Below are 55,941 nucleotides of genomic sequence, written 5' to 3'. Positions count from 1 at the left end.
ACAACAACCGAATAAACGTAGCCTGAAGCAAGCACCTATTACCTTGTTGCGGGCACACCTGATATTAATTGGTAGCGGCTGTATGATGGTTGCAGTCACTCACCTGCCTCTTGCGACTGCTAACGCCGTCTTTTACGCAGCGCCGATTTTAATGTTGCCGCTGTCGATATTGTTCCTCAAAGAGCATCCTCCACTGAGCAAGGTCTTGTTCACTTGCTTCGGGTTCCTTGGAGTCTTAGTGGTACTCAGGCCAGATCATTTTCATTGGGCAGCGTTGTTTGCACTCGGCACCGCAACCACGCTGGCAATGTTCAATATATTGGTAAGAAAACTACCCAGTGAACAGTCTGTCGTCACCACACTTTGGTGGACCACTCTATTCTCGTTACCTATCTCTGCAGTACTGGCTGGATTTTACTGGCAACCGATGACGGGGCAGGAATTGGTATTAGTTATCGCTAGTGCAGTATGCATCTTAAGCTATAACGGCTTGGCAGTACTGGCATATCAAAAAGCTCCAGCCGGAGAAATTGCTTTAGCTGAATACTCTGGCTTAGTGTTCGTAACACTCTTTGGGATATGGTGGTTTGACGAGATTCCAGATTGGCTGACTGCGGTAGGGATCCTGATGATCGTATTACCGCTCTTGCCATGGAATAAGAGAAGACGGCTCACCAATCGAGAGGCATCAGATTGAGATGCTATCACTAGCAAACAGAAGGATATAAAAAAGGCGCGAATCATCGCGCCTTCAGAATGCTTGTTAATGAACGTTATTTATTGCGCCCGAATGTTCCATCAGATAAGCGGAAGAACATCACCGACTCGCCACTTTTCTCAAGCTGCAGCATATCTAACTTACCATCGTCAGCGAGCTTAAAGCGAACCAATTGACCTTGTTTAATCCGGCTCAGTGGCTTATCGCTGCCTTCAATTTTGACCAAGGCGTTTAAGTCAGCCATCGAAAGTTGATTGCTACGGAATACTTGGGCCAGCGTATCACCGTTTTTAACCGTGTACTCTTTCCACTGTTCCGATTTTGGTTCTGAGTTCTGTGCTGAGCGCTGTTCACTTAAGCTTTGCGCGTTCAGTTGAATGGCAACACGTTGACTCTCAACTTGAGCATCATCGATAAGTGCTTCAGTATCTTTGGGTACAGGGATGATCAGAAGCACCAACACCACTGGCACTAATACCATCAGTGCACGTTGATGGAGTTTTGGAAAGCGTTGCCAAAACTGAGCCACAGGTTGTACTCTTTCCTGCCACTTCTCTTTGTTAAACGGCTGCTTCCAATCGATAGCAGCGAACTTTTGTTTCATCAATTCGACGTGGTCGACTTGCTGCTTTTTCTTTCTGCGACGATTCATTCTGATGAGTCCTTTAATACTTCTAATCTCAGTATAAAAATACCAGCGCGGAGAGTATATGTTTTTCGCCAAAGTAAAATGTAATTTGGCGTAAATTAGCAGAAATTTCACTTGGAGTAAGAGATAAGTCACACCCTCCGATCCAGAATGCGACATTCGAGCACAATCATTTAAACCGAGGCTCGAACCTGATATCCTGTGCCTTTATCACTCCTAATAAGAGCGACATTCATGTCTGAAATTAAATTTGAAACTGCAGAACAGAAAGCGAGCTACGGTATTGGTCTGCAAATGGGTCAGCAACTGGCTGGTTCTGGTCTAGAAGGCCTTAGCGTTGACGCTATCGCTGCTGGTATTGCAACTGCACTAACTGGTGACATGCCTTCTATCGAGATCGACGAGATCAACAACGCACTGCAAGAGCTACACACTCGTGCAGAAGCAGTTCGTCAAGAAGCAGCTAAAGCAGCAGCAGCTGACGGCGAAGCGTTCCTAAAAGACAACGCTCTACGTCCAGAAGTAAACGTTCTTGAGTCTGGTCTTCAGTACGAAATCATCACTGAAGGTACTGGCGAAATCCCAACAGCAGCGTCTCAAGTACGTGTTCACTACCACGGTGAGCTAACTGACGGCACTGTATTCGACAGCTCTGTATCTCGCGGTCAACCTGCTGAGTTCCCAGTAACTGGCGTAATCAAAGGTTGGGTTGAAGCTCTTCAACTAATGCCTGTTGGCTCTAAGTGGAAACTATACATCCCACAAGACCTAGCATACGGTGAGCGTGGCGCAGGTGCTGCTATCCCTCCATTTGCTGCTCTAGTATTCGAAGTAGAACTACTAGACATCCTTTAATTTGGATTTTTAGCAAAGCTAATAACGGCGACACATTGTGTCGCCGTTTTTTTTGGATAATACTGAGACAAATTCTCAGAAAGAATAGTTAGCAGTAAGTAATAAGGAGATGATATGTATAAGAAAGTGGCTATCGCAGCACTTGCCAGTGTCGCATTGATGGGCTGTCAAAGCACATCGAAAGAGAATCAAGTAGGCGTTGACAGCGGCTATAGTGAAATTGCGAACGCGGCACTGATGGGAGCAGTTAAAGCTTGGTCAAAACAGGGGGCAGCAGATACAGACCTAGTTTCTGCCATTCAAAAAAGTACAAACGTGTCATCCGAACAAGCTATTGGTGGCGTAGGTTCACTATTGGCCTTAGCTCAGAGCTCTCTAGGTAATAATGAGACTTCAGAACTAGCGGGACTAGTTCCAGGCTTTGACTCTCTACAGACAAGTGGCCTGTCTGCTTTAATCGCAAACAACGAGACAGTAAAAGGTGCGTTCTCTGCTCTAGGTATGGACCCATCCCTGATTTCCACTTTTACTCCCCTAATCTTAAGTGCACTGCAAAGCCAAGGTGCAAGTTCTGGCCTACTCGATAGCCTAGGTGCTATCTGGAAATAAGCGAGAAGCGAGAAGCGAGAAGCGAGAAGCGAGAAGCGAGAAGCGAGAAGCGAGAAGCGAGAAGCGAGAAGCGAGAAAATTATGTAGGGTTGGCACACAGTGTCGACCCTTTTTCTTTGAATTCAGATAATCAAATCCAAATATGGGCCAGTAGTGCCAGTAACTTCCGACTTGCTCTTCGCGAGCAAATCTCGCAGGGCATAAGCCGTTATTTCCCTAGCTTCCAAAAACAAAAAAGCCGAGCTAACGCTCGGCTTTTTTTGTTCTTACGAACTGAGATTACTCAGCAGCTTCTTCAGCAGCTGGGCGATCTACAAGCTCAATGTAAGCCATTGGAGCTTTATCACCAGCACGGAAGCCAGCTTTTAGGATACGAGTGTAACCGCCCTGACGAGCAGCAAAACGTGGACCTAGTTCGTTAAACAGTTTTGCAACTACTTCGTTATCACGAGTACGTGCAAATGCTAGACGACGGTTAGCAACACTGTCAGTCTTAGCTAGTGTAATCAAAGGCTCAACTACGCGACGTAGCTCTTTTGCTTTTGGCAAAGTAGTCTTGATAACTTCATGACGTACTAGAGAGCTAGCCATGTTGCTGAACATCGCTTTGCGATGTGAGCTGTTGCGGTTGAGTTGACGACCACTCTTACGATGGCGCATGACCTAATCCTTCTAACTAGTATCGATTAATCTTCAGCGATTGATGCAGGTGGCCAGTTTTCTAGGCGCATGCCCAGAGACAGACCACGTGACGCAAGTACGTCTTTAATCTCAGTAAGAGATTTTTTACCAAGGTTAGGCGTTTTAAGTAGCTCAACCTCAGTACGTTGTACTAGATCACCGATGTAGTGAATCGCTTCTGCTTTCAAACAGTTAGCAGAGCGAACTGTTAGTTCAAGATCGTCTACAGGACGCAGTAGGATCGGATCGAATTCTGGCTTCTCTTCCTTCTCCTCAGGTACACGTACATCACGAAGATCTACGAACGCATCCAATTGTTCAGCTAGGATAGTAGCTGCACGACGGATTGCTTCCTCAGGTTCTAGAGTACCGTTTGTTTCCATATCGATAACAAGCTTGTCTAGATCAGTACGCTGTTCTACACGAGCTGCTTCTACAGCGTAGGCAATTTTGTCTACAGGGCTGTAAGTAGCATCTACTAGTAGGCGACCGATTGGACGCTCATCTTCTTCAGTATGGATACGCGCTGAAGCTGGAACATAACCACGACCACGTTCTACTTTAATACGCATTGCGATTTCAGCGTTGTCATCCGTTAGGTGACAAATAACGTGTTCAGGGTTAGCGATCTCTACATCACCGTCATGGGTGATGTCACCTGCAACCACAGGGCCCGAGCCTGATTTGTTCAAAGTAATGAACACTTCATCTTTGCCTTCGGCAACGCGTACAGCCAAACCTTTAAGGTTTAGAAGAATTTCAAGAATATCTTCTTGAACGCCTTCTTTAGTGCTGTACTCATGAAGTACGCCTTCGATTTCTACTTCTGTTACAGCACAACCTGGCATAGAAGATAGAAGAATACGGCGAAGTGCATTACCCAGAGTATGACCAAAGCCACGCTCTAATGGCTCAAGAGTTACTTTTGCGTGAGTCGAGCTGATTTGTTCAATGTCAACTAGACGTGGCTTAAGAAATTCTGTTACAGAACCCTGCATTGTGTCCTCTCTTTAGTTTAAACCTTACTTAGAGTAAAGCTCGACGATCAATTGTTCGTTGATGTCAGCTGATAGATCAGAACGCTCAGGCATACGCTTGAATGTACCTTCCATCTTGCCACCATCTACTTCAATCCAAGTTGGTTTTTCACGTTGTTCAGCAACTTCTAGAGCTGCTTTGATACGAGCTTGCTGTTTAGCTTTCTCGCGAATAGAAACAACGTCATTAGCCGCTACTTTGAAAGAAGGAACGTTTACAACTTTACCGTTAACTAGGATAGCTTTGTGGCTAACTAGCTGACGTGCTTCTGCGCGAGTTGCGCCAAAGCCCATGCGGTAAACTACGTTATCAAGACGACCTTCAAGAAGCTGAAGCAGGTTCTCACCTGTGTTGCCTTTAAGACGTGCAGCTTCTTTGTAGTAGTTACGGAATTGTTTTTCTAGAACGCCGTACATACGACGAACTTTTTGCTTCTCACGAAGCTGAACGCCATACTCAGATAGACGACCGCGACGAGCGCCGTGTACACCTGGTGCGTTATCAATTTTACACTTGGTATCGATCGCGCGAACACCAGACTTAAGGAATAAGTCAGTGCCTTCACGACGGCTAAGCTTCAGCTTAGGACCCAAATATCTTGCCATGATCTTTCTCCAGTAATCTAAAAAACGTTATACGCGACGTTTCTTAGGTGGACGACAACCGTTATGAGGGATTGGTGTAGCATCAACGATGTTTGTGATGCGGAAACCAGCTGCGTTCAGAGCGCGAACAGTAGATTCACGACCTGGACCAGGACCCTTAACCATAACTTCCAAGTTCTTTAGACCGTATTCTTTAGCCATTTCAGCACAACGCTCAGCAGCAACCTGTGCAGCGAACGGAGTAGACTTACGAGAACCACGGAAACCAGAACCACCTGCAGTAGCCCAAGCTAGAGCGTTACCTTGACGGTCAGTAATGGTTACGATTGTGTTATTGAAAGAAGCATGGATGTGCGCAACGCCATCTGCAACTTGCTTGCGTACGCGCTTACGAGCGCGAGTTGGTTGTTTAGCCATTGTACTCTACCTTCCCGATTATTTCTTGATCGGCTTACGCGGACCCTTACGGGTGCGAGCGTTGGTTTTAGTACGCTGTCCACGTAGTGGTAGACTGCGACGATGACGAAGACCACGGTAACAGCCAAGGTCCATAAGACGCTTGATGTTCATAGATACTTCACGACGTAGATCACCTTCTACAGTGTACTTAGCTACACCATCACGCAGTTGATCGATCTGCTCTTCAGTTAGTTCACTGATCTTAACATCTTCAGCAATACCCACTTCAGCTAGGATAGCTTGAGAGCGAGTTTTACCGATGCCGTAGATCGCCGTTAGAGCGATTACAGCGTGTTTCTGATCAGGAATGTTAATGCCTGCTATACGGGCCATTATTCACTCCTAAGTGTTTCTATAAAAGAATTAGCCGCAGCAAAGCCCGTGATGGATACGCTGCGGAGTACTACTTCTTTTGCACGCAAAAGGTAGGCCGAGGAATATACTCGACCTAACCTTCGTTTTCAAGTAAAAATTTCTGCTAATTAGCCTTGGCGCTGTTTGTGCTTTGGCTCACTGCAAATCACGCGAACAACACCGTTGCGCTTGATTACTTTACAGTTACGGCAGATTTTTTTAACGGAAGCACGAACTTTCATTGCTAAACTCCGTAATTGAAACTGAGTCTACCGTCGAATTAACGACCGTAGCCTTTCAGATTCGCTTTCTTCAACACAGAATCATACTGTTGAGACATCAGATGAGTCTGTACCTGTGCCATAAAGTCCATGATAACAACAACTACGATAAGTAGTGATGTACCGCCGAAGTAGAAACGTACGTTCCACGCGACCATCATGAACTCGGGAATCAGACAGATAAAGGTAATGTACAGTGCACCCGCTAGGGTTAAACGTGTCATCACTTTATCAATGTACTTAGCTGTCTGCTCACCTGGGCGGATACCGGGTACGAATGCACCGGACTTCTTCAAGTTATCTGCTGTTTCACGCGGGTTGAAAACCAACGCCGTGTAGAAGAAACAGAAGAAAATAATCGCTGCTGCATAAAGCATTACATACAGCGGTTGACCTGGGCTAAGAGCCAAAGACACGTCAGTTAACCAACCGAACGCGCTGCTCTCACCGTTCTGACCAAACCACTGAGCCAGTGTTCCTGGGAACAGGATAATACTTGATGCGAAAATCGCTGGAATAACACCCGCCATATTAATTTTAAGTGGCAAGTGCGAGCTTTGCGCAGCAAATACTTTACGACCTTGTTGACGCTTAGCGTAGTTAACGACGATACGGCGTTGACCACGTTCCATGAAAACAACGAAGTAAATTACTGCAAAAGCTAATACCGCAATTAGCAACAGAAGAAGTACATGCAATTCACCTTGACGCGCTTGCTCGATTGTTTGACCGATTGCAGAAGGCAATCCAGCAACAATACCTGCAAAAATCAGAATGGAAATACCATTACCGATTCCTCGCTCTGTAATTTGTTCACCTAACCACATTAGGAACATGGTACCGGTTACTAAACTTACGGTAGCAATTAGCGTAAACATGGTTTGGTTCATAACAACCAGATTGTCGACCATGTTTGGTAAGCCAGTTGCAATACCAATAGCTTGGAATGTTGCAAGTACAAGCGTGCCGTAGCGTGTATATTGGCTGATCTTACGACGGCCTGCTTCACCCTCTTTCTTGAGTTCCGCTAACGCTGGATGAACTACAGTTAGCAATTGGACAACAATAGATGCCGAAATATACGGCATGATGCCCAATGCTAATATAGATGCACGCTCAAGAGCACCACCGGAGAACATGTTAAACATTTCAACGATGGTACCTTTTTGCTGTTCGAACAAATCGGCAAGTACAGCAGCGTCAATACCAGGAATCGGCACAAAAGAGCCGGCTCGGAATACTAAAAGTGCACCAATTACGAATAACAAGCGCGACTTTAGTTCACTTAAGCCGCTCTGAGCACTACGAAAATCTTGTCCTGGTTTCTTAGCCATCTGTACCTCGTTCCTCGAGATTATTCCTCGATTTTACCGCCTGCAGCTTCGATTGCAGCTTTAGCGCCTTTAGTCACACGTAGACCTTTAACAGTCACTGCTTTGTTAATTTCACCAGAAAGAACAACTTTTACGAATTCGATGTTCTTAGTGATGATGTTAGCAGCTTTAAGGCTGTTTAGATCAACCACGTCACCAGAAACTTTCGCTAGCTCAGCTAGACGAACTTCAGCAGACACTAGGCTCTTACGAGAAGTGAAACCGAATTTTGGTAGACGTTGTTTCAGAGGCATCTGACCGCCTTCGAAACCTGGACGAACTTTACCGCCAGAACGTGATTTTTGACCTTTGTGACCACGGCCACCAGTTTTACCTAGGCCAGAACCGATACCACGACCTACACGCTTAGGAGCATGCTTAGAGCCCGCAGCCGGTGCAAGAGTATTCAAACGCATTCTGATTACTCCTCAACTTTAACCATGTAGTAAACCTTGTTGATCATACCGCGTACGCACGGAGTATCTTCAAGTTCTACTGTGTGGTTGATTTTACGAAGACCTAGACCACGCAAAGTAGCTTTGTGCTTTGGTAGGCGGCCAATTGAGCTTTTAGTTTGAGTTACTTTAATAGTTGCCATGGTGTTCTTACTCCGAAATAGATTCAACAGTTAGACCACGTTTAGCAGCAACCATTTCTGGTGACTTCATGCTACCTAGTGCATCGATCGTTGCACGAACGATGTTGATAGGGTTCGTAGAACCGTATGCTTTAGATAGTACGTTGTGTACACCAGCAACTTCTAGTACTGCACGCATCGCACCACCTGCGATAACACCAGTACCTTCTGCAGCAGGCTGCATGTAAACTTTAGAGCCCGAATGGCGACCTTTCACTGGGTGGTGAAGAGTGCCTTCGTTTAGCGCGATCGTAGTCATGTTACGACGTGCTTTTTCCATTGCTTTTTGAATCGCTGCAGGTACTTCACGAGCTTTGCCGTAACCGAAACCTACGCGACCGTTACCGTCACCAACTACTGTTAGTGCAGTGAAGCTCATGATTCGACCGCCTTTAACCGTTTTAGAAACACGGTTAACTGCGATTAGCTTTTCTTGCAAATCATTCGCTTGAACTTGTTGTTCTTTAGCCATCTTCCAACCCTACCTTAGAATTTCAGACCAGCTTCGCGAGCAGATTCTGCTAGCGCCGCTACTCGACCGTGGTATTGGAAACCAGAACGATCAAATGCAACTGCAGTTACGCCTTTTTCAAGAGCGCGTTCTGCAACAGCTTTACCTACTGCTTTAGCTGCATCAACGTTACCAGTGTATTTCACTTGCTCACGGATCGCTTTTTCTACAGTAGAAGCTGCTGCGATAACCTCAGAGCCGTTAGCCGCGATAACCTGTGCGTACACGTGACGAGGAGTACGGTGTACAACTAGGCGAGTCGCACCCAGTTCTGCAATCTTACGACGTGCACGTGTAGCACGACGGATGCGAGATGCTTTCTTATCCATAGTGTTACCTTACTTCTTCTTAGCTTCTTTAGTACGCACATTTTCATCTGCGTAACGAACACCTTTGCCTTTGTAAGGCTCAGGTTGACGGTAAGAACGAATGTCAGCCGCAACTTGACCAACTAGTTGCTTATCACAACCAGTGATGATGATTTCAGTTTGGCTTGGACATTCAGCTTTAATACCCGCTGGCAACTCGTGCTCAACTGGGTGAGAGAAGCCTAGTGTTAGACCTACAGCGTTGCCTTTAATAGCAGCACGGTAACCAACACCTTTAAGAGTTAGCTTCTTAGTAAAGCCTTCAGTAACACCAACAACCATGTTATTAACTAGAGCGCGAGCTGTACCAGCTTGTGCCCATGCGTTAGTAACACCTTCTTTAGGACCGAAAGTCAGGTTGTTTTCTTCCTGAGCGATAACAACAGCGTCGTTAAGAACGCGAGTTAGTTCGCCTTTAGCACCTTTTACAGTGATTTCTTGGCCGTTTAGTTTCACCTCTACGCCAGCTGGAATAGCGACAGGTGCTTTTGCAACACGAGACATAGTCTACTCCTATTAAGCTACGTAACAGATGATTTCACCGCCAAGACCTGCTTTACGTGCAGCGCGGTCTGACATCAGACCCTTGGAAGTAGAAACGATAGCAATACCAAGACCACCCATTACAGAAGGAAGTTGATCTTTCTTCTTGTAAACACGTAGACCTGGACGAGAAACACGTTTAAGTTGCTCGATTACTGGTTTTGCTTGGAAGTACTTAAGTGTAACTTCTAGCTCAGGTTTTGCTTCGCCTTCAACAGCGAAGTCAACGATGTAACCTTCAGCTTTTAGTAGTGCAGCGATTGCAACTTTAAGCTTTGAAGAAGGCATTTTAACAGCAACTTTGTTTGCTGCCTGACCGTTACGAACGCGGGTCAGCATATCCGAAATCGGATCTTGCATGCTCATATGATTTACTCCAAATGATTAAGTGGCAATTACCAGCTAGCCTTACGAAGACCCGGAATCTCGCCTTTCATGCAAGCTTCACGAACCTTAATACGGCTTAGACCGAACTTACGTAGGTAACCGTGTGGACGACCAGTTTGGTTACAACGGTTGCGCTGACGTGATGCACTTGAATCACGTGGAAGAGATTGCAGTGTAAGAACCGCATTCCAACGATCTTCTTCAGATGCGTTTACATCGCTGATGATAGCTTTTAGCGCCGCACGCTTTTCAGCGAACTTAGCTACTAGCTTCGCACGTTTTGCTTCACGTGCTTTCATTGAATTTTTAGCCATAACAGTAACCCTTCACCTTACTTACGGAATGGGAAGTTAAAGGCAGCCAGCAGAGCACGGCCTTCCTCATCAGTACCAGCAGACGTCGTAATAGTGATGTCTAGACCGCGTACTCGATCAACTTTATCAAAGTCGATTTCCGGGAAGATGATTTGCTCGCGAACGCCCATGCTGTAGTTACCGCGACCGTCAAAAGACTTAGCGCTAACACCACGGAAGTCACGTACACGTGGAAGTGCGATAGAGATTAAACGCTCTAAAAATTCCCACATACGTTCGCCACGCAAGGTTACTTTACAACCGATAGGGTAGCCTTCACGGATTTTGAAACCAGCAACAGATTTACGCGCTTTAGTGATAAGTGGCTTTTGACCAGAGATCGTTGCCATATCAGATGCTGCGTTTTCTAGCAGTTTCTTATCGTTGATTGCTTCACCAACACCCATGTTTAGGGTGATTTTCTCGATTCTAGGGACTTGCATGACGCTTGTGTAGCTAAACTGTTTGGTCAGTTCAGCGACTACAGACGACTTGTAGTAATCATGCAGTTTCGCCATAGTAGAACTCCAAATTACTTCTATTAGTTAGAAACGATTTCGTTGTTAGATTTAAAGAAACGTACTTTCTTACCATCTTCAAAACGGAAACCGATACGGTCAGCTTTACCAGTAGCTGCGTTAAAGATCGCCACGTTAGAAACATCGATTGCTGCTTCTTGTTCAACGATACCACCTTGTTGACCTAGAGCCGGAACCGGCTTTTGGTGTTTCTTAACAAGGTTGATGCCTTCAACGATAACTTTACCAGTTGCTAGGACCTTAGTTACTTTACCTTTCTTGCCTTTGTCTTTACCAGCAAGAACGATTACTTCGTCATTACGACGGATTTTAGCTGCCATTTCTACGTGCTCCTTACAGAACTTCTGGAGCCAGTGAAACGATCTTCATGAACTTATCGCCACGAAGTTCGCGTGTCACAGGACCAAAGATACGTGTACCGATTGGTTGCTCTGTATTGTCGTTCAACAATACGCAAGCATTTCGGTCGAAGCGAATGACAGAACCGTCAGGACGACGTACGCCTTTACGGGTGCGCACTACCACCGCCTTCAGAACGTCACCTTTTTTAACTTTACCGCGAGGAATTGCTTCCTTAACAGTAACTTTGATAACGTCACCGATATGTGCATAACGGCGGTGAGAGCCACCCAGAACCTTAATACACATTACGCTGCGTGCGCCTGAGTTATCAGCTGCGTCCAGCATACTTTGCATTTGGATCATGTTAGTGCTCCGCTAAATTATAAAAAAACTAGACCCTCTCGGGTCGGGCTGCCTCTTTAAAAGGGACGCGAATTGTACCACCCTTTTTTTCAATTGGGTAGTCAAAAAATAAACGGCCCCAAAAATAATTTTGGAGCCGTTTAGTTTCATAGAATTAGCTAGGATTAACCTTTAGCTTTTTCTAGAACTTTTACCAAAGTCCAAGACTTAGTCTTAGACAGTGGACGACACTCAGCGATTTCAACTGTGTCGCCTAGGCCACACTCGTTGTTCGCGTCATGTGCGTGTACTTTAGTCGTACGCTTTACGAATTTACCGTAAATTGGGTGTTTCACCATGCGTTCGATAGCAACTACGATAGACTTGTCCATCTTGTCGCTAACTACACGACCTTGTTGAGTACGTTTTACTTCGCTCATTATGCGCCTGCCTTCTCAGTCAAAACAGTTTTCACACGTGCGATATCACGGCGTACAGCTTTCAGAGTATGAGTTTGCTGTAGCTGACCAGTTGCAGCTTGCATGCGCAAGTTGAACTGTTCGCGTAGCAAATTCAATAGCTCAGCGTTAAGCTCTTCAACGCTTTTCTCGCGTAGATCTTGTGCTTTCATCACATCACCTGCTTAGTTACAAATGTAGTCTTGAATGGCAGTTTACGAGCCGCTAGGCGGAACGCTTCACGTGCCAATTCTTCAGGTACACCACCCATTTCGTACATAACCTTACCAGGTTGGATTTGGGCTACCCAGTACTCAACGTTACCTTTACCCTTACCTTGACGAACTTCAAGTGGTTTTTCTGTGATTGGTTTGTCTGGGAACACACGGATCCAGATTTTACCTTGACGCTTAACGTGACGTGTCATTGCACGACGTGCCGCTTCAATTTGACGAGCAGTTAGACGACCACGGCCAACAGCTTTAAGACCGAATTCGCCGAAGCTTACATCAGTACCTTTAGCTAGACCACGGTTACGACCTGTCTGAACCTTACGGAACTTAGTACGTTTAGGTTGTAGCATCTGTCGACTCCTTACTTACGGCCTTTACGCTGCTTCTTAGGCTTGTCGCCTTTAGGCTCTACAGCGTTAGCTGCTGGCATACCACCTAGGATCTCACCTTTGAAGATCCAAGTTTTAATGCCGATCACACCGTATTGAGTGTGAGCCGAAGAAGTTGCGTAATCAATGTCTGCACGTAGAGTGTGTAGAGGCACACGGCCTTCACGGTACCACTCAGAACGTGCGATTTCAGCGCCGCCTAGACGACCGCTTACTTCCACTTTGATGCCTTTAGCACCTAGACGCATTGCGTTTTGTACCGCGCGCTTCATAGCACGACGGAACATAACACGACGCTCTAGTTGAGACGCGATGCTGTCACCAACAAGTTGTGCATCAAGTTCAGGCTTACGTACTTCAGCGATGTTAATTTGCGCTGGTACACCTGCAATTTTTGCTACAGCTGCGCGTAGTTTCTCAACGTCTTCACCTTTCTTACCGATTACAACGCCTGGACGAGCAGTGTGAATAGTCACACGGATGCTCTTAGCAGGACGCTCGATAACGATACGTGAAAGAGACGCTTTTTGTAGTTCCTTAGTTAGGAACTGACGTACCTTGAAGTCGCCGTCTAGGTTGTCAGCGAAATCTTTGGTGTTAGCAAACCATGTAGCATTCCAAGGCTTAACGATGCCAAGACGAATACCATTAGGATGTACTTTTTGACCCATTGCTTACTCTCCTAGTCTCTAGCGATCTGCTACAACAACAGTGATGTGGCTTGAACGCTTCAAGATACGATCCGCACGACCTTTAGCACGAGGCATAATACGCTTCATGATAGGGCCTTCATCTACAAAGATTTTTGCGACATTCAGATCGTCAATATCTGCACCTTCGTTGTGCTCCGCGTTAGCGATAGCAGACTCTAGAACTTTCTTAACTAGAACAGCAGCTTTTTTGTTGCTGAAAGTTAGGATTTCTAGAGCTTGGTCAACAGATTTACCACGAATTAGATCCGCAACTAAGCGAGCTTTCTGAGGCGAAATGCGAGCAAAGTTATGTTTAGCAATAGCTTCCATCATTTACTCCTTAACGCTTCTTAGCTTTCTTATCCGCAGCGTGACCGCGGTAAGTACGTGTTGGTGCGAATTCACCTAGTTTGTGACCGATCATTTCTTCGGTAACGAAAACAGGTACGTGCTGACGACCATTATGGACAGCGATGGTCAAACCGATCATCGATGGGATGATCATTGAACGACGGGACCAAGTCTTAAGTGGCTTTTTGTCTCCGCTTTCCACCGCTTTCTCTACCTTCTTCAGCAAGTGTAGGTCAATAAATGGACCTTTCTTGAGAGAACGTGGCATGGCGATTCCTCTTTATATAGATTACTTGTTACGACGACGTACGATGTACTTGTCAGTGCGTTTGTTCTTACGAGTCTTGAAGCCTTTAGTTGGCATACCCCAAGGAGATACTGGGTGACGACCGCCAGATGTACGACCTTCACCACCACCGTGTGGGTGATCAACCGGGTTCATTACTACACCACGTACGGTTGGACGTACGCCGCGCCAGCGTGAAGCACCAGCTTTACCAAGTTCACGTAGCATGTGCTCAGAGTTACCAACTTCACCGATTGTTGCACGGCCTTCAGAAAGAACTTTGCGCATTTCGCCAGAACGTAGACGGATAGTTACGTACGCACCGTCGCGAGCAACGATTTGAGCGTAAGCACCAGCCGAACGAGCTAGCTGACCACCTTTACCAGGTTTTAGTTCAACGTTGTGTACAGTTGAACCTACTGGGATGTTACGCATTGGAAGAGTGTTACCAGCTTTAATCGGTGCATCAACACCAGATTGGATAACATCACCCGCGTTAACACCTTTAGGTGCTAGGATGTAGCGACGCTCACCGTCTTTGTAAAGAACTAGAGCAATGTTTGCGCTACGGTTTGGATCGTATTCTAGACGCTCAACTGTCGCTGGGATACCGTCTTTAGTACGTTTGAAGTCAACTACACGGTAGTGGTGCTTGTGACCACCGCCGATGTGACGTACTGTGATACGACCGTTGTTGTTACGACCACCGTTCTTAGAGTTTTTCTCTAGAAGAGGTGCGTATGGCTTGCCCTTGTGTAGGTCAGCGTTAACAACTTTAACAACGTGACGACGACCAGGGGAAGTCGGCTTACATTTAACAATAGCCATTTTTAACTACTCCTGTTATTCCGCGCCGCCAACAAAGTCAAGATCTTGACCTTCTTTCAAAGTAACGTACGCTTTCTTAACGTCGCTGCGGCGACCTTGGCGTAGACCTTGACGTTTGGTCTTACCCTTAGTGATAAGAGTATTTACAGACTTAACTTCAACTTCAAAAAGCTTTTCTACAGCTGCTTTGATCTCTTTCTTAGTTGCATCTTTAGCTACTTTGAAAACGATAGTGTTCGCTTTCTCAGCTGCCATAGTTGCTTTTTCAGAGATGTGCGGAGCACGTAGAACTTTTAGGATACGCTCTTCAGTGATCATGCTAGCATCTCCTCAACTTGCTTAACTGCTTCAGCAGTCATTACAACTTTGTCGAACGCGATTAGTGAAACTGGGTCGATACCAGCAACGTCACGTGCGTCAACTTTGTATAGGTTACGAGCAGCTAGGAATAGATTCTCATCTACTTCGCTAGTCACGATTAGAGCGTCAGTTAGCTCAAGCTCTTTAAGCTTAGCAACTAGCTCTTTAGTCTTTGGCGCTTCAACTGAGAAGTTATCAACAACGATTAGACGCTCTTGACGAACTAGCTCAGAAAGAATGCTCTTCATAGCACCGCGGTACATTTTCTTGTTAACTTTTTGGCTGTGATCTTGTGGTTTCGCAGCAAAAGTAACACCACCTGTACGCCAGATTGGGCTACGGATTGTACCAGCACGCGCACGGCCAGTACCTTTTTGACGCCATGGCTTAGCGCCACCGCCAGAAACTTCTGAACGTGTTTTTTGAGCACGAGTACCTTGACGAGCACCTGCTGCAAATGCAACAACTACTTGGTGTACAAGAGCTTCGTTAAACTCACGTCCGAAAGTAGTTTCGGAAACAGTTAGTGCATCAGCACCTTTAACCATTAGTTCCATTACTTACTCCTGAGACGTTATGCTTTAACAGCTGGTTTAACGATCACGTTGCCACCTGTTGAGCCTGGTACTGCACCTTTAATAAGAAGCAGATTGCGCTCAGCGTCAACACGTACGATCTCTAGGTTTTGAGTCGTTACACGCTCAGCACCCATGTGACCTGCCATTTTCTTGCCTTTAAATACGCGACCTGGAGTTTGACATTGGCCAATTGAACCCGGTGCACGGTGAGACAATGAGTTACCGTGAGTCATATCTTGAGTACGGAAGTTCCAACGCTTAACAGCGCCTTGGAAGCCCTTACCCTTAGATGTACCAGTAACGTCTACTTTCTTAGTTTCGTTGAATAGTTCAACTGTTAGCTCAGCGCCAACTGCGAACTCTTCACCGTTTTCCAAACGGAATTCCCAAAGACCACGACCAGCTTCAACGCCAGCTTTAGCAAAGTGACCTGCTTCAGCTTTGTTTACACGGTTAGCTTTCTTTGAACCAGCAGTTACCTGGATTGCAGCGTAGCCATCTGTCTCAAGAGTTTTAACTTGAGAAACACGGTTTGCTTCAACTTCAACAACTGTTACTGGGATAGAAACGCCGTCTTCAGTAAATACGCGGGTCATGCCCACTTTACGACCGATTAGACCAATCATTCTTCTAATCTCCCTTAACCTAGGCTAATTTGAACGTCAACGCCCGCAGCAAGGTCTAGACGCATTAGAGCATCAACAGTTTTGTCTGTTGGCTCAACGATGTCGATTAGACGCTTGTGAGTACGAATTTCGTACTGGTCACGTGCTTTCTTGTTAACGTGTGGAGAGATAAGAACTGTGAAACGCTCTTTACGAGTTGGCAGTGGGATTGGACCACGAACCTGTGCGCCAGTGCGCTTAGCTGTTTCAACGATTTCCGCTGTAGAAGCGTCGATTAGTTTGTAATCGAATGCTTTTAGGCGGATACGGATACGTTGGTTCTGCATGAGACAGAGCTCCAATATTAAAAATTACACAAACAATATCGCCACTCAGACTCGTCAAGACGAGAGAATGCCGATTGATTTATGTGAAACCGTAGCGTCCAAGATTAGGACACATTGTCAGTTAATTTTCGATTAACTATCCCTATATACCAGAGTCACGTCTGGGGATAGTTTTTCCGAAGAAAAGATAGCTAATTGTATTAACCGCGAACATAAGCTGAGTCTACATTACCGCGTAAATCACTAGGATTTACTCGCTCCTCATTGCTCATTGGTTCACAACTGGCTTAACCAGTGCGACGCATTATACAGATCACACTTTAGGATGCAAGAGCTGAGTGAAAAATAATCGAATAAAATCCAACCACTCGAAATATCCAAAAGTTCTGCCGCCGCATAAACAAAAAGGACGCCGTAGCGTCCTTTTTTAAACAGGAATGATAATAGCGCTGGCTATTACTTCTTGCTTGATAGTGCACCGAAACGCTTGTTGAAGCGATCAACACGGCCGCCTGTATCAACGATACGTTGCTTACCAGTGTAGAATGGGTGACACTTGTCACATACGTCTAGGTGGATAGATTCCTTCGCTAGAGTAGATTTGAACTCAAAAGAGTTGCCGCAAGAACAAGTAGCAGTTACTGCTTTGTATTCTGGGTGGATACCAGCTTTCATGGGATAACCTCAATAGTAGGCCGTGTCGCTATACGAATCTAAGCCGCACACCACACGTAATTAATATCAAAAATGCGATACCGCATCGACCAATTGCCGAAGCCATATCTCAAGGCGCAGTATAGTAATGAATCACCTTGCTAGGATCAACACATTTGGCAACTTTTTCGCCACTTTTTTCACCAGCACTTATATATAGAGGACTTTCTCTTACCTTATTTGAGGATTACTCGAATTCCACCGAAGGTTTTAATAGACTATACCCTCTTCTTCCCTCTTTTATATAGTTAAGATTCTATGCGCCCATCCATCGCTAGAGTGGCACTACCGGTACCACTCGACAAACAGTTTGATTACATCATTCCCGGGCATCTCTTTCCGCTCATTGGAGGAAGGGTGTCTGTTCCTTTCGGCCGTCAGACCCTTGTCGGCATAGTCACTGCGATGGTGAACCATTCTGATTTTCCTAAAGAGCAACTGAAACCAATCAAAGCAGTTTTAGACGCCCAACCTCTATGGCCAGAGAAACTATACTCCTTACTTACTTGGTGTAGTCAGTTTTACCAATACCCTCTCGGAGATACATTACACAACGCGATGCCCACTGCACTGCGTAAAGGTAAACCTGCAGACTTTGCTACGCTGCAAGAGTGGAAGATCACTACATCGGGTAAAGATAAGCTGATGCAAGGTTTAGGGCGCGCAGTCAAACAACAGCGTGCTTTGCAGATGTTAGTTAATGGCTCAGTTCCGCATCAAGAGTTTATTGATCATGAAATTGGGTCTAGCGTACTTAAATCTTTAGAAGAGAAAGGCTGGGTCGAACGCATAGAGAAGAGGCCAACAATCACTAAGTGGGGCCAACAAGTCGAGTGCGACGTAGAGAAGCCAAAACTCAACCATGAACAGGCGCTGGCTATTGCAAGCGTAAACAGTCAAACCGGTTTTGCCTGCTATTTATTAGAGGGCGTAACCGGCTCAGGTAAAACCGAAGTCTACTTGAACCTCATTAAGCCAGTGCTTGAGCAAGGTAAACAAGCATTAGTTTTGGTGCCAGAGATAGGTTTAACACCACAAACTATCAACCGCTTTAAACATCGCTTTAATGTTCCCGTTGATCTGATCCATTCTGGGCTAAATGATACCGAGCGGCTGAATGCTTGGCTTTCTGCACGGGACAAAGCCGCCGGCATCATTATTGGTACCCGCTCTGCCCTGCTAACGCCTTTCGCCAATCTCGGCATTATTATCGTCGATGAAGAGCACGACTCGTCTTATAAACAGCAAGACAGTTTGCGCTATCACGCTCGTGATGTCGCAGTCATGCGTGCCCACAAAGAGCAAGTACCTATTGTGCTTGGATCAGCGACCCCTGCTTTAGAAACGCTGCATAATGCGCTATCGGGCAAATACCACCACTTAACGTTGACTCAACGTGCTGGCTCTGCGGTACCTACCACCAACAAAGTACTCGATGTTAAAGGGCTTTATTTAGACAGTGGGTTATCCGCGCCTTTGATTGCAGAAATGCGCAAACACCTAAAAGCAGGCAATCAAGTCATGTTGTTCTTAAACCGCCGAGGCTTTTCACCAGCATTGATGTGCCATGAATGTGGCTGGATTGCGGAATGTAAACGTTGTGATGCTTACTACACCTTCCATCAATACAGCAATGAGATTCGCTGTCATCACTGCGGCTCACAGCAACCTGTGATTCATCAATGCCAAGGGTGTGGCTCGACACAGTTAGTGACTGTGGGCGTAGGCACGGAACAACTCGAGTTACAATTGGCAGATCTATTTCCCGAATACAAAGCCATTCGTATTGATAGAGATAGCACTCGCCGCAAAGGCAGCCTAGAGGATGCGCTCGAGTCGATTCGTAAAGGCGAATACCAAATTTTAATCGGCACTCAAATGTTAGCAAAAGGCCACCACTTCCCTAACGTGACACTTGTTGCGCTGCTAGATGTGGATGGCTCTTTATATAGTAGTGACTTCCGAGCATCAGAGCGTTTAGCACAGTTATTCATTCAGGTCGCCGGGCGCGCTGGCCGAGCAAGTAAGCCGGGAGAAGTGATACTGCAAACCCACCATCCAGAACATAGTTTGCTACAGGCGCTGCTGCAAAAAGACTACCGACACTTTGCCATGACCGCATTAGAAGAACGTAAACTGGCTCAATTACCGCCATATAGCTTCTTAACATTATTTAAAGCAGAGGCTAACCAAAGCGAGGTGGTTGAAGACTTTTTACGTCAAGTGCGTTTTACCCTTGAATCACACCCGCTATTCGATGACTCCTGCATGGTATTGGGGCCGACACCATCACCGTTAGCAAAACGTGCGGGTAAGTATCGATGGCAATTATTACTACAAACCCAGCATCGCTCATTGATGCAAAAGTTATTAACCAGTGCGAAACCTGCTATTGAGTTGTTGCCAAATTCCAAGAAAGTACGCTGGAATTTAGACATAGAACCACAAGATCTCAGCTAGCAAACGTTTAACTATGTAATGAATTACCGTCTTATGTGATGAAAATCACAATCGCATTGCAATTTTTGTTAATCAGGCCGTAACTTTCACTTTAGAAATGAATAGACTATCCAAATTAGCAAAGTCTAAAGTGGATCAATCACATAGGCTGATATTAGAACAATGACAAACGTCATCTGGCAATCAATTGAGAGGGTATAAACTATGGCGACAATGAAGGATGTTGCCCAGCTTGCTGGAGTCTCTACCGCAACCGTGTCGCGAGCTCTGATGAATCCGGAAAAAGTATCATCATCGACACGAAAAAGAGTAGAAGATGCAGTACTTGAAGCTGGCTACTCACCGAATTCATTAGCACGCAACTTACGTAGAAATGAATCAAAAACCATTGTCACTATAGTTCCCGACATCTGCGATCCGTACTTCTCTGAAATCATTCGTGGTATCGAAGATGCAGCAATGGAACATGGCTACCTAGTCCTACTGGGCGACAGTGGTCAACAGAAAAAACGAGAAAGCTCATTTGTAAACCTCGTCTTTACCAAACAAGCTGATGGCATGCTACTGCTAGGCACCGATTTACCATTCGATGTCAGCAAGCCAGAACAGAAAAACTTACCGCCGATGGTGATGGCTTGTGAGTTTGCTCCTGAGCTAGAACTGCCAACCGTACACATTGATAACCTAACCTCTGCTTTTGAAGCTGTGAACTACCTAACTCAATTAGGCCATAAGCGTATCGCTCAAATCTCTGGTCCAGAGAGTGCTGCACTATGCCAATTCCGTCAGCAGGGTTACCAACAGGCGTTACGTCGTGCGGGCATTACTAAAGAAGCACAATACAGTATCGTTACTGACTTCACCTTTGAAGGCGGTGCACAAGCAATCCGTAAACTACTCGAACTACCAGAGCCACCTACCGCTGTATTCTGTCATTGTGACACCATGGCTATTGGTGCGCTCCAAGAAGCAAAACGCCTAGGATTGAGAGTTCCACAAGACATCTCAATTGTTGGGTTTGACGATATCCAATTTGCTCAGTACTGCGATCCACCGTTAACTACCATCTCGCAACCTCGTTATGAGATCGGTCGCCAAGCCATGCTAATGATGCTAGAGCTGTTAAAAGGTCATGATGTACACTCCGGCTCTCGCTTACTTGAGACCAAACTTGTTGTTCGAGGTAGTGCTGCTCCACCACCATTACGCTGATAACTAGCCACTCTAGCATCGCTAAAGTGGCCAGTTTCCTGCACGTAGCTAACAAGATTACATTGTCAGGGTGTTTTCTCTCCTCGTTCTGGATTACCATACTGTCAGAATCCTTGATGACCTGAAGTTACCGTGGCAAATAGAGATTATGTACGACGTGGTCGTGGCACGCCGAAAAAAACAACCAAGAAACAACCATCACGAAAAAAACCTTGGCGTAGTGGCCTACTAGCTGTCTTGCTTGTGGGGGGCTTTGGCTATGGCTTATACCTACTGAGTACCGATCCTGAGCCAGAAAAGCCAGTAGCGAAACAAGAGCCGATGAAGACAAGCAAGCCGAAACCAAAGAAAGAACTTCCACCTCCTCCTGAGGAAAAGTGGGAATATGTCGAGTCTTTACCTAGCCGTGAAGTCGAAGTGGTCGCGAAAGAAATTGAAGTCTCAAAGATCCCTTACATAATGCAATGTGGGGCGTATAAGACTCAGGCTCAAGCAGAAGACCGTAAGCTAGCGATCGCTTTTCAAGGTATTTCTAGCAGAATACGTAAGAAAGAAGGCAGCTCTTGGTACCGTGTCGTACTAGGTCCATATAAGTTCAAACGTGATGCGGAAAAAGATCGCCATAAATTGCAACGAGCCAAGATCGAACCGTGTGCGATTTGGAAAGAGAATATTTAACTCTTAAAGATCTCATTAATGTCGAGACCAACCAAGTAATCGGTTGGTCTTTTCTTTTATCCAACAGTAAGTCGAGATCCCCTACTCGGGTAATCCATAACCACTCACATTGCTCAGTGAGCCCGCAGTTATCATCAAACCACTTACGCTCCAAAGCATCTCACTCTCTTCCTCGTTCAAAACGACAAATCATAATGTCGACAAAGGAAAAACGACTTCCCCTTGAATCCCGAATCCCTTCCCCCCATATAATGATTAAATCCAAAGAGAAATAATTAAGAGGTCGACTGTGACTACTATTGTATCTGTACGTCGAAACAACAAAGTCGTCATCGCGGGTGATGGCCAAGTATCATTAGGCAATACGGTAATGAAAGGCAATGCACGTAAAGTCCGTCGCCTGTACAACAATCAAGTACTTGCAGGTTTTGCCGGTGGTACTGCCGATGCTTTCACTCTATTCGAGCGTTTTGAAAGTAAGTTGCAAATGCATCAAGGCCACCTAACTAAAGCAGCCGTTGAACTAGCTAAAGATTGGCGTAGCGACCGAGCACTTCGAAAACTAGAAGCGCTGCTGGCTGTAGCCGATGAAACCGCTTCACTGATCATCACAGGTAATGGTGATGTGGTTCAGCCAGAAAATGACTTGATCGCGATTGGCTCAGGTGGTGCATACGCACAAGCGGCAGCCACTGCACTATTAGAAAACACAGACCTAGATGCTCGCGAAATCGCAGAAAAAGCATTGAACATTGCAGGTGACATCTGTGTATTCACCAACCATCATCACACTGTAGAAGAACTAGAATCTACAGCAGAACTTCCTAAGCCTACGGCTTAAGCGTAATCGTAACGAAGTAAGGAAAAAATATGTCTGAAATGACTCCTCGCGAAATCGTTCATGAACTGAACCGCCACATCATTGGTCAAGACAAAGCAAAACGTTCGGTTGCGATTGCACTGCGTAACCGCTGGCGTCGCATGCAACTTGAAGAAAGCTTGCGTGTAGAAGTAACACCAAAAAACATCCTAATGATTGGTCCAACTGGTGTGGGTAAAACTGAGATTGCTCGTCGTCTTGCAAAACTGGCTAACGCGCCGTTTATCAAAGTAGAAGCGACCAAGTTCACCGAAGTTGGCTACGTGGGTAAAGAAGTGGAAACCATTATCCGCGACCTAACGGATGTTGCCGTAAAGATGACCCACCAGCAAGCAATGGAAAAAGTTAAGTTCCGTGCAGAGGAGCTGGCTGAAGAGCGTATTCTTGACGCCCTACTGCCACCAGCTCGTGATGCTTGGGGTCAAGCTGAACAAACTGAAGACAGCTCAAACACTCGTCAAATTTTCCGTAAAAAACTACGTGAAGGTAAGTTAGACGATAAAGAAATCGAAATCGACGTAGCTGCGCCACAAATGGGTGTGGAAATCATGGCTCCTCCTGGCATGGAAGAGATGACCAACCAACTGCAGGGTATGTTCCAAAACCTAGCTGGTGACACCAAGAAAAAGCGTAAGCTGAAAATCAAAGACGCAATGAAAGCGTTGGCGGAAGAAGAAGCGGCGAAACTGGTAAACCAAGAAGAACTGAAAGAATCTGCGATCTTCAACGTAGAGAACAACGGCATCGTATTTATCGACGAAATCGACAAGATTTGTAAACGCGGTGAGAGCTCTGGCCCTGACGTATCTCGTGAAGGTGTTCAACGTGATCTACTACCTTTAATCGAAGGTAGCACAGTATCAACCAAGCACGGTATGGTGAAAACAGATCATATCTTGTTTGTAGCTTCAGGTGCATTCCAAGTGGCAAAACCGTCTGATTTGATCCCAGAGCTACAAGGTCGTCTACCTATTCGTGTTGAGCTTGAAGCGCTAACTAGCAACGATTTCAAACGCATCCTAACTGAACCGAAAGCGTCTCTAACTGAGCAATACATTGCGCTAATGAAGACAGAAGACGTGGACGTAGAGTTTACTGAAGATGGCATCACGCAAATCGCAGAAGCAGCATGGACAGTAAACGAAACTACTGAGAACATCGGTGCTCGTCGTCTACACACCGTAATGGAACGCCTGATGGATGAGATTTCTTACGATGCGACTGAAAAAGCCGGTGAGAAATTCGTCATCAACGCGGCATACGTGAAAGACCGCCTAGGCGATACAATTGAAGATGAAGATCTAAGTCGCTTCATTCTTTAACTAGCACTATAGAGCTCAAAGCCCAGAACCTTGTTTCTGGGCTTTTTCTTTCTGAATGACAGTTACTTTAGCGAGCTCAAGCGAGACTAAGGATCTAATAACAACATTCGCCGTCCCCTTCTCTTTATTAAAAAGCGCCATTTTATTCCCTCAAATATGGAAACTGTGTTCCTTCTCCGTAACCCTTTGACTCTTAATTGAGTTGCGTCAGGTCAATAGCGTAACGGACGCTTTGTGCTTATACTGGGCACATTGGTTACTAGCACGAAATATCCATGAAACAATCTTTACAGATCTGGCTTGAAGCCGCTCGTCCAAAAACATTACCACTGGCACTGGTATCGATCCTTACTGGGAGCGTACTCGCGTATTCTGCGGGGCACTTTTCTCTGACGATCGCTATCATGGCATTTGTCACTGCCACGCTACTGCAAATTTTGTCTAACCTAGCGAACGATTATGGTGATGCTGTGCAAGGCACAGATAACGACAATCGCTTAGGTCCTCAGCGCGCGATGCAATCTGGTGCAGTAACCGCAGACCAAATGAAGAAAGCGATCATCTTCAACATCATCCTCACCGCTATCGCTGGCTTAACTTTGGTGTTTTATGCCCTAAGCTCTTTTGAAAGTATCCTTACTTTTATCGGGTTAGGTATTCTTGCCATCCTAGCGGCAATTGCTTACACCATGGGCAGCAAGCCATACGGCTATGTTGGCTTGGGGGATCTCTCAGTATTCTTATTCTTTGGTTTACTGGGGGTCTCGGGGACGTACTTCCTTCACACTGGTCATGTGGATGCCACACTTTTCCTACCAGCGTTAGGTTGTGGCCTGCTAGCGGTTGCGGTACTGAACATCAACAACATGCGCGATATTGAAAACGACAGTGAATGCGGCAAACGCACCATGGCGGTTCGACTTGGCCAACGTAAAGCGAAGCAATACCACTTTATTTTGCTTGGCTCTGCCCTCGTAGCTTTTGCAAGCTATTTACTGATTCAAGGCAAGCCAGTTTGGATCAGCCTGCCATTCCTTGTCAGTGTGTATGTAGTCGCGCAGCACGGTAGAGCAGTATGGCAAACGCAGCAACCAGCACAAATTGCACCGATGATGCCCGTTGTCGTCAAATGCTCTCTGGTAACTAACGTTTTGTTTGCAACAATTGTGGTAGCTCAAACTCTCGTGAGTTAAAAAAGGAATGTCATTGCATTGACTTAATGCCTCTATATACTCAAAGACAACAGTTTCTGTTTAGAAAGGCACGCTATGGAATACAATACCTCAGCACTCTGTGATATCTATCTTGATCAGGTAGATGTGGTTGAACCGATGTTCAGTAACTTTGGTGGTCGCGCATCCTTCGCAGGACAAGTGACAACGATTAAGTGTTTTGAAGACAACACTCTGATCCGCGAAACGTTAGAGCAAGATGGTATCGGGCGAGTATTGTTGATTGATGGTGGCGGCTCTCTACGCAGAGCATTAATCGATGCAGAAATCGCAACACTAGCCGAAGAGAATGAATGGGAAGGGATTGTCGTTTACGGGTGTGTCCGCGAAGTGGATGAACTTGAAGACATGAATCTAGGCATTCAAGCATTAGCCTCTATTCCTGTTGGTGCAGCTAACCAAGGTATCGGTGAGATTGACGTACCAGTGAACTTTGGCGGAGTAAGCTTCCTACCAGAAGATTACATCTACGCAGACAGCACCGGCATTATTCTTTCACCAGAGCCGCTCAACATTGATCTTGAACTAGATGCGGATGACGAAGAACAAGAGTTAAGTTAGCCAGCCTCAAATACACAAACACCCGCACATGGCGGGTGTTTTTGAATCTGGATGCAGAGTGGATTATTCCACTTCGTCCATCTTGCCAAGTAGTGCACGAATGCGCTCTTGCCATTGTGCGTGCTCTTGTTGAGCCTGCTGAGATTTTTGCTCAAGTTCTTCACGTTGTGAACGAAGCTCAGTCGCTTCAGTTTCAAGCTTTGCTTTGTCTTCTTTCAGCTCTTCAACTTCCATTTGAAGAAGAGTGATTGTGTCAACTGCAGTTTGAATTTTCGCTTCTAGTTTTTCTAGTACTTCAAAAGACATCTGGGCCTACCTTGATTATTCGGTTGGGATGAATCGTCATCGTTCATCTAATATAGCTTCATTCTACTCAGCGTAGCGTTCAGAAACACTTACTATATTCGATCTTTCGCATCATTCGGTTAAAAAATCAGCGCAATCTCACTAAACCTTGACTTTTCTTATCTACGAAGCATTTTTGCTCCTCTTTTTTGCCCATGATGAGCGCTAAAAGTCACTCTACATTGATCAAATTCAACTTAGATAGAGTTAAAGCTCAGCAAAAAGGCAAACGTTTACTTTGTGGTGTGATAGAATCGCCGCGCAAATTCTTCTTCCCCTGTTACTTGGAGACATCATGAAACGCGATTTAGCAATGGCATTTTCCCGTGTTACTGAAGGTGCAGCACTAGCTGGTTACAAATGGCTAGGCCGTGGCGACAAAAATGCAGCCGACGGTGCGGCTGTTGAGGTAATGCGCACCCTACTGAATAAAACAGACATCAGCGGTGAAATCGTTATTGGTGAAGGTGAGATCGATGATGCACCAATGCTCTACATCGGCGAACAAGTTGGTTGTGGTGGCGATGAAGTGGATATCGCAGTAGACCCAATCGAAGGCACTCGCATGACTGCGATGGGCCAATCGAACGCACTTGCTGTATTAGCTGCGGGCGAGAAAGGCAGCTTCTTGAAAGCGCCTGACATGTACATGGAGAAACTAGTTGTAGGCCCTGGCGCAAAAGGCGTTATCGACCTTGGCAAACCACTAAAAGAAAACCTAGAAAACGTTGCTAAAGCACTGAACAAGTCTCTTGATACACTTGTTGTCATTACTCTTGCTAAACCTCGTCACGATGACGTGATCGCAGAGATGCAAGCAATGGGTGTTCGCGTATTCGCAGTGCCAGATGGTGATGTAGCCGCTTCTATCTTAACGTGTATGCCAGACAGCGAAGTAGACGTAATGTACTGCATCGGTGGTGCACCAGAAGGCGTAGTATCAGCTGCGGTTATCCGCGCGCTAGACGGTGACATGCACGGTCGCCTTCTTCCTCGCCACGAAGTAAAAGGTGATACGGAAGAAAACCGCATCTACGGCGCAGCAGAGCTTCAGCGCTGTGAAGAAATGGGTGTTAAAGCCAATGTCATTCTAAAAATGGAAGACATGGCGCGCAGCGACAACGTTGTGTTCTCAGCAACAGGCATCACTAAGGGTGACCTACTAGAAGGCATCTCTCGCCAAGGCAACATCGCAACGACAGAAACTCTATTGATCCGCGGCCGCTGTCGCACTATCCGCCGTATCAAATCTACGCACTACCTAGAGCGTAAAGATCCGGAAGTGCGAGATATTATTCTTTAAGCATTGTTCGAGGCTCCCACTCACTCTGAGTTGGAGCCTTTCTTTCCTTGTAAGTCATTCGAGCTTCTTTTTTAATCGTGAGACTATTTCATTCTAGCGAGCCTCAACGAGACTAAGAATCTAGCTCCAGCAAGCTCTTAACCTTTATTCCTCATCCAAAACCCCAGAATCAACGGATAATAGATTCTGAATCACTTTCGTTCCTCGTTGTTCAAAATGACGATATATATTTGTTCGCATGAACATGGGCCCGACAAATCCCCACTCAAATTAAGTCAACACTTTTCTTTACTAACCCTATCGCGCATAATATGTACGGATGTATAAAGGTGGGTATATGAAGACCGTAGATAGGATTTTGCAAATCGTTAAGCGTGACGGGTCTGTCACAGCAAAACAACTCTCTTCTGAGCTGGGTATGACGACCATGGGTGCGCGTCAGCATCTGCAAGGCTTGGAAGATGACGGGATCCTGTCCACGTATGATATGAAAGTGAAAGTTGGTCGCCCAACTCGCCATTGGTCTTTGACACAAAAAGGTCACGAGCAATTTGCTGACCGACATGGCGAGCTCACCATTCAGTTTATCGAAGCGGTTGAACACATTTTTGGCAAAGACGGCCTCGACAAAGTGACCTCAGAACGAGAAAAACTTACCCAGCAGAACTATCAACAGCACATCGAACAATGTGATTCACTAGAAAGCAAGCTTAGAACACTAGTGTCTCTTCGTGAACAAGAAGGGTATATGGCAGAGCTTGAACAAGATGAACACGGCTTTATTCTTATAGAAAACCATTGTCCTATCTGCAAAGCAGCCACTCGTTGCCCGAGTTTGTGCTCATCTGAACTCAATGTCTTTCAATCTCTATTGGGTGACAATACCACCATAGAACGAACTGAACACATCATCAGTGGTCAACGACGTTGTGTATATCGCATCTACCAGTAAATGAGCTCAATTCACCTCAACTACAACCTGTCTTAAAACTGAGACTATCTAAACGTTCCCATTAACAACAGCCAGAACTGAATTACGCTTACTTTACTATCATTAAAAATGTTCCAGATGGAATTGGAAGTAAAGTTATGCCAAATACAGTTAAGACTCAGCACTTACCGCCCTTCGACGAAATGGTGAGAATGGCGGAGAAAGATCCAGAAGCGTTTGAACAATTTCGTCATGATATGGCAAAAGAAATGATCGACTCTGCGTCGAATCAGATGCAAGACCGACTATGGGCTCAGCAAAGCCATATTGATCGTGTGATTGATAATTGTAAGAACCCCAATCATACCAACGTCGTTCTGATGAACGAGCTCCAGAAGCAAATGGTGAAGTTTAGAGAGGCACTAGAGGGAGATGTTGAGCCATCGCAAAAGGCAGATGTGGTTCCCTTCCATCGCGGTGATTTTTATTAAAAAGGAGCGCATCAACGCTCCTTTTTCATGGCCTATAATGGCTCAGGTCCGTATTTGTTCTGACCAACGGTACCTTTCAAGAAACCACACTCGACAAGAATCCACAAACCACAAATCAGAGAAATAGAAGCGATCATCATTTGCGGTGTCGATGGGTCTTGTGCAGCAGGGTTCGTCATCGGCGTTGCAACTCGACCAATGATCAATGGGATGTTTAACGCCAACCAGTAAATCGACTTATTACGGTCATGCCAACGCTTAGTGGTGATCGCCAAATCTGGGATAAGAAGAATTAGTAGGAAGATAGGCAGAAGAATATAAGAAAACGCAGGGAATAACTTACTGATGCCTGCACCGAAGCCCAAGATCATGATGTAGTAGATGATATTCCACACCCAGTAAGTTTTACGGCCTATACGGCCTTGGAAAGAAAACAGTAGCTCTTTAATCGACATCGAAACACTCAACATATTGAAAGTGCGACAACTCCTTGGCCGCACTAAGTAAATCTAGTGTGTCTAATTTACCACCTTCTGGAAGCAATCAATATCCATATCTCGAACATTCACGGTCAAACTGCGTACGTGGCTCGCTTGTTCTTGTAGCACCACCATCAGCGCTCTTGATAATTCTCGCTTCTGTTCTGGGCTTCTTCCCGTTAGTAAATCAAAGTTGATGTGAATAAAGTCCACACTATCGCCCTCTTCCCCGACCAGCCAGTTATGGCAACGAAGTGCACGAGACTTAACGGACGCCAGCTCAAACAAACCACTGTCTAAAGTCACTTTGTGTAAGTCTTCTAATAGGCCTTGAACATTCACACGCTCATCAACGGAGTTAGAATATTCTAAAACTAAGTTTGGCATTTTGATTCCTTTCTTATTACGGCTAACTTTTAGCCCGTAGTAATACCAATCTAAGGCGCATTTTCCGAGGAATGAACTATCATTCTGTCTACGCGATCACCAATCGATTGCTTTTGACAAAAATAACAGAACAAATGCAGCACCGACCAGATGAAGAAAGCCGAATAAGACATGACGCCAATCATGATCTGTTCACATTATTCTGTTATATTCCTACGTAGATTTTTTACATTAATAGACTATTTACATTAAAGATAAGGGAGATATTCCTATGCGTCGTCCTGTAGTGATGGGTAACTGGAAACTAAACGGTAGCAAAGCAATGGTAACTGAGCTACTAACAGGTATTAACGCTGAGCTTGAAGGCGTTGAAGGTGTAGACGTAGCAGTAGCTCCACCAGCTCTTTACATCGATCTAGCTGAGCGCGTAATCGCTGAAGGCGGTAACAAAGTTATCCTAGGTGCACAAAACACTGACCTAAACAACAGCGGTGCTTTCACTGGCGACATGTCTCCAGAAATGCTGAAAGACTTCGGTGCTTCTCACATCATCATCGGTCACTCAGAGCGTCGTGAATACCACAACGAATCTGACGAGTTCATCGCTAAGAAATTCAACTTCCTAAAAGAAAACGGTCTAACGCCTGTTTTCTGTATCGGTGAATCTGAAGCTCAAAACGAAGCTGGCGAAACTGAAGCAGTATGTGCACGTCAAATCAACGCAGTTATCGACACTTACGGTGTTGAAGCTCTAAACGGCGCAATCATCGCTTACGAACCAATCTGGGCTATCGGTACAGGTAAAGCAGCAACAGCTGAAGATGCACAACGCATCCACGCTTCTATCCGCGCACTAATCGCAGCGAAAGACGAAGCAGTTGCAGCACAAGTAATCATCCAATACGGCGGTTCTGTTAAGCCAGAAAACGCAGAAGCTTACTTCTCACAACCAGACATCGACGGTGCTCTAGTTGGTGGCGCTTCTCTAGACGCTAAGAGCTTCGCAGCAATCGCTAAAGCAGCGGCAGCAGCTAAAGCTTAATTGTTCCGATAAGATATAAAAAACCGACGCCATCTGCGTCGGTTTTTTTTATGTTCAAATTACAATGTAATTCATATGTAAAATTGAGTTGGAGCTATAGTCTTGTGATCTTGATACTAGCTAACTAGGCGAGTTCTTGCTATCCATGCAACATCAGACAAACTATCAGAGGGAGCAAAACCTGTCGGGGCCATCAACAGGGTATCCCAAACCTCTTTTAAATCCCCACGCTCACAGGAGAGAACAAGCTTCTCTAATATCTCGTCAAATTCATTGACCGTTATCGACACCTCACTAGCGGACATAATTCTTGAGTGTGCTGTAGGTTTCACATTGTCCCCTATCAGCAGTTCCTCATAGAGCTTTTCACCAGGCCTCAAGCCAGTATATAAAATTTCAATATCACCTTCTGGATTATCTCGACTTCGAACATCTCTACCACTCAAGTGAATCAAATTTTCCGCAAGCTGGCTGATTTTTACGGGATGCCCCATATCAAGAACGAAAACATCTCCCCCCTCTCCCATAGATCCAGCTTGTATAACTAACTGAGCAGCTTCGGGAATTGTCATAAAATAGCGGGTAATATCCGGGTGAGTTACCGTAACAGGCCCTCCATTTTCTATCTGCTTTTTAAATAGTGGGATGACTGACCCAGATGAACCAAGAACATTGCCAAATCGAACCATACAAAATCGAGTACATTGTTCCGCTTTTGATGCTGCTTGTTGAGATAAAGCTTGTAGACCCAGCTCTGCAAGCCGTTTTGTTGTCCCCATTACATTAGTGGGACGAACAGCTTTATCCGTAGAAATCAAAACAAACGAGTCTACACCGCACTGTATCGCTGCCAATGCTGTTTGATAGGTTCCGTGAACGTTATTCAGAATCCCTTCGGCTACATTGTACTCAACTAAAGGGACATGTTTGTACGCTGCAGCATGGTAAACCGTATTAACATTAAATGATTTGAACACCTCCACCAATCGACTATATGTTTGAACATTTCCGAGAATTGGCACCAATTCAATACCATGTTTTATGGCTTCCGGGCGGAGTTCCTGTTCTATGTTATATAGGGCAAACTCAGAACGTTCGAATAAAACTAACCGACTCGGAGATTGTTGGACGATTTGACGACACAACTCAGAACCGATAGATCCTCCCGCCCCAGTTACCAAAACCGTTAGCCCTGCAATATTCGCACGTAAAAGCTCTTGATTGGGAACCACTGGGTCACGCCCTAGTAGATCATCAACAGAGACCTCTTTTAACTGGTCGATGGCAAAAGAGCCATTTAACAGATCATCTAAGTTAGGAATAGTAAGAACTTCACATTGCTGCTCAGCTAAATACTCAATTATCTCTCTTCTTTCTGAGCGTGTTGCAGATGGTATTGCTAAAAGAACCTTTCGAACTCCGTACTTACCTTGTAGACACGAGAGTTGGTTACGTGGATAAACAGTCAGCCCTTGTACAATACTTTTATGCAGAGTGCGATTATCATCCATCAAAGCCACAGCTTTGTATTCACTACCTTGTTTAATTAAATTAACTAACTGCCTTCCAGCTGCACCAGCCCCATAAACAATAACCTTTTCTCGGCCACTCACATTTGTTCGCCCAATATAGCTGCGCATCACCATTCGAGATCCACCAGACAGCGCTATCAGGTAAGTTAAGTAGATAATCGGAACGGATCGAGGCAAAAACGCTTGAAAATAATAAGCGAGTAAAACCAAAGTAAGGGCTGAAATGGTTGAGGAAACACTGACAACTATAACCGCATTCGCGCTCATATAGCGAAGAATGGCTCGATATAGTCCACTGCGAATAAATACAACTACAGTAAATAAAATTAAGCCAGCTAAAACGTACCAATGCTCTTTTGTTGGCGAGAAATCTCTCACCTCACTCATTCGTGTATAAAAAGCCGCCCAATAAGCAACGAATATAAAAGTACTGTCAGCAGCAACACTGATCAACCTTTTCGTCGGGCGAGAAAAATTTAATAGTCGATTTATCATGAGTTAGTTATTTTCAAAGCAAAACCAATAGAATATATGCGTTATAAGTCGCTTATTTTTGTGCTTTCATAAGTACTTCTTTTAACACTGCAACCGTTGTATCTAACTCTGCTTCATTTAAAGTAGGATGAACTAAAAACATCAAGCTGGTCTCGCCAAGCTCTTTTGCATTTTCCAAGCGCTTATTAGGTCGCCAAGAGGTTCCGTCAAACGCTTTCTCTAAATAAACTTCCGAACAACTCCCTTGATATACTGGCACTCCTTTACTATTCATTTCGTTAACTATACGGTCTCGGCTCCAACCTTTGGCCAAGTTTTGAGGTTGAACAAAAAGATAATGTTTGTATTCCGCATGAATCATGTAGCTAGGCACATTCACGACACGCACAACGTTAAATAAACTTGCTACATCATCAATTCGTTTGGCGTTACTCTGTCGTCGCTCGCTCCAGTCTGGCATCCTCGTCAGCTGAATACGCCCAATCACGGCTTGAATCTCAGTCATTCTCCAGTTCGTGCCGAAGCTCTCGTGCAGCCAACGAAAGCCAGCAGGGTGCTCTCGGTTATAAACGGCATCGTAACTTTTGCCGTGATCTTTATACGCCCACATTTTGGACCACAGGCTCTTATCATTCGTCGTCACCATGCCACCTTCACCGCCAGTCGTCATGATCTTATCCTGACAAAAAGACCATGCACCGACATGGCCAATTGAACCGACACTTCGACCTTTATACTTTGCACCGTGTGCTTGGGCACAGTCTTCAATGACATAGAAACCATGTTGCTCTGACAGTGCCATAATCGCATCCATCTCAGCTGGCATTCCCGCCAAGTGGACTACAATTACAGCTTTCGTTTTGTCGGTTAAAACTGCACTAATCGACTCTGCTGTTATTGCTTGGCTATTAACGTCAACATCAGCAAAAACAGGAGACGCACCACTCGTAACAATCGATGACGCTGTCGCTAAAAAAGTACGCGGAGTTGTAATGACCTCATCTCCGACACCAATATCTAACGCCTTTAATGCTAAATCGAGAGCAAGAGTGCCATTTGCCAATGCAACTGCATATTGGCAGTCTGCCCATAGAGCAAACTCCTTTTCAAATTGACGGCATTCATCACCCGTCCAGTAATTGACTTTGTTGGAGAGCAAGGTTGAACTGACAGCATCAGCTTCTTCTTGTGAGAATGAAGGCCATGGAGAAAAAGACGTATTTAACACTGAAACACCTAGATTTTATGTAATGATATTAAAGGAGTGGTTTAGCTGGATTTCCTACGACCGTCTCGAAGTCAGTGATATCTGAAACAACCACCGACCCGGCGCCGACAACAACACCTCGCCCAACAGCAATAAGTTGTTTGACCTTGCATCCAATGCCTAACCATGAGCCCTCGCCGACTTGAACCCCACCAGCAAGGTTCACGCCAGGTGAAACATGAACACCGTTAGCAAGAATACAGTCATGATCCACGGTTGCTCCTGTGTTAATTATGTTCGCATCTCCAATATAAGAGAAAGCATTCACAACACTATTCGCCATTACCACCGTACCAATACCTATTTTTGCATAACGACTAATCACAGCAGAAGGGTGTATTAAGGTAACAAGTGTCGCACCCATCGCCACCAAATGATTCTGTTTAATCAATCTCACTTCGTTATTTCCGATAGCCACAACAACCGCATCAAATTTTGATACATCCTTCAATAAATCTTCAGTAGTACCAACAACGTTCCAATGTTCTAGTTGATTCAACACAGGAAAACGATCATCGAAAAAAACGATGTTCTCATAACCATTTAACTCAGCAACTTCCGCAACAACTTTGCCATGCCCACTTGCACCGAGAATCGCAATCTTAGTCATCATGGTTTCCTCTGAATGGCTCGACAGTGACATGTCCTTCAGCGGAAATTCCATCCTTAACCAGCACTTTCTTCACTGTTAGGAAAAGTACTTTCAAATCAAGCCACAGAGATTTGTTATCCACATACCAAACATCAAGTTTGAACTTCTCACTCCAGCTGATCGCATTTCTTCCGTTGATTTGAGCCCACCCAGTAATACCAGGACGAACCTCATGCCGGCGAGCTTGTTCAGTATTATACAAGGGCAAATAATCCATCAGCAGTGGCCTCGGACCAACTAAGCTCATATCCCCTTTTAACACATTCCACAACTCTGGCAGTTCATCCAAGCTCGAATTTCTTAACTTAAGCCCAAAGTCTGTTATTCGCTCAGCGTCTGGTAGTGGATTACCTTCTTCATCAAAAGCATCTCGCATACTCCGAAACTTGAACATTCGAAATGGCTTCCCATTCAGACCAGGCCGAGTCTGGGAAAAAATAGCCGGGGTGCCTAGGTTCTTGCGCACCTTTATAAAGAGCAAAATAATTATTGGTGAGAGCAAAATTAAAGCTACTGACGATGCAATTAGATCGAATAACCTTTTCATCACCTTATCGCCTCATTCATGTAAACACCTTTCACTTGATCAATAACCTTAGATTCTTCGAAGCGGGTGCAAATCAGATCTTGTCCGACTTTGCCCATAGTTTCTCTAAGAGACTCATTATCCACAAGCTCTTGGATAGCGACTTGCCACCCCTCAACATCATTAAGCTCAACAAGAATGCCTGCCCCACTCTGTAGTAAGTCACTGTTTCCTCTTATATTCGATGCGATTACAGGCTTTCCAACGCTCATCGCCTCCATAACACATCGAGGTAAACCTTCTTGTTTTGAACTTAGCACCAATACATCAGAAGCCGATAAAAGACGTTTTACATCCGTTCTATATCCCAAGAACAAAATATGCTCATTCAGCTTCAATTGACGACTGAGTTGCTCCAGCTCGGTCAACAAAGGACCACTTCCGACGACCACATACTTTACATTGCCGAGCGCCTCAGTCTTTTTCATCTTAGCCAATGCTTCAAACATGACACTATGGTGTTTTCTTGGTATCAACTCAGCAACATGAAGCAGCATTACTTCTCCATCCTGAATACCAAGTTCATCTCGTAAAACCTTTCGGTCTTCAACAGAGAAAGTAAAGTATTCCATGTCAACGCCGATGCCATCAATTTTACTGACTTTGGAGGCGATGTGCTTTTCGGTAGCGAAACGGTAGTCTTCCTCATTTATCACAAATAAATGATCGGTTAGTAAACCAGCACATTTTTCTGCCAAATAATAAATTGCATTCTTCCAAAAAGGATTTCCTTTCACATAGTGAAAGCCATGAGCCGTATAGAAAAGCTTCGTGTTACCGACCCCTATCGATGCAATGCGCGTTAAGAATGATGCTATTGGTGTATGGACATGCACAACGTCATAGCGCTCTCGCTTTAAAAGGTCCCGAATCTCAATCAATGACTGAATTAACGCGCGAACTTTGAAAGGGTTTCTGCAAAAACCAATTTCATAGTATTTGTCATGAGCATTTTGTACATCAGGAAACTGCTCGATTCCCTCTGCAGCCGCATCGACTTGCCAACCAAGATCGCGAAATTCTCTCGCGAAGGGCAATAAAAATGCGTTAATCGTGGTTGCTACAGTGGCAACTTGAAGTACTTTCATAACGTTCGATAAGTTCCTTAATGATTTTGTAGAAACCGCATTCATCAAGAATAGAGTCCCACGTGAATCGCTTAGCTTGTTCCCCATTCAAAATAAATCTACCAAGCTCAACGTTATTTAATTCAATAGCAGAATCAAGATCGAGAAAATCGTATCCGGTTGACATTGAATGCTCGCGAATCCACTGATAGTTGTTCGATATAACTGGAATCCCTGCGACCAAATACTCGATAACTTTTGTCGCGGTTTGCCTATTTAATGGATATTCATCAGGAACGATGTTCAAACCAAAACGGGACCTAGACAAGCAATCATAAACCACCTCTCGACTACAAACCCCTAAATAGTGCACATCATGCTTAGCAAATAGCTCTTGATCCTTTTCACTGGCGTTACCACCAACAACAAGTTGGTATCCTTTACTTGCTAGATGAAGTATCGCGTCCGAAACCCCTTCTCGGTTACTTATCGAACCAAAGTAGCAAATATCATAATCTTTTTTATCTGATAACTTTCTAATATCTAAAAGAGAGGACTCCGCTCCCATATCTCTATAAAAAGTAGGGATCCCAGAAGAGAAGAAGTAAGTACTTTCCACATAAGAATTGAGAAACGAAAGGTAGTCAGGTTTTGCACTAAAAAACGATTTTACTATATTTTTTAAAGAAACAAATCGCCCGGTGCTTATCGTATGATACTCATGAACTTCAAGAGAGTCGTTTGCAACTCTTTGTGTAAGGAAACCTCCGAAGCGATAGTAAACTTTACACTGTATTTTTTTTGCCTGTTTCAAATCATCTGCGATACAGGTAGTGATACCTTTTTTATTAAGGTACGCTCTATACGCATAAATTTCAGGCAAAAATGCTCGGCCTGTTTTAACAAAACACACATCTATCATTGTATTACTTAGCTCTTATCAACAACTTCGTTGATTCTCCTAGCTACCTCTTCTAAATTATGCCGTTTTAATATTTCGACATTAGGAAATGTTTTTCCACTCGTTGTAGAAAAATCAAGTGAAGAAAGATCGAGGTTCTCAAGACTTAACTTGCCTGGATAATATTTGAAGTTTCTATAATATTTTAATATTTGATAGCTACAAGCCTTATTACACCAAGCAATAATATTCATATTAGCTTGCATGGCTTCAATCAACACGAGCGGATAACCTTCATAATTACTAGAAAACAGATAGTTCTCAGATAGAGATGTCCAATCAGAATGCGAATAAAAGAAATCAATATTTGCAGTTTCTATCGCTAACCTATCTCTCTCATTAGGTTGGTCATAAGAAGCGATGGCAACTTTCTTGCCACTTTTAGCTAGTTTAGCAAGAACATCAAGTACTTCAGGCCATTTTTTTTGATAGCTCAACCCGCCAGACCACACTAAGTCATAATTATGGTTACTACCCTTTGCCATCCCTTCACACTGCGAAACACCGTTGAGTAATGGGTTATATATTACAATCGAATCACCTTTAATAAATTTCTTTCTATTTTTTTTGCTATAATCATCCAAGCATATCGTTTTTACATTCAATACCTTTGTTATATATAATCTGAAAAAAAAGTAGAATCTTCTAAGCTGAGTTTTAACTTCATGTTTTAGCATTTGCGACATGACGAAATGCTCGACATTAAAAACTTTAACATTATGATTAAACAATCTAAAAATAAGGCAATACTTAAAAGCCAATGCAATATTATGAAAAAATACGACTTCTATTTTTTGATGGAAAGCTAGTTTTACTACTTCAGATAGTGATGGGCTCACTAATAACTTTGCATTTAACTCATCTGCGTAAAATCTTGCAACGCGAAATGCGCCACCTTTATCAGTATGACTAATAACTAACTTCATTGATTTTCCTTATTGCGAGAAAACAAATCAGAGTAACTTACTCTTTTCAAGCAATTCAATTTACCTCCGACACCAGCATTATAAATATTAACCCCATTTTCTAATAAAATTTCTCTTGCTACTTCGAAAGACTTTTCATTACTAGAACATGGGTCGATAGACCAAACTTTTATATTTTCTGTTTCTTTCTGACTATCTTTGTACCAATGATTATTAGAATTTTTATTGAAATCATTATCTATACCAATGAAGTAAACTTCTTTAAAGCCTAGCCAAACAATAATTTGAAGCATGTATAAGACAATTGTATAGCTATGCGCACAAGGGTGTAGATCCGGCTCTAGTTGAAAAAAACCTTCATCCATAGAGAAACCTTTGGCCATACCTGTATAGGCGGAAAAGTAAGATGTACAAGCATTGTTTGATTTATAGTCTAGATCTCTAAAAATAAACATATTTTCATAGAAATCGTTCGGAACATGGTGCATATATTCTTTTAAAGCAGAGTGATCTGAACAACCATAGAAATTAACACTATTTAATCCAAGCTCTCTAAGTAAGTAGCCTTTGTTTACACATGCTGTGTATTCATCATTTAAATGGCTTAGATCCATCTCTTTTATTGATGGACCGCCACCAATAATAAAACAACGTTGACCTTCATATTGATTCTTTTTCACTTTAATCGTATCAAATTTAGGTTTTTCTATTCTCTTCCCAAACAAAAACCTATAGATGTCAATGAGCTTACTTTTAATGGCATTCATATGCTATATCTACTTTCTTACGAATTTAATTATCAAGTCACCATTATTATTAAATAGCATTTTTTTTGCTATAGAATGGAAAAGACCCAGTAGTTTATGCTTTTCGCCCACTTTAATCTTTGGCTCTTCTCGATCAAACCATATACCCTCATGCTTCAATCCAAGAGCATCCCCCAATTTCAATAATGTAACTGGTGAGAAAGTATAAAAGTGATCATTGCTGATAACTTCTTTTTTTCTGAAAAAGTAATTTAATACTGAATAGTAATTATATGCATTTGGTACCGCGATTATTATTTCTTTAAATTTAAACTTGCTAATTATTCGCTCTAAGAATGAGTATACATTTGGTATGTGTTCAATCACATGAGAAAGGACTAACACATCATACTCGCGTTGAACTATTTCACTACTCTCGTCGAAATTGAACACATCCAAATAATGAACATTGAATCCTTCTTCTTTAAGGATATCAATACCATCATGATTGATATCAACTCCAACAAGTGATTTTGCTGTTTTTCTGATGTTGTACAATTGATGAAGACCTGACTCTATGAAATCTTGGTAGCTTTTTACATCTATCATATCCACACAGCCAATAGTTAATACATCTTTTCCTCTTACCAGATCAGGAATACTTCTTTGTCTCTTTTCCAATACACCAACATTACGTAAGTCAAAAACTGTAAGTTCACCTAGTTTACTCATGATAACCTTAATTATTTGAAAATGATTTTATTGCCTTATAAGGCCAATACCAATTATTAAATGATAATTGGACAATAAATTGAGATAGGATCAAGCCTAAAACTCCTAATGACGTTAGCTTAATTGTAGCTAAACTAAATAGCACAACAAACAAACCTGAAATGAGTATGGGAATCGGACTCGGTGGGGAGTTTCTTGAAGTAAGGTATGTTGCACACATCGAATGGTTTAAATCTAACTGACTTACAACCAATATAAAAATCAACAAGGGAAGTTCCAACAATCTTGTTTCTGAACCAATAACCCCAAGAAAATAATCACCAAGTACTAGAAGAAGAAATGCCGAAATGAAGTATATTAGATGGACGATATAAATTGACCTAAAAAAAAGCCTCTTAATTTCATCAATTTTCCTTTGTACTTGTAATGAACTTAGTCGAGGAATATTAATATAAAAAAACATGCCACTTACTGAAGATATAATACCTATTACTTGCAAAGAAAGACCATATCCTGCAACGACTTTAAGTCCAAAAAAAGAAGAAACCAAAATTGTATTCGCTTTTGATATAAAGAAAGACCCAATACTCACTAGACCTAATTTTTTAGCAGACTTGAAAATAATAAGCCTATAATCTCTCGTTACATCTGTATTTTCAAATTCCACATAACTTTCACTGTTTTTATAATAGTAAGCTAAGATCAATCTCGAACAAAAACTTGATACAAAAAAGGCGATTCCCATCGATAACAGTCCATATCCAAGATATAGAAGTGGCGCACATGTGACGAGCATCAATAATTTGGAAATTGTTACTGATAAATAAACCTTACTCTGTTCTCCTCTTCCAGATAATATTCCGCCAATATAAGAAAAATATAAATTCAAGACAGTAGATAAGGAAAATAGAACCCAAGCAAGAAGATTATTTCCTTGAAATGAATCAAACTTTAATAGATATAATGTTCCTAATGTAAAGAGTAGAATAAAACCTAAAGAAGAAACAATCTTATATATATACTTTATTGATTGAACTACATCTATTAATAGTGAATTATTTACTTCTCCACTCCGCTCGGGAACTTTATCAAGAACAATATCTGATGCACCTGAATAGATATATGCAATAGTCCTAACAATGGTGGGCTGCAATCCAAACTCTAATAATTGAGCCATCCCTCCAAAAGCTAAAAACAGATACCAAAGTCCCATGTCATCAGAGCTCAAAAAACTCACTAACAATGGGATAACTAAGATTCCACTACCAATGTTTAAAAGCTGAGATAAATACCCTAACGCAACTTCTTTTTTACTAGGCTCTTTAATCATATTTGAGTCTGGATTAATTTATTTCCAAACATCCCCATTCAGGGTAGTGCTCTCGAATATATGTATTAAGCGCAATTTCTGCTGGCGTGTACTCTCGCTTAGTCTCTTTTGTTTTTTTATTGTCGTGAACATAAGTAATCATACCTGCGCCTACGGTGACATTTGACAAGCGATCAATAACAATAAACGCACCAGTAGATGGTAGTGATTTGTAACAATCCATCGCCACTTGATCATTTAAATCAAAAGAAGCTAGCGCAATCTCATTAAGATCCAATGTATGTGAATCTTCAGCGTGCTGCTCTAGAGTGTTTACGTCGATTTTGTGTTGAATATGACTTACCTTACCGACACAAGTTTTGGTTGCGAACTTAAAAACGTACTCTTTATGCACCCTCATGGACTCTTCACCCATCCACACCAAATGAGCCGATGCTTTATCCGCAACAATTGGGGATTGCTCTGAATGAACGATCATATCACCGCGAGATATATCGATTTCATCATCAAGAGTCAAGGTGACGGCTTGGCCTGGAGATGCTTGATTTAACTCACCATCAAAAGTGTAAATAGATGCAATGGAGGAAGACTTCCCTGAAGGAAGAACTGTAACTGTATCACCAACCTGAACAGTACCTGAAGCGATAGTGCCACAATAACCTCTGAAGTCAGAGCTAGGGCGATTCACGTATTGGACTGGAAAACGCAATGCCGATGTATTTTTGTCTTTAGCAACCTTGACCGTCTCAAGCAACTTCATCAGTGTCGCTCCTGGATACCAATCCATGTGCTCACTTGGAGTTACGACATTGTCGCCTTTGAGAGCTGATATAGGCACAAAACGAATGTCGTCGATATCAAAGTTTTCTGCCATCTTACGATAGTCGCGCTTAATACTTTGATAAATCTCTTGGTCATAGTCCACTAAATCCATTTTGTTAATCGCGACAATGACGTGCTTGATGCCCAGCAAAGAACAAATATAGCTATGGCGACGAGTTTGCGTTTGAATCCCACGACGCGCATCAACCATCACAATAGCAAGGTCGCAGGTTGAAGCACCTGTCACCATGTTTCGCGTATATTGTTCATGCCCTGGAGTATCTGCGATGATGAACTTACGCTTATCAGTAGAAAAGTATCGATAAGCCACATCAATCGTAATACCTTGCTCACGTTCAGACTGCAACCCATCAACAAGCAGAGCTAAGTCAAACGCTTCATTTGTGGTATTAAACTTCTCCGAGTCCTTCTCAATCGCTGCCATTTGATCTTCATAGATCAACTTTGAGTCATAAAGCAGACGCCCAATTAACGTTGATTTACCGTCATCAACATTGCCACAGGTTAAAAAGCGGAGAAGATCTTTGTTCTCATGCACTTTTAAGTAGGCTTCAATGTCTTTTGCAATCAAGTCAGAACTGTGGGACATAAGTAATATTCCTAAATAATATCTTTTTCGGTGAGGGTAGCAATGATGGTGTCCACAGCATCTTCAATGGACATATTGGCGTTTAGAGTTATCTCTGGCTCTATTGGTGCTTCATAATCAGAGTCAATGCCAGTAAAACTCTTAATTTGTCCTGCTCGCGCTTTTTTATAAAGTCCCTTAGGATCACGATCTTCGCACACTGCTAGTGGGATATCTAAAAACACCTCTATAAATGCCTCTGACCCAATTTTGTCTCTGGCTAATTGTCTATCGCTACGAAATGGAGAGATAAAGGCCGTAAGTACGATCATTCCTGCATCAACAAACAAGTGAGCAACCTCCGCAACCCTGCGGATATTCTCTACCCTATCAGCATCACTGAAGCCTAAATCCTGATTGAGTCCATGACGAACATTGTCGCCATCGAGCAAATAGCTATGCTTATTCAGCTCTAACAATCTTCTTTCTAGTGCATTGGCAATTGTCGACTTTCCGGAACCACTTAGCCCAGTAAACCACAGTACGACAGGGCGTTGATTTTTTTGTTTCACCCGCTCTTGATGAGTGACATTAGTATGATGCCAAACTAGGTCATCACTAACGGAATCATTCTGCTTTCTTTCGTATGTTTTCATTTCAATTAAATTTAACAGTTAAAACGGGAAAACAAGGGGAATTGTGACTAATGCAACCAAAGTGTACGCTAATGACACCTTCCAACCGACTCGAATAAAATCATTTACTTTATAGCCACCAGCATTCATTACCATCAGATTAGTTTGGTATCCATAAGGCGTTAAAAACGAAGCGCTTGCGGCGTATGCTACTGCCATAATAAAAGGGCTAGAATCCACCCCATACGCTTTTGCTAAAGCGATTCCTACAGGCAGTACGATCGCTGCGGCGGCTGTGTTAGTGATGATCTCGGTCAACAATAAAGTCGTAATAAAAACAACGATTAACGCGGTATAGGCTGAATACCCATTGAGCATCTGAAATAAATTCGTTGATATCCACTCAGCCAGACCCGAATTAACAAATGCCTGTGCAAGGCATAGCGCTGAAACCAAGATTAACCACAACTCAAAAGGAAAGCGCCTTCTGATAGTAGAGCTATCTAATGCATTGCCAATAACCAGCGCAATCAAATACCCCACCATAGACTCAAGTAACGTTATCGAAGAGACAATAGAAGCAACAATCGCGGCTAAAAAGCCCAAAATCACCAACGCGTTTTGCCACCCCGTTAACGGTTGCACCACCGTCTTCCCTGATAAGAAGAAAAAGTTACGCGACAAGTTTTGCCTTTTATCGAAATCCGTACCCACGGCCAGAACCAGCTTATCCCCAGCACGGAGCACCTGTTCACCGAGTTTACCTGACAATCGCTCACCGTCACGGGAAATCGCCACCACAGCAGCATCAAAGCGTGAACGAAACTCGGTTTCTTTTAGTGTCTTACTCACCAACACTGACTCAGGGCTAACGATCACTTCAGTCAAGTTGGACTCTAATAACTGAATATCATCAGAAAATAACCTTAAGCCATCAAAGAGCTGCAACTGTTTAATCTGCTTCACATCACCAGCAAAGATTAACTTGTCCTGTGCAAAGATTAACGTTTCTGGCGTAACGGGTGAAATAAGTTGGCCTTGTCGAACAATCTCAACCAAGAATAAGCCATCGAGCGCGCGCAGCCGGTTTTGCTGTACTGACTTACCAATCAATTTACTCCCGACTACGACTTCTGCATCAATAAAGTAATCCAGCTTATCTTGTTGAGCTCTATCTTTTGCCGTTAATGACTTAGTCGACCATATCACTACGCTACCAACAACAAGAACCAGAGCAATCCCGACAGGGAAGAATGAAAGAAAGTGTAGGCTTGGGAGCTCTGCATCAATAAGTAATGCATTCACCACAAGGTTTGTCGAGGTACCGATTAAAGTTAACGTACCCCCCAAAATGGCAAAGTAGGAAAGCGGCAACAACAACTTCTGAGCTGGATGATCCTGATTGCGTTTCACCGCCCCCATCAAAGTCGCGACAACGGCAGTGTTATTTAACAACGCAGAACTTAGCGCTGTACTGATACCAAGCAAAGAAATGGTTTGAGTATAGCTAGGGCGGAAAACCTTTGTCGAAACCCACGGCAAAAGCTGACTCTTCTCCAAGGCTAAAGATGCCAACATCAAACAGATAAGCGTCAGGACGGAATGGTTAGTGATGTTCGAAGTGACTTCTTCGAGAGAAAGATCTCCATAGGCATACAGACACAGCACAGCCATCATAAATAGCATGGCTGGTCTGATTTTTGTCGTTGCTAAAAGAATAAGCAAGACGAGAATGACGGTCGCAGTGAAAAGCATCTGGGTAACGGCTATATACGCGGGTGATTAAAAGTAGCCTTCACGCTTTTTCTTCTCCATCGAGCCGGAGCTGTCATGATCAATAGCGCGCCCTTGTCGCTCAGAAGTCGTCGTAAGTAACATTTCCTGGATGATTTCTGGCAGTGTAGTGGCTTGAGATTCGACAGCGCCTGTTAATGGATAGCAACCTAAGGTTCGAAAGCGCACCATCTTATTCTCTACCTTCTCACCTTCTTTTAGCTCCATCCGATCATCATCCACCATGATCAACATGCCATCGCGCTCGACAACTGGGCGTGGTTTGGCCAAATACAAACTAGGAATTTCGATATTTTCTAGATAGATATACTGCCAGATATCTAGCTCTGTCCAGTTAGATAAAGGGAAAACTCGAATGCTCTCCCCTTGATGAATACGACCATTATAAATATTCCATAGTTCTGGGCGCTGATTCTTCGGATCCCATCGATGGTTTTCATCTCGGAAGGAATAGACTCGCTCTTTAGCGCGAGATTTCTCTTCATCACGACGTGCACCACCAAAAGCAGCATCAAAACCATGTTTATCCAGCGCCTGTTTTAACCCCTGGGTTTTCATGATGTCTGTATGCAATGAGCTACCGTGCACAAATGGGTTGATGTTCATTTTCAAACCTTCAGGGTTTTGATGAACGAGCAACTTCATACCCAATTTGTTCGCCATATAGTCACGAAATTCAATCATCTCTTTGAACTTCCATGTGGTATCTACGTGCATCAACGGAAAGGGCGGAATGCCAGGCGCGAAGGCTTTCTTGGCTAAATGCAGCATAACTGAAGAGTCTTTACCGACAGAGTAGAGCATCACGGGATTATCAAACTCAGCCGCCACCTCACGCATGATGTGAATCGATTCCGCTTCTAGCTGCTTTAAATGCGTCATTTGTTTTGTATCAATCATTATTAATTCACACCACTTTATAGGCTATGGTTATGTTCTGTCGAATACGCTACCGCCTTAGGTCTGGCTCCTAAATCGCGGCAGAACGATGGAAGGCGAACTGACTAATTTTAAAATCTTTCCTATTTTAACTGAAATGTTAGTGCGCTTAAATCGATATTAAAAACCATGTTAAGTATGACTTTGTTTGAGATCAGTCGCGCAATATGAGTATTTGAACAATTTACCTATGGGGTACTGATAGAATTTCCTTCAGAGCCGACAAGGTCGAAAATTGACTTAGAAGATTTGAAAAGACGAGGGAGACAACAATGGAAGTGATTCACCATGGCGGGAAAGACACCGTGACTGGCTCATGCCACGAAATACCCCTTGATATTGGTCACCTGCTTGTTGATTGCGGCTTACTGCAAGGCGGGGAGGCAACTCAATCAGAACAAGTGGTTCGCTTTCCATACAAGCACCTGATCGGCATTGCAATCACTCACGCCCATATCGATCACATAGGTCGATTACCTTGGCTAATTGCGTCTGGATTTAACAAGCCTATCTATTGCACTCCTGCGACCAGCAAGTTGATCCCTCTCATGCTTGAAGATGGTTTAAAGTTGCAGCTTGGCCTTAGTGCGTTGCAGCGAGGTAAAGTTCTGAGTTTTATCAAGCGACTCATTCGTCCAATTCCTTTCAAGCAATGGTATCGTCTAGGGACAAAAACCTATTTAAGGTTTCAACCAGCAGGACATATTCTTGGCTCTGCATATTTAGAAGTGAAGCTTCCTGATAATAAGATTGTGGTTTTCTCTGGCGACTTAGGCCAATATGACACACCACTATTACCCGACCCAATATCACCAACTAGAGCTGACTACCTATATATCGAAACCACTTATGGTGACAAGAACCACGATCCCGCAGAGCAACGAGCAATGCGACTGGCAGGAATTATCAACCATGCTCTGACAGATGGTGGAACCATCCTCATTCCGGCTTTTAGCGTCGGCCGAACCCAAGAGTTGTTGTTCGATATTGAACAGCTTATCCATCAGCATAATATTGATGCCAACATTCCTATCATTCTTGATTCACCACTGGCAGAAAAAGTCACCAAAACGTATCGCCAATTTAAAAAGCTATGGGGCAAAGAAGCCAAAACTCGGCTAGATGCTCACCGCCACCCGCTTGCCTTTGATCAGTGCATTACCGTCTCTGATCACAAACAGCACTCCCGACTGGTAAATCGGCTTAAAGTCTCTGCAGAGCCTGCTATTGTGGTTGCCGCTTCAGGGATGTGTGAGGGTGGCAGAATCGTCAACTACCTGAAAGCCCTACTTCCTGATGAGCGCAACGACGTCATTTTTGCTGGTTATCAAGCAAAAAACACCTTGGGACGGCAAATACAATCAGGCGCAATCGAAGTGGATATCAATGGCGAAAAAGTTGAAATCAATGCACAAGTACACACTATGTCGGGATACTCGGCTCATGCAGGACAAGATGACCTAATGCGCTTTATTAAAGGTATTGAGCCCCCTCCTGAAGAAATCCACCTAATCCATGGTGAAGATGACGCCAAACATGCATTCGCCACGCTGCTTAGGACCCAACAGTACCGGGTTATAGAATAGTTGCCGTACATCCATTTCAGTAGTAAACCGTGTTTAACGCAACTTCTAAGCAATAAAAAAGCACTGCCAATGCAGTGCTTTTGCTATTTTCCGTTATGGTGAAAATCTAAACTCGGCGCTCAAACGCCAGTGAAAAATCTTCACGAGCCATGGTTAAGTTCGGGTTGTAGCATGGATCTGCATCCAAGACATTCGCCCAACGGCCACGCATGTACTGCACTTCCTTGGCAAAACGCGCTTGTTTCTCTGGCGTATCTTCAAAGCCACGAGTTTTCGATTCGTAGTGGTACAACTCTGCATATGGTGTCCACACATTGAAATAACCCGCTTCTTGTACTTTCAAACAGAAATCGATGTCATTAAATGCCACGGTCAGATCTTTCTCATTCAAACCACCGACTTGTTCAAACACCTCTTTACGAACCAGTAGGCAGGCTGCCGTTACTGCAGAGTAGTTTTGCGAAACAATCGCACGACAAGCATAGCCAGGTAAACCTTTTGGCAAGTGTTTATGTGCATGGCCAGCAACGCCACCGACCATAATCACACCACCATGTTGTAACGTATCATCTGGGTACCAAAGACGGGCGCCAACCGCTCCGTTTTGTGGTTGGATAACATGACCAACCATTTCCGTTAACCAATCAGGCGTAATCACTTCTACGTCATTGTTCACCAGCGCTAAGATCTCACCTTTCGCAATCGCTGCTGCTTTGTTGTTCAGCGCAGAATAGTTGAATGGACTATCGTCACGCAGCACAACTACATTGCTGTTCTCTTGCTGGAGTTTCTCTAAGTACGCTAAGGTGTCTGGGCAGTCTGAGCCATTGTCTACAATGATGATCTCGTAGCTTTGGTAAGTCGTCTTTTCCAAAATAGAGTCGATACACACAGAAAGTACGTCCAAACCATTACGTGTTGGAATGATCATACTTACCATTGGCTGAGGTGTTGGGATCTCGTATTTAACTCGAGCATAGTGACGCTCTGGATGTTCTACCACTTCGGCCTTGATCGCCATTCGGTCACAGTGTTCTTGTACGGCTTTCAAACCCGCAATTAAAGCATAAGGTTTTTCATCACCATCAACCGCTGTACTGCCTTCAATTGCACGCCAGTGATAAAGAATACGTGGAATATGGATGATGTGCTCGCGTTCTACTTTCTCTGTAAAACGCAGCGCAAAATCCCAATCCTGCGCTCCCTCAAAGCCCTTACGGAAGCCTCCGATTTCTTTTGCCAACTCAGTTTCGTAAACGCCTAAATGCGAAATACAGTTCTGGTTTAGCAGCAGTTCTGGATTCCACTGAGGTTTAAAGTTTGGATCATAGCGGGTTGCACCATCTGCAGTGATCTTGTCTTCATCACTGTAAATCAATGCCGCTTCCGGGTTAGCTAGAATTGTTTCTGCCACCCAGTAAAGAGCATCGTTTGGCAGCTTATCATCATGATCCATTAAGGCGATGTATTCGCCTGTTGCGACTTCAAGCGCACTGTTGGTTGCCTCAGAGATATGACCATTTTGCTCACGCTCCACCACTTTAATACGGCTGTCTTGTTGCGCGTACTCACGCAGTACATCACGCACTTCTTGGTTTGGTGACGCATCATCGGCGATACATAGTTCCCACTCAGGGTAAAGCTGAGCAGTAACAGATTCGATCGCTTCACGCAGATAGTCTATTGGCGCATTGTAAACTGGCATCAAAACAGAGATTTTTGGCTTATTCTCTAAGCTTGCAATACGTGCTGATACTTGTTGCGTTTGCTCGGCAGACAACTGACCATACTTTTCAAGCCATTGACCGTAATCGATCAGTGGTTCACCTGTCGGCTCTACGGCTTGAGCCGCTTGATATTGACCACGGCTAAGCAAACCTTTCAGCCCTTCACGTTGGTAAACACCCCACGCTTTGCGGCAGGTATTCTGAACGCCACCATGGTGCCTAACAAAGCTAGCCCCACGCTTGGCTACCTTAATTGGCATCGAAAGCACGGGACGAATTGCACGTACAGGCGAAGTTAGCTTCCAAGACGTTGAGTTTTGCATTTCAGCGACTGCAGCTTGCAACGAGTGTGCCCACTGCTCTGAACTTGCATTGCGGTGTTCCAGTTCAGCCACTCGTTGCTCTAGTGCTTGAGCTTGGTTTTGCTGCATCGCTATTTGCGATTCCTTCTCACGCACTACAAATTTAAGTTCATTGAGTGTCGCGATCTGAACATCTTTCTCATGCAAACTCTGGTGGGCTTTTTTTAATTCAGGACGTAATTCTTCAAGCGCTTTCTTATGCGCAACAAAGGCATCGCTGGTTTCTACCAGCTTTTGGTTCATCTCAATTAAGCTATGTTCTTTCTCGTTAACAATAGCATGAACTTTTTCAAGCTCATTCTGTAGCTCAGCTTGCTTGTTGCGGGAATCATCTATTAACTGATCGTTACGAATATTCGCATGATACAGCAAAGCATGATTCTTAAATGCAGATTGATTCAGCTCTTCAGCTAGACGTTGCCACTGCTCCGAGAATGCACTTTGAAAGTCTCGGTGAGCGTTATCTGCCTGCTCTTGATTTAGCCATTGCTCCAATGTCATCGAACCTTGGCTGAACTTCTCCATCGCCTCGTAAAGACTCAATACTGGTTCAAAATGCTCAGTATCTTGATAAAGGTCGCTCAGTTGGGCATTACTATGGCTTAAGGATGGGTCAATGTAAGAATCGCAGAACTTATCAACGTTTTCTGCTGATACTGAGTCTAACTCTAATTGCTGTTGTAACTTAGCAATCACAGTTCTAGGTTGAGAAAGTAGCTCATTAAAACCAACCCAAGACACATTCTCGGATTGCAATAAATTTAAATTTGGTAGTGTGTGCCAAAGCCACAATAAGTAGCCCTGACGATGACTGATCCCATCACGACGAGCCAACGAGCGAGCAATATCTAAAGGGTTACGCAATGCGTAGACATACTTAGCCTGTACACCGGCACGCTTGAATACTTCTTGCCAAAACATAAGTAAACGAGAAGTACGAGGATCCTTAAAGCCCCAAAGGTCAAACTCTTCAACTCGTTGCTGAACCATGTTAACCGCTTCACCCAGAAGCAATTGAACATATTGATCATCAAGGTTTATCTCTGGTTGAGTAGCACTGAACCAGACGTTGCCATAATGTGCCAGAAGCTTATCGTTGATACTAACGACATCAATATCTTCCCAGTGACCTTTAGGGTTAAATTCCCCCTCAGGCATTAAGTTCTCACTTAATGAAACCCCAATAACTTGTAGGGCTTTAGTCAGTGCGCTCGTACCACTACGGTGCATCCCTAGAACAATCACTACCGATTTGTTCTGGCTTGTTTCTACCGACGTTTGCTCAGTGTTTTTCGACATATATTCGATACTCGTTATTCTGATTTGCTTGGCAGTTTTGTCGCATATTGGCGTACAAACTTCTGCTCTTTATGTAATTTGGCTTGGGCGTATAACTTGGCGAGTCTTTCACCTATGCTTGGGGAGGCGTATTGTCCTGCAAACACTGATTCCGCTGCTATCGCCACACTCTCAATTTGTAAAAAATCAAAGATGCGCTGCATGGCCTGTTGATGATGGTGGCGCAGCTCATCATTGTGCATAACTAAGACATTGCTCTCACCAAAATGGCGCTTTATCTCCGCCAGCTGCTGGCTAAAATGACCTCGGTCTAGGTAAGAGTGCGTGCGAAGCGGTGAATGCCAACTGTAGTCATGTTGAGCAGCTTGAAGGCGCGAAGACTCTTTAAGAAAGGCTTTCAGCATTGATTCACTCTCGAAGCCTCGCTTACTCTCCATAGTATATTGTGAGATCGCCCTTTCAACTGGATCACGCAACATAAAAATGACTTTTGCGTGAGGCTGGTACTCCACCAATTTTGGTAACACCTGATTCCAGTACGCATAGATTGGCGTTGCATCGCATAAGTAGCGCTCTCCATTCGCATGCGTAAATTTCTCGGCGTAGGCTTGGTCTAAAACAGCGTCGCTCACACACACTTGTCCCTCTTTATTGAGGTACTCTGGATGATCAAGTATATGTGCCTCTTTACCTTGAGCTAAGCAGATATCGGGATGCTGAGCGATGAAATGGGCTAACGCACTGGTGCCACACTTTTGTCCACCAATAATAAATAGATTAGGACGCATTAGAGCCCTCTGTCACCAAAGGCTTAGACGTGATCTTTTTCACTAAGTCTACTGCTCCCGTCACATGGCTGCTTTGCTCAATCACGGTAAACATTGCCGCATCTACACCACGATGTAAGAACTGACGTTCACCTTCAACTAATGCAGAACAACCACAGTTAAGGAAGTACGATCCATTTGGCAAATTACATGAGAAACGGAAGCGCATCTCTATCGTCTGTTCTGCAGCAACGTAAGGAATACGCATTTGATGATTGCGTGTGCTCGTTGCACCCGCTATTTCTAACCCAGAAACAGTCTTGATCATCATACCGCCACCAACTTCAAACGCTTCACGCTCGAAATACACCTGATAAACGTAGTCGTACTCTTCGCCAGCAGTGAGCAGATTGACCGCTTCACCATCTAGATTTTCAATATGAGGCTCACTGATAACGGCACCTTGACTTTGATACCATACTGTAGAGACAGGCTGAATATTTGGATCGTATGCCCCTTTGCTTACCGCAAGTTGCTTCTTTTTCGGTTTGGTTTCTGTCTGCTCACGTAAACCATCTTTGATTTGCTGACGATACGTTTCACGCTCTGGGCCATGCATATGCAATAACTTGTGATACTGCTGGACTACTTGCTTAGGTGTCCCTTCCATAAGTAACTCGCCATGATCGAGCAGTACTGCGCGATCACACAGTTCAATAACCTGACCTGCAGAGTGAGAAACGAACAGCAATGTCGCCCCTTTTGCCTGTAATTGACGCAGTTTAGCGTGGCATTTACGTTGGAACGCATCGTCGCCCACCGCAAGAGCCTCGTCGACAATAAGGATGTCGGGATCAATGTGCATGACAACAGAAAAGGCCAAACGCAACATCATACCGCTGGAGTAGCTTTTTACTGGCTGATCGATAAAGGTACCAATGTCAGCAAAAGCGAGAATATCATCAAATCTCTCGGCCACTTCTGCCTTACTCAAACCTAGCAATTGCGCATTGAAATAAACGTTTTGGCGACCAGTAAATTCAGGGTTAAAACCAGAGCCTAGCTCTAGGAGCGCTGCGACTCGACCTTGAATAGAGACATCACCTTGATCGGGTTGCATAACGCCACAAATCAGCTGCAGTAAGGTCGATTTCCCGCTGCCGTTATGACCAACAATACCAACGGTTTCCCCTTGCTTAGCAGAAAAGTTAATGTTTTTTAGGGCGTAAAAACGCTCGTCACTTGCTTTTGGCCACAATGCTTGGCGTAAGCGCTGCCAAGGGCGGTTAGCAAGAGAAAAGCTTTTACTGAGTTGAGAAACGGATATAACCATCGGGGTAATTTATTGCGATTAGGGGGGAGTATTATGAGCAAAAACAGAACGCTTTGCAAAACGGTGAGGTCAATGAGAAGTAAATTTGCGCATTTACCGTCATAAATACGCTGGGAGAGTCAGCTTACTGATACGCAGACATTAAAAAAGGAGCCCGAAGGCTCCTTTTGGACAAAAGTTACTAAACTCTATTATAGAGTGAAGTCAACGATGTCTTTTTCTGCAGCTTGAGAACCAACTTGGATGTCAGTACCTTTACCGTCAGATTTCTTAACAGCTACTTCACCAACGTTAGTTTCAACTTCGAATAGCATACGTGCTTGACGAGCTGGAGCTACTTCGATGCCTAGTTGAGCAGCGATAGTTGCTGGAGATAGAGTTACAGCACCGTTTGAAGGTAGCTTAACTGTTAGCTCTTTACGCTCTGCAAGAACGTTACGCTCTGCGTTTTCACCAGCTTCGTGTGCGTCGTATTCCCATACAGTAACGAAGATCTTACCACCAGCTTCTGGAAGGATGCCAGATACGTCACGGATGTGAACTGTGTTAGAAGAAGTTGTACCAGTTAGGATAGTATCGAACTTCAGACCGTCACGAGTGATGATGAATAGATCCATGATAGTGTCAGAGAAATCTTCAAACGTATCTTGGTCAGCACCAGCGATTGCAGCTGTAACAGAGATTTTCTGTGCTTCAACTGGCGTTTCGTTAGTTGTTTCAACGTAAAGCTTGCTGAAGTTGTTCCATAGAGGGTTCACAGAAGAAGCTGCTGCATCTAGAGTGATTTGACCTTGAAGAACCGCGTCACCAGCTTTAGCTGTAGCTGCAGTCTTGTCTGCGTTTAGTTTCCAACCAGAAGCAGTACCGTCTTTGTGTAGAAGGTTACCAGCTGTATCAGCACGGAATGCAGATAGGTCACCAGTTAGCGTTAGGTTAACTTTGTTTAGCTGGATGTTTTGGTTAGAAGTACGGTTGTACAGCTCGTAACCAGTTGCAGCGATGTTAAGGTCATCCATGATGCCGTCTTGGTTAGCATCAACACGTAGGAAACCAGTTGAAACTAGAGCAGTTGCTTTACCAGATTCAGTTAGACCTAGTTCGAAAAGGTCACCTAGTTGGAATACTTTACCAGATTGAACTGGGTCCGCAGAGTAAGAAGCATTCTTCAGAGCACCGATCTTAACTGCTACGTCGTTGTTAGCACCAGATTTTAGGTTGAAGATTTGGTTTGCGTTCTTGAAGTCAAAGTTGATTTCAGTACCAGCACCTACTAGAGTCTCTGTAACATCGCCAGTAGCGAAGCCAGCTAGAGCTTCTAGGTGCGCAACGCCAGAAGCGTTAAGAGCACGGATGTAAGCAGCTTTCTCTGCATCAGTAGTTGCGTCTGTACCGTCAAACTCGTAACCAGCTGCACCAGCAGTATCACCAACAACAGCAGTACCGTCACCAGCGTTGATCGCTTCTAGAGCTACGTTTAGAGCAGCAGTATCAGCTGGAAGACCAGCAGCGATCGCAGCAGTGTTAACGTCAGCGTCAGTAGCAGTGCTAGTTGCTAGTTGGATCATATCGTCTGCAGAGCCAACTGTTTGCTTAAGAGCAAGACGTAGGCGCTTGCCATCTAGGTCGATTGCGTAATCAACTTGAACACCACCAGCTACGTCAACGAACTTGAATACTTTAGCAAGGTCAGCTTCAGTAGCAGGTACGCTAGAACCAGATTGAACAACGCCGTTGATAGCAGTAGCTGTAGCAATTTCTAGATCAATTTGGATTGAACCATCGTTTGCAGCAAGGCCTGTTAGCCACTGACGAACTTCGTTGTCGTTGAACGTAGCGTCACCAGTTAGCTCGATAGTGATGAAACCGTTTTGTTTTAGGTCACCGTTTACGTCGAACTCAGCAGCGATTTGGTCTTCTGCAGTTGAGAAGCTTAGTACCGCTTGCTTAGTTACAGCAGCTAGCGTAGTAGTAGTGATTGTGTTTGATGGTGAAGTTAGACCACCGTAAGAAAGGTTAACGTCAGCCATTGCTGGTGTTGCTGCTAGAGCTGCAACAGATGCTGCAAGAAGCGTTTTCTTTAACATGTTATTTATATCCTTAGTTTGGATCCATATTATTCTCACCGACATCTTAGGAAGGTGATTTTTGATCAACTTCGGTGCACTGTTCGTCGCACCATACTTCGCGCTTTCCTGTCACCACCGCTAAGTAGTAGAAAGTTCAGCCAACTTGCGAAGCATTAGTTTAAAGATCGCGCCCCGAAGTGCGCACTCGCTATTTTTATTAGAAGTACAAATAAAGTCAATGGAAAAAGTGTGACAGTGAGACGTTTTTCTCTTAATTCAAGAAAAAATGAGAGTGATTTTAATCACAAAAAAAAACACACCGCCCAAATCGTTCAAATATTCGCCATTTTATGTTTTTTATCTCGCCATTTTTCTTGCTCATAATTTTAAACATGATGTTTTTAATTAGCGTTTAATAATAAATATTTAAACTACTGATTTAAATTAACTTTCAGCAATGAAAACCGCTTAAACATAAATATTAAACCTATGTCAGAAGAATGACATAAATGTCAACAATATGACAAAAGAGCGATTCTTAACCAATAAAAAAGAGCCCGACACTCCCTGTGGCACGTATAAAATCTCTTCCAATGAAACCGTAAGAATATAGTGGATTTTTCCCTTCGCAGCTAAACAAGAGCTCTTTTTTGGGAACACTGACACAATAATTCGTTACTGGTCTGCGTGAATAAAAGAGGATATTTATGACTCTTTTATTAAAATCACACTCCTTACTGTCTTATTAATAAATAAGACAGTAGTTGACTTAGGTATAAAAAAAGCCCCATCTAGGGGCTTTATTCTAATTTAGTAAGGTAGGCTTTCTACCATTTCCCAACCCGTCAAATTTCTAAACTCTTTGGTATAGAACTGTGCTTCATCACGGCTATTGATCACGTAAGGTGTAATCAATAACA

67 protein-coding genes (2 of these 67 running past the window's edge) are annotated in these 55,941 nt (G+C 43.9%); 15 read left to right on the top strand and 52 right to left on the bottom strand.

Going from position 1 to position 55,941, the window contains the following annotated elements; all coding sequences use genetic code 11:
* Positions 1–697: the 3' portion of a DMT family transporter gene (locus J4N37_RS01390; protein ID WP_071234897.1), read on the top strand. The gene continues 164 nt to the left of window position 1, outside the view; 697 of the gene's 861 nt are visible here — the last part of the coding sequence; its start codon lies beyond the left edge, outside the window; its stop codon occupies positions 695–697.
* Positions 698–773: 76 nt separating this feature from the next.
* On the opposite strand, the gene J4N37_RS01385 is transcribed toward J4N37_RS01390, so the two are convergent.
* Positions 774–1,370: a LysM-like peptidoglycan-binding domain-containing protein gene (locus J4N37_RS01385; protein ID WP_010445390.1), complete on the bottom strand. Its 597-nt coding sequence runs from the start codon at positions 1,368–1,370 to the stop codon at positions 774–776.
* A 231-nt stretch (positions 1,371–1,601) separates the two neighbouring features.
* Between J4N37_RS01385 and bamJ the strand changes: the two genes are divergently transcribed.
* Positions 1,602–2,222, top strand: a complete 621-nt coding sequence (bamJ, locus tag J4N37_RS01380) for a BamJ family beta-barrel-assembly machinery protein (protein WP_005437303.1) — start codon at positions 1,602–1,604, stop codon at positions 2,220–2,222.
* 114 nt (positions 2,223–2,336) lie between these two features.
* Positions 2,337–2,831, top strand: a complete 495-nt coding sequence (locus J4N37_RS01375; protein WP_038885362.1) for a DUF2780 domain-containing protein — start codon at positions 2,337–2,339, stop codon at positions 2,829–2,831.
* Positions 2,832–3,110: 279 nt separating this feature from the next.
* Here the strand turns inward: J4N37_RS01375 and rplQ are convergent, their stop codons facing one another.
* The 29 genes from rplQ to rpmE all read right to left on the bottom strand — a co-directional run bounded on the left by rplQ (position 3,111) and on the right by rpmE (position 17,446).
* The gene (gene rplQ, locus J4N37_RS01370) at positions 3,111–3,491 is read right to left on the bottom strand and encodes a 50S ribosomal protein L17 (RefSeq protein WP_005383141.1); all 381 of its coding nucleotides are present in this window, start codon (positions 3,489–3,491) and stop codon (positions 3,111–3,113) included.
* 26 nt (positions 3,492–3,517) lie between these two features.
* Complete coding sequence (locus J4N37_RS01365) at positions 3,518–4,510, bottom strand: DNA-directed RNA polymerase subunit alpha (RefSeq protein WP_010445384.1); 993 nt, start codon at positions 4,508–4,510, stop codon at positions 3,518–3,520.
* A gap of 24 nt (positions 4,511–4,534) precedes the next feature.
* On the bottom strand, positions 4,535–5,155 hold the full coding sequence (gene rpsD, locus J4N37_RS01360; protein WP_005383146.1) for a 30S ribosomal protein S4: 621 nt from the start codon (positions 5,153–5,155) through the stop codon (positions 4,535–4,537).
* A 27-nt stretch (positions 5,156–5,182) separates the two neighbouring features.
* Positions 5,183–5,572 carry a 30S ribosomal protein S11 gene (gene rpsK / locus J4N37_RS01355; RefSeq protein WP_001118870.1) on the bottom strand — a complete coding sequence of 130 codons (390 nt, stop codon included), beginning with the start codon at positions 5,570–5,572 and terminating at the stop codon, positions 5,183–5,185.
* An 18-nt stretch (positions 5,573–5,590) separates the two neighbouring features.
* The gene (rpsM, locus tag J4N37_RS01350; protein ID WP_005450559.1) at positions 5,591–5,947 is read right to left on the bottom strand and encodes a 30S ribosomal protein S13; all 357 of its coding nucleotides are present in this window, start codon (positions 5,945–5,947) and stop codon (positions 5,591–5,593) included.
* A gap of 149 nt (positions 5,948–6,096) precedes the next feature.
* Positions 6,097–6,210, bottom strand: coding sequence for a 50S ribosomal protein L36 (gene rpmJ / locus J4N37_RS01345; RefSeq protein WP_000868186.1), 114 nt, complete (start codon positions 6,208–6,210; stop codon positions 6,097–6,099).
* Between the two features lie 38 nt (positions 6,211–6,248).
* On the bottom strand, positions 6,249–7,583 hold the full coding sequence (secY, locus tag J4N37_RS01340) for a preprotein translocase subunit SecY (RefSeq protein WP_005435093.1): 1,335 nt from the start codon (positions 7,581–7,583) through the stop codon (positions 6,249–6,251).
* A gap of 20 nt (positions 7,584–7,603) precedes the next feature.
* Entirely contained in the window at positions 7,604–8,038 is a 435-nt protein-coding gene (gene rplO / locus J4N37_RS01335; protein ID WP_005450562.1) for a 50S ribosomal protein L15, read from the bottom strand.
* Positions 8,039–8,043: 5 nt separating this feature from the next.
* Positions 8,044–8,220 carry a 50S ribosomal protein L30 gene (rpmD, locus tag J4N37_RS01330; protein ID WP_000201159.1) on the bottom strand — a complete coding sequence of 59 codons (177 nt, stop codon included), beginning with the start codon at positions 8,218–8,220 and terminating at the stop codon, positions 8,044–8,046.
* Positions 8,221–8,227: 7 nt separating this feature from the next.
* Positions 8,228–8,731 (bottom strand): 30S ribosomal protein S5, encoded by a 504-nt coding sequence (gene rpsE / locus J4N37_RS01325; protein ID WP_004745894.1) that lies wholly within the window; start codon positions 8,729–8,731, stop codon positions 8,228–8,230.
* Positions 8,732–8,745: 14 nt separating this feature from the next.
* Positions 8,746–9,099, bottom strand: a complete 354-nt coding sequence (gene rplR / locus J4N37_RS01320) for a 50S ribosomal protein L18 (protein ID WP_005435088.1) — start codon at positions 9,097–9,099, stop codon at positions 8,746–8,748.
* A 9-nt stretch (positions 9,100–9,108) separates the two neighbouring features.
* Positions 9,109–9,642: a 50S ribosomal protein L6 gene (gene rplF / locus J4N37_RS01315; protein ID WP_010445333.1), complete on the bottom strand. Its 534-nt coding sequence runs from the start codon at positions 9,640–9,642 to the stop codon at positions 9,109–9,111.
* Positions 9,643–9,654: 12 nt separating this feature from the next.
* Positions 9,655–10,047, bottom strand: a complete 393-nt coding sequence (gene rpsH, locus J4N37_RS01310; RefSeq protein ID WP_005450567.1) for a 30S ribosomal protein S8 — start codon at positions 10,045–10,047, stop codon at positions 9,655–9,657.
* A 29-nt stretch (positions 10,048–10,076) separates the two neighbouring features.
* Complete coding sequence (rpsN, locus tag J4N37_RS01305; RefSeq protein ID WP_004410442.1) at positions 10,077–10,382, bottom strand: 30S ribosomal protein S14; 306 nt, start codon at positions 10,380–10,382, stop codon at positions 10,077–10,079.
* A 17-nt stretch (positions 10,383–10,399) separates the two neighbouring features.
* The gene (rplE, locus tag J4N37_RS01300) at positions 10,400–10,939 is read right to left on the bottom strand and encodes a 50S ribosomal protein L5 (protein ID WP_010445325.1); all 540 of its coding nucleotides are present in this window, start codon (positions 10,937–10,939) and stop codon (positions 10,400–10,402) included.
* A gap of 23 nt (positions 10,940–10,962) precedes the next feature.
* On the bottom strand, positions 10,963–11,280 hold the full coding sequence (rplX, locus tag J4N37_RS01295; RefSeq protein WP_010445323.1) for a 50S ribosomal protein L24: 318 nt from the start codon (positions 11,278–11,280) through the stop codon (positions 10,963–10,965).
* A 13-nt stretch (positions 11,281–11,293) separates the two neighbouring features.
* The gene (gene rplN, locus J4N37_RS01290; protein WP_004410450.1) at positions 11,294–11,665 is read right to left on the bottom strand and encodes a 50S ribosomal protein L14; all 372 of its coding nucleotides are present in this window, start codon (positions 11,663–11,665) and stop codon (positions 11,294–11,296) included.
* 164 nt (positions 11,666–11,829) lie between these two features.
* Positions 11,830–12,084 (bottom strand): 30S ribosomal protein S17, encoded by a 255-nt coding sequence (rpsQ, locus tag J4N37_RS01285; protein ID WP_010445317.1) that lies wholly within the window; start codon positions 12,082–12,084, stop codon positions 11,830–11,832.
* Positions 12,084–12,275 (bottom strand): 50S ribosomal protein L29, encoded by a 192-nt coding sequence (gene rpmC, locus J4N37_RS01280; protein ID WP_004410456.1) that lies wholly within the window; start codon positions 12,273–12,275, stop codon positions 12,084–12,086. Before rpmC ends, rpsQ begins: the two co-directional genes overlap by 1 nt.
* Positions 12,275–12,685 carry a 50S ribosomal protein L16 gene (rplP, locus tag J4N37_RS01275; RefSeq protein ID WP_005379577.1) on the bottom strand — a complete coding sequence of 137 codons (411 nt, stop codon included), beginning with the start codon at positions 12,683–12,685 and terminating at the stop codon, positions 12,275–12,277. The genes rpmC and rplP overlap by 1 nt, the downstream gene beginning before the upstream one ends.
* 11 nt (positions 12,686–12,696) lie before the next feature.
* The gene (gene rpsC / locus J4N37_RS01270; protein WP_005435080.1) at positions 12,697–13,395 is read right to left on the bottom strand and encodes a 30S ribosomal protein S3; all 699 of its coding nucleotides are present in this window, start codon (positions 13,393–13,395) and stop codon (positions 12,697–12,699) included.
* 18 nt (positions 13,396–13,413) lie between these two features.
* On the bottom strand, positions 13,414–13,746 hold the full coding sequence (gene rplV, locus J4N37_RS01265; RefSeq protein ID WP_010445309.1) for a 50S ribosomal protein L22: 333 nt from the start codon (positions 13,744–13,746) through the stop codon (positions 13,414–13,416).
* A 10-nt stretch (positions 13,747–13,756) separates the two neighbouring features.
* Positions 13,757–14,035 carry a 30S ribosomal protein S19 gene (gene rpsS, locus J4N37_RS01260; protein ID WP_005431614.1) on the bottom strand — a complete coding sequence of 93 codons (279 nt, stop codon included), beginning with the start codon at positions 14,033–14,035 and terminating at the stop codon, positions 13,757–13,759.
* Positions 14,036–14,056: 21 nt separating this feature from the next.
* Complete coding sequence (rplB, locus tag J4N37_RS01255) at positions 14,057–14,881, bottom strand: 50S ribosomal protein L2 (protein WP_005528534.1); 825 nt, start codon at positions 14,879–14,881, stop codon at positions 14,057–14,059.
* 15 nt (positions 14,882–14,896) lie between these two features.
* Entirely contained in the window at positions 14,897–15,199 is a 303-nt protein-coding gene (gene rplW / locus J4N37_RS01250) for a 50S ribosomal protein L23 (RefSeq protein ID WP_004398471.1), read from the bottom strand.
* Positions 15,196–15,798 carry a 50S ribosomal protein L4 gene (rplD, locus tag J4N37_RS01245; protein ID WP_005435074.1) on the bottom strand — a complete coding sequence of 201 codons (603 nt, stop codon included), beginning with the start codon at positions 15,796–15,798 and terminating at the stop codon, positions 15,196–15,198. The genes rplW and rplD overlap by 4 nt, the downstream gene beginning before the upstream one ends.
* A 17-nt stretch (positions 15,799–15,815) precedes the next feature.
* A complete protein-coding gene (gene rplC, locus J4N37_RS01240; protein WP_005435072.1) occupies positions 15,816–16,445 on the bottom strand; it encodes a 50S ribosomal protein L3 in 630 nt (209 codons plus the stop codon).
* Between the two features lie 14 nt (positions 16,446–16,459).
* The gene (gene rpsJ / locus J4N37_RS01235) at positions 16,460–16,771 is read right to left on the bottom strand and encodes a 30S ribosomal protein S10 (protein WP_004410492.1); all 312 of its coding nucleotides are present in this window, start codon (positions 16,769–16,771) and stop codon (positions 16,460–16,462) included.
* Positions 16,772–17,227: 456 nt separating this feature from the next.
* Positions 17,228–17,446: a 50S ribosomal protein L31 gene (gene rpmE, locus J4N37_RS01230; RefSeq protein ID WP_010445294.1), complete on the bottom strand. Its 219-nt coding sequence runs from the start codon at positions 17,444–17,446 to the stop codon at positions 17,228–17,230.
* Between the two features lie 297 nt (positions 17,447–17,743).
* Between rpmE and priA the strand changes: the two genes are divergently transcribed.
* The 7 genes from priA (at position 17,744) to rraA (ending at position 25,830) form a co-directional block, all read left to right on the top strand.
* Positions 17,744–19,945 (top strand): primosomal protein N', encoded by a 2,202-nt coding sequence (gene priA, locus J4N37_RS01225; protein WP_252041529.1) that lies wholly within the window; start codon positions 17,744–17,746, stop codon positions 19,943–19,945.
* Between the two features lie 204 nt (positions 19,946–20,149).
* Positions 20,150–21,157: a DNA-binding transcriptional regulator CytR gene (cytR, locus tag J4N37_RS01220; RefSeq protein ID WP_252041528.1), complete on the top strand. Its 1,008-nt coding sequence runs from the start codon at positions 20,150–20,152 to the stop codon at positions 21,155–21,157.
* A 132-nt stretch (positions 21,158–21,289) separates the two neighbouring features.
* Positions 21,290–21,835: a cell division protein FtsN gene (gene ftsN / locus J4N37_RS01215; protein ID WP_252041527.1), complete on the top strand. Its 546-nt coding sequence runs from the start codon at positions 21,290–21,292 to the stop codon at positions 21,833–21,835.
* Between the two features lie 289 nt (positions 21,836–22,124).
* A complete protein-coding gene (gene hslV, locus J4N37_RS01210; protein ID WP_009698878.1) occupies positions 22,125–22,676 on the top strand; it encodes an ATP-dependent protease subunit HslV in 552 nt (183 codons plus the stop codon).
* Between the two features lie 29 nt (positions 22,677–22,705).
* Positions 22,706–24,037 carry an ATP-dependent protease ATPase subunit HslU gene (hslU, locus tag J4N37_RS01205; protein ID WP_010445268.1) on the top strand — a complete coding sequence of 444 codons (1,332 nt, stop codon included), beginning with the start codon at positions 22,706–22,708 and terminating at the stop codon, positions 24,035–24,037.
* 275 nt (positions 24,038–24,312) lie between these two features.
* Positions 24,313–25,230, top strand: a complete 918-nt coding sequence (locus tag J4N37_RS01200) for a 1,4-dihydroxy-2-naphthoate polyprenyltransferase (protein WP_010445265.1) — start codon at positions 24,313–24,315, stop codon at positions 25,228–25,230.
* A gap of 75 nt (positions 25,231–25,305) precedes the next feature.
* Positions 25,306–25,830, top strand: a complete 525-nt coding sequence (gene rraA, locus J4N37_RS01195) for a ribonuclease E activity regulator RraA (protein ID WP_010445263.1) — start codon at positions 25,306–25,308, stop codon at positions 25,828–25,830.
* A 63-nt stretch (positions 25,831–25,893) separates the two neighbouring features.
* On the opposite strand, the gene zapB is transcribed toward rraA, so the two are convergent.
* A complete protein-coding gene (gene zapB, locus J4N37_RS01190; RefSeq protein WP_010445262.1) occupies positions 25,894–26,136 on the bottom strand; it encodes a cell division protein ZapB in 243 nt (80 codons plus the stop codon).
* A 334-nt stretch (positions 26,137–26,470) separates the two neighbouring features.
* Between zapB and glpX the strand changes: the two genes are divergently transcribed.
* The 3 genes from glpX (at position 26,471) to J4N37_RS01175 (ending at position 28,900) form a co-directional block, all read left to right on the top strand.
* Positions 26,471–27,478: a class II fructose-bisphosphatase gene (glpX, locus tag J4N37_RS01185; RefSeq protein WP_088881386.1), complete on the top strand. Its 1,008-nt coding sequence runs from the start codon at positions 26,471–26,473 to the stop codon at positions 27,476–27,478.
* A 337-nt stretch (positions 27,479–27,815) separates the two neighbouring features.
* Complete coding sequence (locus J4N37_RS01180; RefSeq protein ID WP_010445258.1) at positions 27,816–28,430, top strand: helix-turn-helix transcriptional regulator; 615 nt, start codon at positions 27,816–27,818, stop codon at positions 28,428–28,430.
* Positions 28,431–28,567: 137 nt separating this feature from the next.
* A complete protein-coding gene (locus J4N37_RS01175; RefSeq protein ID WP_252041526.1) occupies positions 28,568–28,900 on the top strand; it encodes a DUF3135 domain-containing protein in 333 nt (110 codons plus the stop codon).
* A gap of 32 nt (positions 28,901–28,932) precedes the next feature.
* Here the strand turns inward: J4N37_RS01175 and J4N37_RS01170 are convergent, their stop codons facing one another.
* Both J4N37_RS01170 and J4N37_RS01165 read right to left on the bottom strand, forming a co-directional pair.
* Positions 28,933–29,355 carry a DUF805 domain-containing protein gene (locus tag J4N37_RS01170; protein ID WP_252041525.1) on the bottom strand — a complete coding sequence of 141 codons (423 nt, stop codon included), beginning with the start codon at positions 29,353–29,355 and terminating at the stop codon, positions 28,933–28,935.
* Positions 29,356–29,418: 63 nt separating this feature from the next.
* Positions 29,419–29,766, bottom strand: a complete 348-nt coding sequence (locus tag J4N37_RS01165) for a 5-carboxymethyl-2-hydroxymuconate Delta-isomerase (RefSeq protein WP_005528522.1) — start codon at positions 29,764–29,766, stop codon at positions 29,419–29,421.
* 271 nt (positions 29,767–30,037) lie between these two features.
* On the opposite strand from J4N37_RS01165, the gene tpiA reads away from it, so the two are divergent.
* On the top strand, positions 30,038–30,808 hold the full coding sequence (tpiA, locus tag J4N37_RS01160; RefSeq protein ID WP_122018734.1) for a triose-phosphate isomerase: 771 nt from the start codon (positions 30,038–30,040) through the stop codon (positions 30,806–30,808).
* A gap of 116 nt (positions 30,809–30,924) precedes the next feature.
* Here the strand turns inward: tpiA and J4N37_RS01155 are convergent, their stop codons facing one another.
* The 14 genes from J4N37_RS01155 to cysD form a co-directional block, all read right to left on the bottom strand.
* A complete protein-coding gene (locus J4N37_RS01155) occupies positions 30,925–32,835 on the bottom strand; it encodes a polysaccharide biosynthesis protein (RefSeq protein ID WP_252041524.1) in 1,911 nt (636 codons plus the stop codon).
* Between the two features lie 52 nt (positions 32,836–32,887).
* Positions 32,888–34,063: a DegT/DnrJ/EryC1/StrS family aminotransferase gene (locus J4N37_RS01150; RefSeq protein ID WP_010445248.1), complete on the bottom strand. Its 1,176-nt coding sequence runs from the start codon at positions 34,061–34,063 to the stop codon at positions 32,888–32,890.
* Between the two features lie 28 nt (positions 34,064–34,091).
* Positions 34,092–34,712, bottom strand: a complete 621-nt coding sequence (locus J4N37_RS01145; protein WP_010445246.1) for an acetyltransferase — start codon at positions 34,710–34,712, stop codon at positions 34,092–34,094.
* A complete protein-coding gene (locus J4N37_RS01140) occupies positions 34,705–35,301 on the bottom strand; it encodes a sugar transferase (RefSeq protein WP_252041523.1) in 597 nt (198 codons plus the stop codon). The genes J4N37_RS01145 and J4N37_RS01140 overlap by 8 nt, the downstream gene beginning before the upstream one ends.
* Complete coding sequence (locus J4N37_RS01135; RefSeq protein WP_252041522.1) at positions 35,301–36,428, bottom strand: glycosyltransferase family 4 protein; 1,128 nt, start codon at positions 36,426–36,428, stop codon at positions 35,301–35,303. The genes J4N37_RS01140 and J4N37_RS01135 overlap by 1 nt, the downstream gene beginning before the upstream one ends.
* Positions 36,388–37,329 (bottom strand): glycosyltransferase family protein, encoded by a 942-nt coding sequence (locus J4N37_RS01130; protein ID WP_252041521.1) that lies wholly within the window; start codon positions 37,327–37,329, stop codon positions 36,388–36,390. Before J4N37_RS01130 ends, J4N37_RS01135 begins: the two co-directional genes overlap by 41 nt.
* Before the next feature lie 8 nt (positions 37,330–37,337).
* Complete coding sequence (locus J4N37_RS01125; protein ID WP_252041520.1) at positions 37,338–38,294, bottom strand: glycosyltransferase family protein; 957 nt, start codon at positions 38,292–38,294, stop codon at positions 37,338–37,340.
* On the bottom strand, positions 38,291–39,061 hold the full coding sequence (locus J4N37_RS01120) for a hypothetical protein (protein ID WP_252041519.1): 771 nt from the start codon (positions 39,059–39,061) through the stop codon (positions 38,291–38,293). The genes J4N37_RS01125 and J4N37_RS01120 overlap by 4 nt, the downstream gene beginning before the upstream one ends.
* 9 nt (positions 39,062–39,070) lie before the next feature.
* Positions 39,071–39,772 (bottom strand): methyltransferase domain-containing protein, encoded by a 702-nt coding sequence (locus tag J4N37_RS01115; protein ID WP_252041518.1) that lies wholly within the window; start codon positions 39,770–39,772, stop codon positions 39,071–39,073.
* A 7-nt stretch (positions 39,773–39,779) separates the two neighbouring features.
* On the bottom strand, positions 39,780–41,102 hold the full coding sequence (gene wzx, locus J4N37_RS01110; RefSeq protein WP_252041517.1) for an O-unit flippase-like protein: 1,323 nt from the start codon (positions 41,100–41,102) through the stop codon (positions 39,780–39,782).
* Between the two features lie 13 nt (positions 41,103–41,115).
* Entirely contained in the window at positions 41,116–42,534 is a 1,419-nt protein-coding gene (gene cysN, locus J4N37_RS01105; RefSeq protein ID WP_252041516.1) for a sulfate adenylyltransferase subunit CysN, read from the bottom strand.
* An 11-nt stretch (positions 42,535–42,545) separates the two neighbouring features.
* The gene (gene cysC / locus J4N37_RS01100; protein ID WP_252041515.1) at positions 42,546–43,169 is read right to left on the bottom strand and encodes an adenylyl-sulfate kinase; all 624 of its coding nucleotides are present in this window, start codon (positions 43,167–43,169) and stop codon (positions 42,546–42,548) included.
* Between the two features lie 18 nt (positions 43,170–43,187).
* On the bottom strand, positions 43,188–44,834 hold the full coding sequence (locus J4N37_RS01095) for an SLC13 family permease (protein WP_252041514.1): 1,647 nt from the start codon (positions 44,832–44,834) through the stop codon (positions 43,188–43,190).
* A gap of 96 nt (positions 44,835–44,930) precedes the next feature.
* Complete coding sequence (cysD, locus tag J4N37_RS01090) at positions 44,931–45,839, bottom strand: sulfate adenylyltransferase subunit CysD (RefSeq protein ID WP_252042094.1); 909 nt, start codon at positions 45,837–45,839, stop codon at positions 44,931–44,933.
* A 314-nt stretch (positions 45,840–46,153) separates the two neighbouring features.
* Between cysD and J4N37_RS01085 the strand changes: the two genes are divergently transcribed.
* The gene (locus tag J4N37_RS01085; protein WP_252041513.1) at positions 46,154–47,467 is read left to right on the top strand and encodes an MBL fold metallo-hydrolase RNA specificity domain-containing protein; all 1,314 of its coding nucleotides are present in this window, start codon (positions 46,154–46,156) and stop codon (positions 47,465–47,467) included.
* A 106-nt stretch (positions 47,468–47,573) separates the two neighbouring features.
* Here the strand turns inward: J4N37_RS01085 and J4N37_RS01080 are convergent, their stop codons facing one another.
* The 5 genes from J4N37_RS01080 to J4N37_RS01060 all read right to left on the bottom strand — a co-directional run.
* A complete protein-coding gene (locus tag J4N37_RS01080) occupies positions 47,574–50,855 on the bottom strand; it encodes a glycosyltransferase (protein ID WP_252041512.1) in 3,282 nt (1,093 codons plus the stop codon).
* Positions 50,856–50,869: 14 nt separating this feature from the next.
* Positions 50,870–51,643, bottom strand: coding sequence for a sulfotransferase family protein (locus J4N37_RS01075; RefSeq protein WP_252041511.1), 774 nt, complete (start codon positions 51,641–51,643; stop codon positions 50,870–50,872).
* The gene (locus tag J4N37_RS01070; protein WP_252041510.1) at positions 51,633–52,955 is read right to left on the bottom strand and encodes an ABC transporter ATP-binding protein; all 1,323 of its coding nucleotides are present in this window, start codon (positions 52,953–52,955) and stop codon (positions 51,633–51,635) included. Before J4N37_RS01070 ends, J4N37_RS01075 begins: the two co-directional genes overlap by 11 nt.
* Before the next feature lie 191 nt (positions 52,956–53,146).
* Positions 53,147–55,039 (bottom strand): VapA family S-layer protein, encoded by a 1,893-nt coding sequence (locus J4N37_RS01065; RefSeq protein ID WP_252041509.1) that lies wholly within the window; start codon positions 55,037–55,039, stop codon positions 53,147–53,149.
* A gap of 792 nt (positions 55,040–55,831) precedes the next feature.
* Positions 55,832–55,941: the end of a secretin GspD/PilQ domain-containing protein gene (locus J4N37_RS01060; protein ID WP_252041508.1), read on the bottom strand. The gene runs 2,011 nt beyond the window's last position; only the last 110 of its 2,121 coding nucleotides appear in the window; its start codon lies beyond the right edge, outside the window; the stop codon is at positions 55,832–55,834.

The sequence above is a fragment of the Vibrio sp. SCSIO 43153 genome (genome assembly GCF_023716625.1).
GTDB classification, from domain to species: Bacteria; Pseudomonadota; Gammaproteobacteria; order Enterobacterales; family Vibrionaceae; genus Vibrio; species Vibrio rotiferianus.
The sequence above is the reverse complement of the archived record's forward strand: the minus strand, read 5'-3'. Positions and strand labels throughout refer to the sequence as shown.

Coding starts and splice junctions, on each gene's coding strand:
- J4N37_RS01385 (WP_010445390.1), bottom strand. CDS start 1,370: ATGAATCGTCGCAGAAAGAAAAAGCAGCAAGTCGACCACGTCGAATTG.
- bamJ (WP_005437303.1), top strand. CDS start 1,602: ATGTCTGAAATTAAATTTGAAACTGCAGAACAGAAAGCGAGCTACGGT.
- J4N37_RS01375 (WP_038885362.1), top strand. CDS start 2,337: ATGTATAAGAAAGTGGCTATCGCAGCACTTGCCAGTGTCGCATTGATG.
- rplQ (WP_005383141.1), bottom strand. CDS start 3,491: ATGCGCCATCGTAAGAGTGGTCGTCAACTCAACCGCAACAGCTCACAT.
- J4N37_RS01365 (WP_010445384.1), bottom strand. CDS start 4,510: ATGCAGGGTTCTGTAACAGAATTTCTTAAGCCACGTCTAGTTGACATT.
- rpsD (WP_005383146.1), bottom strand. CDS start 5,155: ATGGCAAGATATTTGGGTCCTAAGCTGAAGCTTAGCCGTCGTGAAGGC.
- rpsK (WP_001118870.1), bottom strand. CDS start 5,572: ATGGCTAAACAACCAACTCGCGCTCGTAAGCGCGTACGCAAGCAAGTT.
- rpsM (WP_005450559.1), bottom strand. CDS start 5,947: ATGGCCCGTATAGCAGGCATTAACATTCCTGATCAGAAACACGCTGTA.
- rpmJ (WP_000868186.1), bottom strand. CDS start 6,210: ATGAAAGTTCGTGCTTCCGTTAAAAAAATCTGCCGTAACTGTAAAGTA.
- secY (WP_005435093.1), bottom strand. CDS start 7,583: ATGGCTAAGAAACCAGGACAAGATTTTCGTAGTGCTCAGAGCGGCTTA.
- rplO (WP_005450562.1), bottom strand. CDS start 8,038: ATGCGTTTGAATACTCTTGCACCGGCTGCGGGCTCTAAGCATGCTCCT.
- rpmD (WP_000201159.1), bottom strand. CDS start 8,220: ATGGCAACTATTAAAGTAACTCAAACTAAAAGCTCAATTGGCCGCCTA.
- rpsE (WP_004745894.1), bottom strand. CDS start 8,731: ATGGCTAAAGAACAACAAGTTCAAGCGAATGATTTGCAAGAAAAGCTA.
- rplR (WP_005435088.1), bottom strand. CDS start 9,099: ATGGATAAGAAAGCATCTCGCATCCGTCGTGCTACACGTGCACGTCGT.
- rplF (WP_010445333.1), bottom strand. CDS start 9,642: ATGTCTCGTGTTGCAAAAGCACCTGTCGCTATTCCAGCTGGCGTAGAG.
- rpsH (WP_005450567.1), bottom strand. CDS start 10,047: ATGAGCATGCAAGATCCGATTTCGGATATGCTGACCCGCGTTCGTAAC.
- rpsN (WP_004410442.1), bottom strand. CDS start 10,382: ATGGCTAAAAATTCAATGAAAGCACGTGAAGCAAAACGTGCGAAGCTA.
- rplE (WP_010445325.1), bottom strand. CDS start 10,939: ATGGCGAAACTGCATGATTACTACAAGTCGTCTGTAGTCGCTGAACTG.
- rplX (WP_010445323.1), bottom strand. CDS start 11,280: ATGGCAGCTAAAATCCGTCGTAATGACGAAGTAATCGTTCTTGCTGGT.
- rplN (WP_004410450.1), bottom strand. CDS start 11,665: ATGATCCAAATGCAAAGTATGCTGGACGCAGCTGATAACTCAGGCGCA.
- rpsQ (WP_010445317.1), bottom strand. CDS start 12,084: ATGAGCGAAGTAAAACGTACTCAACAAGGTCGTGTAGTTAGCGACAAG.
- rpmC (WP_004410456.1), bottom strand. CDS start 12,275: ATGAAAGCACAAGATCTACGCGAGAAAAGCGTTGAAGAGCTTAACGCT.
- rplP (WP_005379577.1), bottom strand. CDS start 12,685: ATGCTACAACCTAAACGTACTAAGTTCCGTAAGGTTCAGACAGGTCGT.
- rpsC (WP_005435080.1), bottom strand. CDS start 13,395: ATGGGTCAAAAAGTACATCCTAATGGTATTCGTCTTGGCATCGTTAAG.
- rplV (WP_010445309.1), bottom strand. CDS start 13,746: ATGGAAGCTATTGCTAAACATAACTTTGCTCGCATTTCGCCTCAGAAA.
- rpsS (WP_005431614.1), bottom strand. CDS start 14,035: ATGCCACGTTCTCTCAAGAAAGGTCCATTTATTGACCTACACTTGCTG.
- rplB (WP_005528534.1), bottom strand. CDS start 14,881: ATGGCTATTGTTAAATGTAAGCCGACTTCCCCTGGTCGTCGTCACGTT.
- rplW (WP_004398471.1), bottom strand. CDS start 15,199: ATGATCACTGAAGAGCGTATCCTAAAAGTTCTACGTGCTCCGCACATC.
- rplD (WP_005435074.1), bottom strand. CDS start 15,798: ATGGAACTAATGGTTAAAGGTGCTGATGCACTAACTGTTTCCGAAACT.
- rplC (WP_005435072.1), bottom strand. CDS start 16,445: ATGATTGGTCTAATCGGTCGTAAAGTGGGCATGACCCGCGTATTTACT.
- rpsJ (WP_004410492.1), bottom strand. CDS start 16,771: ATGCAGAACCAACGTATCCGTATCCGCCTAAAAGCATTCGATTACAAA.
- rpmE (WP_010445294.1), bottom strand. CDS start 17,446: ATGAAAGCTGGTATCCACCCAGAATACAAAGCAGTAACTGCTACTTGT.
- priA (WP_252041529.1), top strand. CDS start 17,744: ATGCGCCCATCCATCGCTAGAGTGGCACTACCGGTACCACTCGACAAA.
- cytR (WP_252041528.1), top strand. CDS start 20,150: ATGGCGACAATGAAGGATGTTGCCCAGCTTGCTGGAGTCTCTACCGCA.
- hslU (WP_010445268.1), top strand. CDS start 22,706: ATGTCTGAAATGACTCCTCGCGAAATCGTTCATGAACTGAACCGCCAC.
- J4N37_RS01200 (WP_010445265.1), top strand. CDS start 24,313: ATGAAACAATCTTTACAGATCTGGCTTGAAGCCGCTCGTCCAAAAACA.
- rraA (WP_010445263.1), top strand. CDS start 25,306: ATGGAATACAATACCTCAGCACTCTGTGATATCTATCTTGATCAGGTA.
- zapB (WP_010445262.1), bottom strand. CDS start 26,136: ATGTCTTTTGAAGTACTAGAAAAACTAGAAGCGAAAATTCAAACTGCA.
- glpX (WP_088881386.1), top strand. CDS start 26,471: ATGAAACGCGATTTAGCAATGGCATTTTCCCGTGTTACTGAAGGTGCA.
- J4N37_RS01180 (WP_010445258.1), top strand. CDS start 27,816: ATGAAGACCGTAGATAGGATTTTGCAAATCGTTAAGCGTGACGGGTCT.
- J4N37_RS01175 (WP_252041526.1), top strand. CDS start 28,568: ATGCCAAATACAGTTAAGACTCAGCACTTACCGCCCTTCGACGAAATG.
- J4N37_RS01170 (WP_252041525.1), bottom strand. CDS start 29,355: ATGTCGATTAAAGAGCTACTGTTTTCTTTCCAAGGCCGTATAGGCCGT.
- J4N37_RS01165 (WP_005528522.1), bottom strand. CDS start 29,766: ATGCCAAACTTAGTTTTAGAATATTCTAACTCCGTTGATGAGCGTGTG.
- tpiA (WP_122018734.1), top strand. CDS start 30,038: ATGCGTCGTCCTGTAGTGATGGGTAACTGGAAACTAAACGGTAGCAAA.
- J4N37_RS01155 (WP_252041524.1), bottom strand. CDS start 32,835: ATGATAAATCGACTATTAAATTTTTCTCGCCCGACGAAAAGGTTGATC.
- J4N37_RS01145 (WP_010445246.1), bottom strand. CDS start 34,712: ATGACTAAGATTGCGATTCTCGGTGCAAGTGGGCATGGCAAAGTTGTT.
- J4N37_RS01140 (WP_252041523.1), bottom strand. CDS start 35,301: ATGAAAAGGTTATTCGATCTAATTGCATCGTCAGTAGCTTTAATTTTG.
- J4N37_RS01135 (WP_252041522.1), bottom strand. CDS start 36,428: ATGAAAGTACTTCAAGTTGCCACTGTAGCAACCACGATTAACGCATTT.
- J4N37_RS01130 (WP_252041521.1), bottom strand. CDS start 37,329: ATGATAGATGTGTGTTTTGTTAAAACAGGCCGAGCATTTTTGCCTGAA.
- J4N37_RS01125 (WP_252041520.1), bottom strand. CDS start 38,294: ATGAAGTTAGTTATTAGTCATACTGATAAAGGTGGCGCATTTCGCGTT.
- J4N37_RS01120 (WP_252041519.1), bottom strand. CDS start 39,061: ATGAATGCCATTAAAAGTAAGCTCATTGACATCTATAGGTTTTTGTTT.
- J4N37_RS01115 (WP_252041518.1), bottom strand. CDS start 39,772: ATGAGTAAACTAGGTGAACTTACAGTTTTTGACTTACGTAATGTTGGT.
- wzx (WP_252041517.1), bottom strand. CDS start 41,102: ATGATTAAAGAGCCTAGTAAAAAAGAAGTTGCGTTAGGGTATTTATCT.
- cysN (WP_252041516.1), bottom strand. CDS start 42,534: ATGTCCCACAGTTCTGACTTGATTGCAAAAGACATTGAAGCCTACTTA.
- cysC (WP_252041515.1), bottom strand. CDS start 43,169: ATGAAAACATACGAAAGAAAGCAGAATGATTCCGTTAGTGATGACCTA.
- J4N37_RS01095 (WP_252041514.1), bottom strand. CDS start 44,834: ATGCTATTTATGATGGCTGTGCTGTGTCTGTATGCCTATGGAGATCTT.
- J4N37_RS01085 (WP_252041513.1), top strand. CDS start 46,154: ATGGAAGTGATTCACCATGGCGGGAAAGACACCGTGACTGGCTCATGC.
- J4N37_RS01080 (WP_252041512.1), bottom strand. CDS start 50,855: ATGTCGAAAAACACTGAGCAAACGTCGGTAGAAACAAGCCAGAACAAA.
- J4N37_RS01075 (WP_252041511.1), bottom strand. CDS start 51,643: ATGCGTCCTAATCTATTTATTATTGGTGGACAAAAGTGTGGCACCAGT.
- J4N37_RS01070 (WP_252041510.1), bottom strand. CDS start 52,955: ATGGTTATATCCGTTTCTCAACTCAGTAAAAGCTTTTCTCTTGCTAAC.
- J4N37_RS01065 (WP_252041509.1), bottom strand. CDS start 55,039: ATGTTAAAGAAAACGCTTCTTGCAGCATCTGTTGCAGCTCTAGCAGCA.